The organism is Clostridium sp. (genome assembly GCF_036642255.1).
Lineage (GTDB): Bacteria > Bacillota > Clostridia > Clostridiales > Clostridiaceae > Clostridium_J.
Window position 1 is genome coordinate 1 of sequence record NZ_JAVWDJ010000024.1, and the last position, 57,671, is coordinate 57,671.

Annotated in this window: 45 protein-coding genes and 1 pseudogene (1 of these 46 running past the window's edge); 38 read left to right on the forward strand and 8 right to left on the reverse strand. The window is 30.8% G+C overall.

Annotated elements, in window-relative coordinates; translation table 11 throughout:
* Positions 1-26 precede the first annotated feature (26 nt).
* The 8 genes and pseudogenes from RR409_RS13200 (at position 27) to RR409_RS13235 (ending at position 7,066) form a co-directional block, all read left to right on the forward strand.
* Entirely contained in the window at positions 27-794 is a 768-nt protein-coding gene (locus RR409_RS13200) for an ABC transporter ATP-binding protein (protein ID WP_332558233.1), read from the forward strand.
* Positions 791-1,549 (forward strand): ABC transporter permease, encoded by a 759-nt coding sequence (locus tag RR409_RS13205; protein WP_332558234.1) that lies wholly within the window; start codon positions 791-793, stop codon positions 1,547-1,549. Before RR409_RS13200 ends, RR409_RS13205 begins: the two co-directional genes overlap by 4 nt.
* Positions 1,539-2,543: an ABC transporter substrate-binding protein gene (locus tag RR409_RS13210; RefSeq protein ID WP_332558235.1), complete on the forward strand. Its 1,005-nt coding sequence runs from the start codon at positions 1,539-1,541 to the stop codon at positions 2,541-2,543. The genes RR409_RS13205 and RR409_RS13210 overlap by 11 nt, the downstream gene beginning before the upstream one ends.
* A gap of 483 nt (positions 2,544-3,026) precedes the next feature.
* Positions 3,027-3,521, forward strand: coding sequence for a GNAT family N-acetyltransferase (locus RR409_RS13215; protein WP_332558236.1), 495 nt, complete (start codon positions 3,027-3,029; stop codon positions 3,519-3,521).
* 18 nt (positions 3,522-3,539) lie between these two features.
* Positions 3,540-3,998 (forward strand): hypothetical protein, encoded by a 459-nt coding sequence (locus RR409_RS13220; protein ID WP_332558237.1) that lies wholly within the window; start codon positions 3,540-3,542, stop codon positions 3,996-3,998.
* Positions 3,999-4,335: 337 nt separating this feature from the next.
* Positions 4,336-5,148 (forward strand): annotated as a pseudogene (locus RR409_RS13225) (alpha/beta hydrolase).
* 337 nt (positions 5,149-5,485) lie between these two features.
* Complete coding sequence (locus RR409_RS13230) at positions 5,486-6,238, forward strand: class I SAM-dependent methyltransferase (RefSeq protein ID WP_332558238.1); 753 nt, start codon at positions 5,486-5,488, stop codon at positions 6,236-6,238.
* Positions 6,239-6,613: 375 nt separating this feature from the next.
* On the forward strand, positions 6,614-7,066 hold the full coding sequence (locus RR409_RS13235; RefSeq protein ID WP_332558239.1) for a GNAT family N-acetyltransferase: 453 nt from the start codon (positions 6,614-6,616) through the stop codon (positions 7,064-7,066).
* 409 nt (positions 7,067-7,475) lie between these two features.
* Here RR409_RS13235 and RR409_RS13240 read toward each other — a convergent pair whose 3' ends face one another.
* Positions 7,476-8,399: a CAP domain-containing protein gene (locus tag RR409_RS13240; protein WP_332558240.1), complete on the reverse strand. Its 924-nt coding sequence runs from the start codon at positions 8,397-8,399 to the stop codon at positions 7,476-7,478.
* A 662-nt stretch (positions 8,400-9,061) separates the two neighbouring features.
* Here RR409_RS13240 and RR409_RS13245 point away from each other — a divergent pair.
* Positions 9,062-9,736 carry a hypothetical protein gene (locus RR409_RS13245; protein ID WP_332558241.1) on the forward strand — a complete coding sequence of 225 codons (675 nt, stop codon included), beginning with the start codon at positions 9,062-9,064 and terminating at the stop codon, positions 9,734-9,736.
* Positions 9,737-10,121: 385 nt separating this feature from the next.
* Here RR409_RS13245 and RR409_RS13250 read toward each other — a convergent pair whose 3' ends face one another.
* Positions 10,122-10,730 carry a TetR/AcrR family transcriptional regulator gene (locus tag RR409_RS13250; RefSeq protein WP_332558242.1) on the reverse strand — a complete coding sequence of 203 codons (609 nt, stop codon included), beginning with the start codon at positions 10,728-10,730 and terminating at the stop codon, positions 10,122-10,124.
* Positions 10,731-10,961: 231 nt separating this feature from the next.
* Here RR409_RS13250 and RR409_RS13255 point away from each other — a divergent pair, with 231 nt between their 5' ends.
* A complete protein-coding gene (locus RR409_RS13255; RefSeq protein ID WP_332558243.1) occupies positions 10,962-15,266 on the forward strand; it encodes an acyl-CoA dehydratase activase-related protein in 4,305 nt (1,434 codons plus the stop codon).
* Between the two features lie 53 nt (positions 15,267-15,319).
* Here the strand turns inward: RR409_RS13255 and RR409_RS13260 are convergent, their stop codons facing one another.
* On the reverse strand, positions 15,320-16,396 hold the full coding sequence (locus tag RR409_RS13260) for a UvrB/UvrC motif-containing protein (RefSeq protein ID WP_332558244.1): 1,077 nt from the start codon (positions 16,394-16,396) through the stop codon (positions 15,320-15,322).
* A 452-nt stretch (positions 16,397-16,848) separates the two neighbouring features.
* Here RR409_RS13260 and RR409_RS13265 point away from each other — a divergent pair, with 452 nt between their 5' ends.
* The 9 genes from RR409_RS13265 to RR409_RS13305 all read left to right on the forward strand — a co-directional run bounded on the left by RR409_RS13265 (position 16,849) and on the right by RR409_RS13305 (position 30,029).
* Positions 16,849-18,201 (forward strand): metallophosphoesterase, encoded by a 1,353-nt coding sequence (locus tag RR409_RS13265; RefSeq protein ID WP_332558245.1) that lies wholly within the window; start codon positions 16,849-16,851, stop codon positions 18,199-18,201.
* Between the two features lie 268 nt (positions 18,202-18,469).
* Positions 18,470-19,777 (forward strand): ATP-binding protein, encoded by a 1,308-nt coding sequence (locus RR409_RS13270; RefSeq protein WP_332558246.1) that lies wholly within the window; start codon positions 18,470-18,472, stop codon positions 19,775-19,777.
* Positions 19,758-20,606 carry a response regulator gene (locus tag RR409_RS13275; protein WP_332558247.1) on the forward strand — a complete coding sequence of 283 codons (849 nt, stop codon included), beginning with the start codon at positions 19,758-19,760 and terminating at the stop codon, positions 20,604-20,606. The genes RR409_RS13270 and RR409_RS13275 overlap by 20 nt, the downstream gene beginning before the upstream one ends.
* A 119-nt stretch (positions 20,607-20,725) precedes the next feature.
* The gene (locus RR409_RS13280; protein ID WP_332558248.1) at positions 20,726-21,751 is read left to right on the forward strand and encodes a PTS sugar transporter subunit IIC; all 1,026 of its coding nucleotides are present in this window, start codon (positions 20,726-20,728) and stop codon (positions 21,749-21,751) included.
* A gap of 406 nt (positions 21,752-22,157) precedes the next feature.
* Positions 22,158-23,828 carry a formate--tetrahydrofolate ligase gene (locus RR409_RS13285; RefSeq protein WP_332558249.1) on the forward strand — a complete coding sequence of 557 codons (1,671 nt, stop codon included), beginning with the start codon at positions 22,158-22,160 and terminating at the stop codon, positions 23,826-23,828.
* 11 nt (positions 23,829-23,839) lie between these two features.
* Positions 23,840-24,697, forward strand: coding sequence for a bifunctional 5,10-methylenetetrahydrofolate dehydrogenase/5,10-methenyltetrahydrofolate cyclohydrolase (locus RR409_RS13290; RefSeq protein WP_332558250.1), 858 nt, complete (start codon positions 23,840-23,842; stop codon positions 24,695-24,697).
* Positions 24,698-24,941: 244 nt separating this feature from the next.
* Positions 24,942-25,565: a cyclodeaminase/cyclohydrolase family protein gene (locus tag RR409_RS13295; RefSeq protein WP_332558251.1), complete on the forward strand. Its 624-nt coding sequence runs from the start codon at positions 24,942-24,944 to the stop codon at positions 25,563-25,565.
* Between the two features lie 246 nt (positions 25,566-25,811).
* Complete coding sequence (locus RR409_RS13300; RefSeq protein ID WP_332558252.1) at positions 25,812-26,378, forward strand: flavodoxin family protein; 567 nt, start codon at positions 25,812-25,814, stop codon at positions 26,376-26,378.
* Positions 26,379-26,675: 297 nt separating this feature from the next.
* Positions 26,676-30,029 (forward strand): ATP-binding protein, encoded by a 3,354-nt coding sequence (locus RR409_RS13305; RefSeq protein WP_332558253.1) that lies wholly within the window; start codon positions 26,676-26,678, stop codon positions 30,027-30,029.
* Between the two features lie 180 nt (positions 30,030-30,209).
* On the opposite strand, the gene RR409_RS13310 is transcribed toward RR409_RS13305, so the two are convergent.
* Together RR409_RS13310 and RR409_RS13315 are read right to left on the reverse strand one after the other, a co-directional pair.
* On the reverse strand, positions 30,210-31,457 hold the full coding sequence (locus RR409_RS13310) for a HAMP domain-containing sensor histidine kinase (protein WP_332558254.1): 1,248 nt from the start codon (positions 31,455-31,457) through the stop codon (positions 30,210-30,212).
* Positions 31,450-32,133 carry a response regulator transcription factor gene (locus RR409_RS13315; protein ID WP_332558255.1) on the reverse strand — a complete coding sequence of 228 codons (684 nt, stop codon included), beginning with the start codon at positions 32,131-32,133 and terminating at the stop codon, positions 31,450-31,452. Before RR409_RS13315 ends, RR409_RS13310 begins: the two co-directional genes overlap by 8 nt.
* A gap of 469 nt (positions 32,134-32,602) precedes the next feature.
* On the opposite strand from RR409_RS13315, the gene RR409_RS13320 reads away from it, so the two are divergent.
* The 3 genes from RR409_RS13320 to RR409_RS13330 all read left to right on the forward strand — a co-directional run bounded on the left by RR409_RS13320 (position 32,603) and on the right by RR409_RS13330 (position 34,388).
* The gene (locus RR409_RS13320; RefSeq protein ID WP_332558256.1) at positions 32,603-33,403 is read left to right on the forward strand and encodes a polyphosphate polymerase domain-containing protein; all 801 of its coding nucleotides are present in this window, start codon (positions 32,603-32,605) and stop codon (positions 33,401-33,403) included.
* Positions 33,340-34,041 carry a DUF4956 domain-containing protein gene (locus tag RR409_RS13325; protein WP_332558257.1) on the forward strand — a complete coding sequence of 234 codons (702 nt, stop codon included), beginning with the start codon at positions 33,340-33,342 and terminating at the stop codon, positions 34,039-34,041. The genes RR409_RS13320 and RR409_RS13325 overlap by 64 nt, the downstream gene beginning before the upstream one ends.
* Positions 34,042-34,223: 182 nt before the next feature.
* Positions 34,224-34,388 carry a hypothetical protein gene (locus tag RR409_RS13330; RefSeq protein WP_332558258.1) on the forward strand — a complete coding sequence of 55 codons (165 nt, stop codon included), beginning with the start codon at positions 34,224-34,226 and terminating at the stop codon, positions 34,386-34,388.
* Positions 34,389-34,593: 205 nt separating this feature from the next.
* On the opposite strand, the gene RR409_RS13335 is transcribed toward RR409_RS13330, so the two are convergent.
* Both RR409_RS13335 and RR409_RS13340 read right to left on the reverse strand, forming a co-directional pair.
* Positions 34,594-35,364 carry an SEC-C domain-containing protein gene (locus tag RR409_RS13335; protein WP_332558259.1) on the reverse strand — a complete coding sequence of 257 codons (771 nt, stop codon included), beginning with the start codon at positions 35,362-35,364 and terminating at the stop codon, positions 34,594-34,596.
* A gap of 330 nt (positions 35,365-35,694) precedes the next feature.
* A complete protein-coding gene (locus tag RR409_RS13340) occupies positions 35,695-35,973 on the reverse strand; it encodes a DUF3243 domain-containing protein (protein WP_332558260.1) in 279 nt (92 codons plus the stop codon).
* Positions 35,974-36,800: 827 nt separating this feature from the next.
* Between RR409_RS13340 and RR409_RS13345 the strand changes: the two genes are divergently transcribed.
* The 11 genes from RR409_RS13345 to asrC all read left to right on the forward strand — a co-directional run bounded on the left by RR409_RS13345 (position 36,801) and on the right by asrC (position 49,239).
* Positions 36,801-38,408 carry a sodium-dependent transporter gene (locus RR409_RS13345; RefSeq protein WP_332558261.1) on the forward strand — a complete coding sequence of 536 codons (1,608 nt, stop codon included), beginning with the start codon at positions 36,801-36,803 and terminating at the stop codon, positions 38,406-38,408.
* A gap of 125 nt (positions 38,409-38,533) precedes the next feature.
* On the forward strand, positions 38,534-38,932 hold the full coding sequence (locus RR409_RS13350; protein WP_332558262.1) for a hypothetical protein: 399 nt from the start codon (positions 38,534-38,536) through the stop codon (positions 38,930-38,932).
* Positions 38,933-39,381: 449 nt separating this feature from the next.
* Positions 39,382-39,861 carry a permease gene (locus tag RR409_RS13355; protein WP_332558263.1) on the forward strand — a complete coding sequence of 160 codons (480 nt, stop codon included), beginning with the start codon at positions 39,382-39,384 and terminating at the stop codon, positions 39,859-39,861.
* 4 nt (positions 39,862-39,865) lie between these two features.
* Positions 39,866-40,390: a permease gene (locus tag RR409_RS13360; RefSeq protein ID WP_332558264.1), complete on the forward strand. Its 525-nt coding sequence runs from the start codon at positions 39,866-39,868 to the stop codon at positions 40,388-40,390.
* A 331-nt stretch (positions 40,391-40,721) separates the two neighbouring features.
* Complete coding sequence (locus RR409_RS13365) at positions 40,722-41,168, forward strand: hypothetical protein (RefSeq protein WP_332558265.1); 447 nt, start codon at positions 40,722-40,724, stop codon at positions 41,166-41,168.
* Between the two features lie 579 nt (positions 41,169-41,747).
* Positions 41,748-44,249, forward strand: coding sequence for a DsrE/DsrF/DrsH-like family protein (locus RR409_RS13370; RefSeq protein WP_332558266.1), 2,502 nt, complete (start codon positions 41,748-41,750; stop codon positions 44,247-44,249).
* Positions 44,250-44,777: 528 nt separating this feature from the next.
* Entirely contained in the window at positions 44,778-45,461 is a 684-nt protein-coding gene (locus tag RR409_RS13375; protein ID WP_332558267.1) for a Crp/Fnr family transcriptional regulator, read from the forward strand.
* A gap of 86 nt (positions 45,462-45,547) precedes the next feature.
* Complete coding sequence (locus RR409_RS13380) at positions 45,548-46,321, forward strand: formate/nitrite transporter family protein (protein WP_332558268.1); 774 nt, start codon at positions 45,548-45,550, stop codon at positions 46,319-46,321.
* A gap of 159 nt (positions 46,322-46,480) precedes the next feature.
* A complete protein-coding gene (asrA, locus tag RR409_RS13385) occupies positions 46,481-47,482 on the forward strand; it encodes an anaerobic sulfite reductase subunit AsrA (RefSeq protein WP_332558269.1) in 1,002 nt (333 codons plus the stop codon).
* The gene (gene asrB, locus RR409_RS13390) at positions 47,482-48,273 is read left to right on the forward strand and encodes an anaerobic sulfite reductase subunit AsrB (RefSeq protein ID WP_332558270.1); all 792 of its coding nucleotides are present in this window, start codon (positions 47,482-47,484) and stop codon (positions 48,271-48,273) included. Before asrA ends, asrB begins: the two co-directional genes overlap by 1 nt.
* A gap of 12 nt (positions 48,274-48,285) precedes the next feature.
* A complete protein-coding gene (gene asrC / locus RR409_RS13395; RefSeq protein ID WP_332558271.1) occupies positions 48,286-49,239 on the forward strand; it encodes a sulfite reductase subunit C in 954 nt (317 codons plus the stop codon).
* Positions 49,240-49,290: 51 nt separating this feature from the next.
* Here asrC and RR409_RS13400 read toward each other — a convergent pair whose 3' ends face one another.
* On the reverse strand, positions 49,291-49,881 hold the full coding sequence (locus tag RR409_RS13400; RefSeq protein WP_332558272.1) for a site-2 protease family protein: 591 nt from the start codon (positions 49,879-49,881) through the stop codon (positions 49,291-49,293).
* A 262-nt stretch (positions 49,882-50,143) separates the two neighbouring features.
* Between RR409_RS13400 and RR409_RS13405 the strand changes: the two genes are divergently transcribed.
* The 5 genes from RR409_RS13405 to purF form a co-directional block, all read left to right on the forward strand.
* Positions 50,144-51,244: a DUF3810 domain-containing protein gene (locus tag RR409_RS13405; RefSeq protein ID WP_332558273.1), complete on the forward strand. Its 1,101-nt coding sequence runs from the start codon at positions 50,144-50,146 to the stop codon at positions 51,242-51,244.
* Positions 51,245-51,592: 348 nt separating this feature from the next.
* Positions 51,593-55,432, forward strand: a complete 3,840-nt coding sequence (locus RR409_RS13410) for a phosphoribosylformylglycinamidine synthase (RefSeq protein ID WP_332558274.1) — start codon at positions 51,593-51,595, stop codon at positions 55,430-55,432.
* A gap of 140 nt (positions 55,433-55,572) precedes the next feature.
* Positions 55,573-56,052: a 5-(carboxyamino)imidazole ribonucleotide mutase gene (gene purE, locus RR409_RS13415; protein ID WP_332558275.1), complete on the forward strand. Its 480-nt coding sequence runs from the start codon at positions 55,573-55,575 to the stop codon at positions 56,050-56,052.
* On the forward strand, positions 56,052-56,756 hold the full coding sequence (gene purC, locus RR409_RS13420) for a phosphoribosylaminoimidazolesuccinocarboxamide synthase (RefSeq protein ID WP_332558276.1): 705 nt from the start codon (positions 56,052-56,054) through the stop codon (positions 56,754-56,756). Before purE ends, purC begins: the two co-directional genes overlap by 1 nt.
* Before the next feature lie 29 nt (positions 56,757-56,785).
* Positions 56,786-57,671, forward strand: partial view of an amidophosphoribosyltransferase gene (purF, locus tag RR409_RS13425; protein WP_332558277.1) — the 5' portion only. It continues 530 nt past the right edge of the window; the window shows 886 of its 1,416 coding nt (coding positions 1-886); it begins with the start codon at positions 56,786-56,788; its stop codon lies off the right edge, out of view.

Sequence of the window (57,671 nt, forward strand, 5' to 3'; positions counted from 1 at the left end):
ATAAAAAAGAAAGTTGGGCTATTTAAATGAAAGCGTTAGAAATAAATAATTTATCATTTAAGTATAAAGGCACAGATAAACTTATAGTTGATGATTTATCCTTTAGTATAGATAAGAATGAGTTTATTACAATTATTGCGCCTAGCGGTACAGGAAAAAGCACTCTTTTCAGATTGATTTTAGGTTTACTAAAACCTCAAAAGGGTAGTATACATTTTGCAAAAGCAGATATGAAAAATATTATTGGATATATGCCACAAAAGGACTCCTTAATGCCGTGGAGAAATATCCTGGATAATACAACAGTAGGACTTGAGTTTAATGGTTATAGTAAGAAAGAAGCTAGGGAGTTAGCCTCTACGTACTTTGAAGGGTTTGGAATTAAAGGTACTGAGAAACTTTATCCTCATGAACTATCAGGTGGAATGAGACAAAGAGTTTCCTTTCTAAGGGCTATAGTAAATAACCCTTCATTACTTTTGTTAGATGAGCCATTTTCTTCTTTAGACGCATTAACAAGAAGAAATATGCAAACCTGGCTATTAGAGCTTTGTCAAAAAGAAAAAAATACGGTATTTATGATAACACATGATATTGATGAGGCCTTGCTTTTGTCTGACAGAATTCTGATTTGTACTGAACTTCCTTATAAAAATTTAAAGTCTATTGATGTTAACTTTAAAAGGCCAAGAAACTATAAAACCACGCTTTCTAATGAATTCATAGAGCTAAAAAGAGTTATCCTCAATATTCTTGATGAGATAGACGAAAATAAAGGGGGAAAAGTAGAATGAAGAAACTGAAAAATTATACATTTCCTCTGATATTTTTGATAATTATAATTTTATCTTGGGAGTTTTTAGTACCACAGTATATTCTACCTAAATTTTCCGAAGTACTTAAGGCTTTATGGACTCAAAGAGAACTACTATATAAACATTCCTTAGTAACCTTAGGGGAAGCAATGTTAGGGCTCTGTATTTCAGTTGTTATAGGTATATCTTGTGCATTTTCTATATATCTTTGGAGAAACGTTGGAAAAACCTTATATCCAATTATAATATTTTCTCAGACAATTCCTACCATAGCATTATCACCTATTATGGTATTGTGGTTTGGATATACTATATGGTCAAAAGTAGCAGTAGTTGTGTTGTTTTGCTTTTTTCCTATAGTTATAAGTACACTAGATGGATTAAATAGTGTAGATAAAGATTTAGAGGATGTTTTAAGGTCCTTAGGAGGAACTAGATTTCAAATATTTTTGAAACTTCATATAAATTCTGTGCTACCTAACTTTTTAAGCAGCTTCAAAATAGCTGCTACCTACAGTGTTGCAGGAGCTACCATAGGAGAGTGGTTAGGTGCAGAAAATGGGTTGGGCATATATGTAAAAAGAGTAGCAGGGATGTTACAATCAGACTCAGTTTTTGCAGGAGTGTTAGTTCTATCGTTTTTAGGATTAGCCCTATTTTCAATAGGATTTCTACTAGAAAAGATTTTATTAAAATATAGAAGAAGAACAAAGGAGGATAAATATGGATTTTAAAAAAGGTACTTTTTTAATAGTATTGATGATGATGGTAAGTTTAACTTTAAGTGGATGTTCAAGTAATTCCAACAATAACGAAGAAAATAGCGGCACTAAAGAGTTGAAAGAAGTTAATGTACTTCTAGATTGGTATCCAAACGCAGTACATTCATTCTTATATGCTGCAGAGGATCAAGGTTACTTTAAAGAGGCAGGATTAAAAGTTAATCTAATTACACCCGCAGGTACAGATGATGGAATTAAATTAGTAGCTGCAAATAAAGCTGATTTAGCTATAAGTTATCCAAAACAAGTTATTTTAGCTAGAGGTGAAAATATTCCTGTTAAGTCAGTGGGAGCAATAGTTAGAAGTTCATTAAATCAACTTATGGTTCGCAAGGATTCAGGAGTTAATACATTAAAAGATTTGGAAGGAAAAAAAGTAGGATATCCATCTTTTGATATTGATAAGGAAACAGTAAAAACAATGGTTAGTGCAGCTGGTGGTGATCCTTCAAAAGTAGAGTTTGTAGATGTAGGCTACGAATTGATGGCTGGCATAGAAACAAAACGAATTGATGGAATCATAGGTGGATATATCAACCATGAAAAGATACTACTAGAGAAGGCAGGAATTGAATTAGATACTTTTAATCCTGTAGATTTTGGAGTAGCAAACAATTATGAATTAGTATTTATTGCCAGTGAAAATGCAATTAATACTAAAAACGATACTTTAAAAGCTTTCTTAGAGGCAGCCAAAAAGGGATTTGAATACACTAAAAATAATCCAGATAAAGCTTTAGATTTAGTTTTAAAAGTTCAAAATGAAAGCTTCCCACTTGATCCAGTAATAGAAAAAAAGAGCTTAGAGATATTAATACCTCTTATGGAAGATGGGAGTGGTAAATTCTTAAGTCAAAATGAAGAGAATTGGAGTAATAACGTAAAGTGGTTAGAAGATAAGAGTTTACTTAAAGAAAAGATTAATAGCAAAGATCTACTTCAATAATTTTGTAAAACTTATATGAAATTGAGCTATTTAAGATCTGCAACCATACTGATTTTACTGAGAAAAAACAAAAAAACTATAGAATGTATCAGAACTAATCAATAGATATCCAGCAGTTTAAAACACTGTTGGATCTTTTTCTACCTTTAAAAAGAAAAATGTCTCCTGAAATGCCATGAACACTATAGTTTCATTATAACTTTTAAAGAGTTTTTATTATAACTTTAAAAAATAAATTGTATATCTTTAATTGGTATGTTTTTACAGTGATTCTATGGTAAAATTAAATTAACCAAAGTTATAAAATCCTATAATTTGTTAATAAATAATCTATGGTTTGTCTACTAAATGTTGGAATTCTTCTAGCTATGCGGAAACTTGAAGAAGGTCGCTAATGTCTAACACATTATGATCTAAGCTTTCTAAGATTCGCTGGAGAATAAGAGTGAAGTAAGGATAATTATATTTTGTGAGGAGAATTTTATGAATATATTATTAAAAACAAGAACGAAGGACCACGTTGTTACTTTCTGGGATAAAACACAAGATAAAGAAATAACTAGACTATTTCCTCAGAGCATAGAATCCTTAGAAGAAGCACTAATATTATTTGAGGAATCCTTAAATGAAGATACCAAAAGCTACGGAAAGGTAATCTATATTGATGAAGAATATATTGGAGATATTTGGTGTTACGGCATAGATGAAAAAAATGAAAAAATGGCATTGCTAAGTATTGTCATTTTTAAAAAGGAGCTGTGGGGGAAGGGGATTGCAACACAGGCTGCTAAAGTTTTTGTTGAAGATACTTTTTATAAGTTTAATATAGAAAAAATAGGAGCCTTTACATATTCAAATAACTACGCTTCAATCGGTGTATTATTGAAAGCTGGATTTTTAGAAATTGAGCAATTTGTTGAAGATGGAATTGAATCAAAATACTTTGAAATATGTGATACATATTATAATTTAATGTAGCAATATGGAGGTTTAATCATGAAAATATTATATGGTTTATTATTTGTTTTACATGGATTTGTAGGGTTAGGCGCTTTGGCTGGAGGTCTAGCTGCTATTGCAAATCCTGAGGAACCACTTGGAGTACCAATAGAAATACTAAAGAACTCACCCTTTGATAATTTTCTAATACCTGGCATTATTTTGTTTACAGTAATAGGCCTTGGTAATATTTATAGTGCTCTGATGATGTTTTTTAAATCAAAGTTTCAAGGATATATAAGTAGCTTATTTAGCTGGGCATTAGTGATTTGGATTATAGTTCAATGCTTTATGATAAATAACGTTGCATCTCTGCATATTATATTTTTTACTATTGGTTTAATTGAAGCTATCTTATCAACGATGATTTTATATAACAAACGTCTTTTCCCTGTAAATCTTATTTTGAATACCTATAGTAAAATAAAAAAGAAATATAACGATACAGCATTGTAATTCATATTTATGAGGTGTTTATTTAGAGATAATGTGGATATATTTCTTAGCTGCTAAGTAGAAAAAACAAATAATCATTTATAAAGCTGTATTATTCAATTTTGAATAATACAGTTTTTTATGTGATACAGAAACACTAGCGCATATTATTCTTCTACAGTTTCAACCTTTAGGTAGCTTAGAATTAAAATTTCTCAACGTTAATGGGGCAATCTAAAATAGATATAATTTCTTTTTTACTTAAATAGTATAACTTTATGAGCTACCTCTATCATTCACAAAATTATCTTTAAGTGAATAACTTATTACATAGTTATTTATTTAGTGGAGGTTATAAGTGGGATATTATGTTGAGGTAGAACCAAATGTAAAAGTCTATGTTGAAGATCTTAATCCAAGGGGAAAGAATACAATTTTGTTTTTACATGGATGGCCTGGCAGTCATAATTTATTTGAATATCAGTTTGATCAACTTCCAAAGATGGGATATAGATGTATTGGAATAGACACTAGAGGTTTTGGAGACTCTGATAAACCTTATGACGGATACGACTACAATAGATTAGCAGATGATGTTAGGTGCGTGGTTAATGCGTTAAAGCTACAGGATTTTACACTAGCAGGACATTCAACAGGGGGTGCTATAGCTATTCGATATATGGCTCGTCATAGAGGATATGGAGTATCTAAACTTGCTCTATTTGCCGCAGCAGCACCTAGCCTTATCAAACGCCCAAACTTTCCATATGGTATAGAAAAGGAAGTTGTAAATAAGATTATTCAGGGAACATATACTGATCGTCCTAAAATGCTGAGAGATTTTGGTGATATATTTTTCTTTCAATATATAACTGAACCATTTTCACAATGGTTTTTGTAAATGGGACTACAGGCAGCTGGGTGGGCAACAGCAAGTATCGCAAAAACTTGGATAAATGAAGTCCTATTTTGTGATTTACGAGCAATAAAGGTTCCCACATTAATTATTCATGGCATTCATGATAAAGTTGTTCCATTTTCACTAGGCGAAATACAAAAACAATGTATCAAAGATTCCAAGCTTATACCATTCGAGGACAGCGGTCACGCAACATTTTATGATGAGCGTGAAAAATTTAATGAGGAGCTAATGAAGTTTATTGAAAAATAAGGCTATTTCACCCTAGGTTCTTTAGTATAAATATTGAAAGGTAATAGTTCAATACAATGGATTATGCGGATAGAGGTTTATAGTTATTTTAGCTCGTAAAATAACTATATAATGGCATAAACATCTCAAAGATACTAACCTAGAGACTATTTAGAACTTAATTTTCCACTAGGTGTAAATATTAATTCTAAATAGTCTTTTATTTATTAAAACTCACAAAAAAATAAATGGTACATTGTTACAGTAATAATATGGTAAAATAATATTACTAAAAGATTGTCCAATAATAATTTATTACGGAGCTTATTTATTTTCAATAAAAGGAGTAAATAAAAATATGAATGAACAAAGCATAAAGAATAAAAGGGCTTGGGAGTACCGAGCATATGAGTTTTGGAATAATAGAGATGGTTCTCCTAATGACAAGGCTAATAAAATTTTAAAGAACCCTAAAGAGTGTCTTAAAAAGCATAAGGAATATTTCGATAACATTGAGGGGAAAAAAATTGCAAATCTTTGCGGTTCTAATGGAAGAAAAGCAGTGCCATTAGCCTTACTAGGTGCAGATGTAACTGTGTTTGACATTTCAGAAGAAAACAAAAAATATGCTTTGGAATTAGCACAGTGCGCAAATACCTCAATTAATTATGTTGTTGGAGATGTTTATGATATTGATCTCAAAGAGTATGAAGGCTTCTTTGATATTCTTTATTTAGAAGGTGGAATATTGCATTATTTTAATGATATTAGCAAATTAATAAATATTCTATACTCCTTACTAAAACATGGTGGGGTCCTGATCCTAAGTGACTTCCATCCTTTAAAAAAATGCATTACTAAAGATTCTGAAACACGAACTCAAGTTAATTATTTTGATAAAGAATTGCATGAAGGAGATGTAGCCTATAAAGAATTTTTTCATGAGAAGGAACAACAACATTTTCCTAAGGTTTCTATTAGGATGTACACACTTAGCGAGATTATAAACTCAGTGATTGCTGCGAATTTTACTTTGAAAAAATTTGATGAACATCGTGGTTGGAATAACGAAAATATTCCATGGGAATTTACTATATTAGCTACAAAATAGACAGTATTATAAATATAATAAATCGTTGTTTTATGAGATAAACTTCTTATACCTTAATGGTGATTTTTCTTTTTTAATCAAATTTTACTGTGTAAACTGATTAAAATGTCACGTAATTAGTTGGACTACAACTAAATAAAAAAGACTTGTGATAAGTTTTTACCACAAATCTTTATAATGAGGAATTAAAAGAATTTTATTTCAAACCAAGCATCATTAAAATACAATTTGCTAATTCTTGACCTTGCATACCACATGCTTGAATGCATTGAGCTAAAGCTTGTCCTATCATCGGTAACACCTCCTATAAATTATATTTTAATTATAATCAAAAGTTATGTAGATTTTATAAAGAACTAAGAGAGGGAATAAACTATGATTAAAAAACTTAATTTGAAAGATTCAGATACAGTGAAATCAGTATTAACAGTACAAATGGCTTCATATAAAGTTGAGGCTGATATCATAGGTTTTTATGAAATACCACCTTTAAATGACACAATTAACAGTTTGAAAGAATGTGATGAAATATTTTATGGATACTATATTAAAGACATTTTAGCAGGAATAATTTCTTATAAAGTTATTGGAAATATTTTAGATATACATAGAGTTGCAGTACATCCAGATTTTTTTAGACTTGGTATTGCAGGAAACTTGATTAATTTTATAGAAAGACTTGAACCTAATATTAATAAAATAGTTGTATGTACAGGAAAGAAAAATCAACCTGCCATTAAATTATATTTTAAAAATGGTTATGAAGTTATAGGGGATATGGAAATTAATCCAGGGATTTATTTAACAGAATTTGAGAAAAGATTATAGATACTAAATCCTCGTAGGGTAAACAATATGCATTGTTATATAAGGATATAAGTTCACATGGTAGAAAAAGTAACAGGCTTACCTTAAGGATGTTTTTATTCTTTGCACACCTCTAGTAAAAAACTGAAATACACAAAGATAATAACAACACAATTTGAGTTTTGTTCTTAAATTAGATATATGCTAAAGTTTATCTACTAAAAATTAGGAAACTGAAGAAACACAGTTTCTATGATGTTTTACATTAGTGATTCAGCTGAAAGCATAAAAAAGACAACCTCGAAAGGTTGTCTTTATCTTATTATAACAAAATCAGTAAGGTAATCATTCCTAATTTTATTAATTTAAAGTTTGACCTTTTTAATTAAAATAATTCTTATCTTAAACAAATCCACTGTTTGATTAAGAATTAGTTAGTTGAGAAATGTTGTGTTGCATAAAACCAGTTTCCCTCGCTGCTAAATACTACCCCTGCAGACATTTTGGTCCAATTTGCATTTAAAATGTTAGCTCTATGTCCTGGTGAGCTCATCCACTGATCTACAAGATATTTAGCTGTAGTTGTAGACTCTGAATAACCTTGGCTGTAGAATAAGTTTTCACCATAACTATTTGTATTATACTTGAAGTATTTAGTTGCTAAATCCATTGGACTTGCATTGTTTAGTGATGGTGTGTTGTGTGCAAAGTAGTTATGCTGAAGCATGTTGTTAGACTTATATCTTGCGATTGGTCTCATTTGCTCTTCCCAAGTTAATGGGCTTAAACCTGCTTTTGCTCTTTCGGCGTTAACATAAGTTAAAATCTCTTTTTCTACTGCATCCATATATTTAAAGCTCTTATTGCTTGGATTTGCAGGCACACCGCTTGGCACACTTGTGCTTGGGGTTGTAGCTGGCGTCTCAACTTTAGGTGCTTCTGTTTTTGGTTCTTCCTTAACAGGTACATCCACCTTTGGTTCTTCAATTACTGGAACTTCAATCACTGGATCCTGGGTTTTTGGTTCATCGATTACAGGCACTTCTACCTTTGGATCTTCAGTTTTTGGAGTTTCTACTGTAGTATCTGGATTTGTAACTGGTACCTCAACTACTGTAGCATCATCACAATCTTCATTTGTTGGTGCTATAACAGTAAAGTCATTTTTAAGATTTAAAGGAAAATCTATAGTTTGTCCACCATTTTGTGGATTTGAAATCATTTTTTGAATTATGGCCTGATTTGGAGATTTAGCTATTTCGATATTGTTTGCTACGTTTCCAACTGCTCCAGCAGTTGCTCCTCCTGCAGTACATAGTGATAAAAGTAAAGCTAATAATTTATTTGTTATCATATATCAACAACTCCTTATTATTTATTTTGCTTGTACAATTTGTATTACTAAATATCTAAAAAGTTTGTTTGCTACAGTAATTGACTCATAATTAATTAGATACTTGTGAATATAAATTATATAGATACTTGGGGGTATCACTAACACCCTGTGGTGTTTTCCAGCTTTTATTTCGTAAGTAACCTTGTCGATGAACATATCTTAACATGGACTAAAAGCTAAAACAACCCCTGTCCAAGGTTTTCATAATAAGGGTAAGATAATCCAATTACCATTTAAATTTAAAAAATTCTATATTAAAAGGGGGAGGGTAAAGTAGGTCTATATGGATTAAATTAAATTTAGAATGAAATTTATCACTAATACTTTATTGAATAGATAGAAATTTTCATGCCTTTTGTATGATTAGCTCATTGTTTTATCCAGCTTCTAAAATTAAAATTAAAATAAGAATAAATGGTATATTGTTACAGTAATTATATAGTAAAATATAATTGTGTGAACATTGAAAAAGTAATTCGATTGGATAAACAGTGATTATACATTTTTACGCCTTGTGATTGAAGATCATTAGAAAATATAGCATCCAGGAATATATCAGTTAAATTTTATTCCGCTGAACATTTATAAATCATAGTCTTTAGAATATAGGAGTGAATTTTATGAATAAAAGAATAATAAAGGCAAGTTGTTCTATTTTTACTTTATGTATGGTAATTACAGGCTGCGATAACTCATTAAAAAATGAAAATACTATTCTTAACGAAGAGATTATTGTCCTAAAAGAAAAGAATGCAGAGCTAGAAAAGTCAATCAATAGCTTAAGTGATACTTTAAAGGAATATGAAAATAGAAAAGCAAAAGAGAAAGAGGAACAAGCTGAGTTAAGAAACAATATGTATCCAATTTATACAGCAAATGTAGATACATACAAAAAAGAAGTTGGAACTTACATTTATTTACCTAAGGAAGCAGATTTAAAAGAAAAGTTAAGCAATCTTGCCAAGGGATTATCTGAAGTATATTTTAATAATCTTCCTATTGAAATTGTAAGTATCGAAGAAGTTGATAAAAATAAAATTCTTGTTGTGAATTTAAGGGAATCAGAAGATAATCAGGAAATAACAGATCCATCGAAATTTAAGGGGTCTACCTGGGCAAATAGTCATCTTCAAGGTTCAACTGGTGGGGCTCAAACTTCAACTATGTTAATTGAAACAATGCTTCAAAAAGAGCATGAGGGTGAATGGGTAGATGGTGTTAAATTTTTATATAGCAATGGTGCTTGTAATTTTGAACACGCACCTAACTTAGCCAATATTAATTATAGAAAGTAGATTAAAAGAGGAATTTTACTAAATGTAAATCATGATGGGTTTTCAAAAGAAGATGTCATTATTTTTCAAAAGAAATGATTTATGGAATACTATACTAGATCTATGAATATAAGTTAAAAACTAAGTTCCTTTAAATTTAAAGGATTAACCTTCATATATTGGAAAAATTCAAAATGAGCTGTATGATTGGGAGTCTTAGAGGTTACTTTTAGTAGCCTCACTTTACGTTGAAAATATAAACAGGCTTTTTAAGTCCTAAAATATTTGAAATTTTTTAAATGATACATACACAATGTATTGTTAAGATTTTTATTTTTAAAAAGAAAACAATATTTATGCTAATAATATTGGATATGAAAAAAGATGATTTTCATATCCAATGAAATCATCTTTTTAACAAAGATACTTTATAGGGCCCTAGCAAAAATAATTTTGATAAAATTAATGCTATTTCTTCAGGAGATTTTTCCATACCACTTTCAATCCAATGCTGCATAACACCAAGATGAGCTGAAAGCACGTAGGAAATTAGGTATTCCTCTGGAATTTGCATTTCTTCTTTTTTTAATGTATTGACTACTTTTTTTTCAAAAAGGTTCGTCTCAATAAATTTCTTGATTTTTATTTGAAAAGTAGGATGACCTTTAGGACCCAGAATGGCTTTTATAAACATTGCATTTTCTTTAAAGTACTCAAATATCTTTACTACAAAGGGAATAGGTTTATCTAAAGACTCTACATTTAATATATCTATGGAGTCAATACTTTTCGTATGTTCATTAAGTTCTTCTAGTACTTCATTTTCAACCTTTTCTAATAAATCAAATTTGTCACTGTAGTGAAGATAAAAGGTGCCTCTGTTTATATCTGCTCTTGTTGTTAAATCAGTAATTGAGATATCATTAAAACCTTTTTCTTCAATTAATTGTGAAAGTGCGTTTCTTATCATTTTTTTTGTGCGAATAGTTCTTCTATCATTTGATATGTTTGTCATACTATATTGCCCCAATTCATATTTATTTATATTTAATGAACAATTTTTTCCATATTGTTCATTAATAAACATTTTAAAATTTATTGATTATTGTAGAAAATCCTAAATATATTATAATACACATATGGACTTTTAATCAACACTGTGTTTATAAACGGTTTATTTTTACCATTTTATATAGCATTAATTATTTACTGGGGAGGGGAATGCAGCCAAGTAGCTGTGACTTATATGAGCAATTTATTTCACGTTGGTATTGATATTGGATCTACAACCGTTAAGGTAGTTATTTTAAATAGTTATAAAAAGATTTTGTTTAGTAAGTATGAGAGGCATTATGCAGATATAAAGCAAAAACTTAAAGCTATACTTAAAGATGCCTTTAATACTCATGATGTTTTAAAGGATTCACAATTAACTGTAATGATTACTGGTTCTGGTGGAATGAACATTGCAAATAGTATTGGAGCTTCTTTTACTCAGGAGGTTGTTGCTGCAACAAAAGCAATTAAAGCCTATTATCCTAAAACTGATGTTGCAATTGAACTAGGTGGAGAAGATGCAAAGATTACTTATTTTAATGGTGGAGTAGAACAGAGGATGAATGGTACTTGTGCAGGTGGTACAGGTTCATTTATAGATCAAATGGCATCTTTACTTAAGGTTGATGCTATGGGATTAAATGAATTAGCTAAAAATTATAAGGTGATTTATCCTATAGCGGCAAGATGTGGGGTTTTTGCAAAAACTGATGTACAACCACTTTTAAATGAAGGAGTTGCAAAGGAAGACATAGCTGTATCTGTACTACAAGCTGTTGTCATTCAAACCATTAGTGGACTAGCTTGTGGAAGGCCTATTAAAGGAATTGTTGCTTTTTTAGGGGGGCCATTGTTTTTTCTTTCTGAATTAAGAAAAAGATTTATTGATACTTTAAAATTAAGAGAAGATCAAATAGTTTTTCCTGAGAACTCACAACTTTATGTGGCAATAGGAGCTGCTTTATGTTCTGTGGATGAGAAACAGGTATCTTTCAAGTCTTTAATATATAATCTTGAAAATTTCGGAGATAAGTTAAGTGTTGAGTCTAATAGATTAGAACCACTTTTTTTAAATGAAAAAGATTATGAAGATTTTAAAATAAGACACAGCAAAAATTCAGTTAAAAGAAAAGATTTAAGTGATTTTCAAGGACATTGCTTTTTAGGCATAGATGCGGGGTCTACCACTACAAAGGTGGCCCTTGTTGATAAAGAAGGGGAGCTACTTTACACCTATTATGGAAGTAATGAAGGCAGTCCTCTTAAATCTACTATTAAGATACTTAAAGAATTATACAAAGTTTTGCCACCAAAAGCTAAATTAGTTAATTCAACGGTTACAGGTTATGGAGAAGGCTTATTAAAATCAGCTTTGAAGGTGGATATTGGGGAAATAGAAACAGTAGCTCATTACAAAGCCGCAGACTTCTTTTGCCCTGGAGTGGACTTTATACTAGATATTGGTGGACAGGATATGAAGTGCTTAAAAATAAAAGATGGCATTATAGAGAGCATACTTTTAAATGAAGCTTGTTCAGCTGGCTGTGGTTCCTTTTTAGACACCTTTGCAAATTCCCTTGGTATGAATATTGGTGAATTTGCATCAAAAGCACTAATTTCTGAAGCTCCAGTAGATTTAGGTTCAAGATGCACAGTTTTTATGAACTCAAGGGTTAAGCAGGCACAAAAGGAAGGTGCAACTGTAGGAGATATTTCTGCTGGCTTATCTTATTCCGTAATAAAAAATGCTCTATTTAAAGTTATCAAAGTGAGAAATCCTAAAGAATTGGGTGAGAAAATTGTTGTTCAAGGCGGAACCTTTTACAATGATGCCGTCCTTAGAAGCTTCGAAATCTTATCTGAAAGAGAAGCAATAAGACCCAATATTGCAGGAATTATGGGAGCCTTTGGTGCTGCATTAATTGCAAAGGAAAGATATGTGGAGGATTATGAAACAAGTTTACTTGATGAAATAGGCTTAGATGAATTTAATATTAAAGCTACTGTTTCTAGATGTAGGCTGTGCTCTAATAATTGTTTATTAACTATAAATAACTTTGGAAACGGCGAAAGATTTGTATCAGGAAATAGATGTGAAAGAGGAGAAGGTAAGGGGAAACAGCATAATACCCTACCAAATTTATTTGATTATAAATACAAGAGAATCTTCCAATATACACCTTTAGAAATTGCAGAAGCTAAACGAGGTACTGTTGGTATTCCAAGGGTATTAAATATCTACGAAAATTATCCATTTTGGTTTACTGTATTTACAGAACTAGGCTTTAGAGTACAATTATCAGATAGATCTTCAAATATGCTTTATGAAAAGGGAATTGAAACAATACCATCAGAATCAGTGTGTTATCCTGGAAAGTTAGTTCATGGACATATTATGAATCTTATAGAAAAAGAAGTAAAGTTTATTTTTTATCCATCTATTACTCATGAGGTCCAAGAACAAAAGGATGCAGATAATCACTTTAATTGCCCTATAGTTGTTTCTTACCCTGAAGTTATAAAAAATAATGTAGATGTATTAAGAGAAAAAGAGATACTTTATATGAAACCTTTCTTACCCTTTGACAATGAGAAAAGAATGGTTAAAAGATTATATGAAGAATTAAAAATTTTAAATATAGATGAAGATGAAATAAGGCAAAGTGTACAAAAGGCATATATAGAACAAGAATCTTTTAAGAAAGATATTCAAAAGGCTGGAGAAGATGTGCTTAAACTTATTGAGGAAAATGGGCTAAAGGGCGTAATACTTGCTGGAAGACCATATCATATAGATCCACAGATAAATCACGGCATTCCAGAAATGATAACTTCTCTTGGCATGGCAGTATTAACAGAGGATTCAGTGTCACACCTAGGGCAAATTGAAAGACCTCTTAGAGTTGTGGATCAATGGGCATATCACTCAAGATTATATGCTGCAGCCAGCTATGTTTCCAAAGACAAAAATTTAGAACTTGTACAACTTAACTCCTTTGGATGTGGCCTTGATGCTGTAACTACTGACCAAGTACAGGAAATACTAAATGGAAATTCAAAGGTGTATACAACCCTTAAAATAGACGAAGGAAATAATCTTGGTGCAGCTAGAATTAGACTTCGTTCATTAAAGGCAACTATACTGGAAAGAGAAAAAAATGGAATTGAACTTAAGAAAATAGATAATAGATACAGAAAAATCCCATTTACCATGGAAATGAAAAAAAATCATACTATTTTGGTGCCTGAAATGTCTCCAATACATTTTCAGTTTCTAGAGAAAGCATTTAAAGAATCAGGCTATAATATGGTGGTATTGCCATCGGTGGATAATGAAGCCACAGAGGTAGGGTTAAAATTTGTTAATAATGATGCTTGTTATCCTGCCATAATTGTTATAGGTCAACTTATAGAAGCATTAAAATCTGGTAAATACGATTTGAATAATACATCAGTTATGATATCTCAAACTGGCGGAGGTTGTAGGGCTACCAATTATATAGGTTTCCTCAGAAAAGCCTTAAAGGATGCTGGCTTTGATAACGTCCCAGTGCTTTCACTAAATGCAAAAGGCTTGGAAAAGAACCCAGGTTTCAAAATTACTTTAGGACTTCTAAATCGAGCTATGATGGCTCTAACCTATGGTGATTTACTTATGAATGTACTTTATAGAGTTAGACCTTATGAAAAGATTAAAGGCTCAGCTAATGAACTCTATGAAAAATGGGTTGTAATTTGTAAAGATTCTTTACGGGTTTCAAGTAGGAAAATTTTTAAGGAAAATATTAAAGCTATGGTAAAAGAGTTTGAAGAGTTAGAATTAATTAATGAATTGAAGCCTAAGGTAGGTCTTGTTGGAGAAATACTTGTTAAGTTTCATCCAACAGCAAACAACAATGTGGTAGATATTGTAGAAGCTGAAGGTGCAGAAGCTGTGATGCCAGGACTTACGGACTTTTTACTTTATTGTGCTAGTGATGGAGATTACAAATTTAAATATTTATCAGGAAGTAAACTTTCTCAAGTGTTAGGCCAAGCGGCTATCAGTGTTATTGAATTTTATAGAAATGTTTATAAGAAAGCAATTAAAAATAGTACTAGATTTCATGGGCCAAAGTCTATAAAGGATATAGCTAAAGGAGCTTCATCTGTTGTTGATTTAGGCCATCAAACTGGAGAAGGTTGGTTTTTAACGGGAGAAATGGTGGAGCTTATTGAAAGTGGGGTTAAAAATATTATTTGTATGCAACCCTTCGCATGTTTACCAAATCATGTAACAGGAAAAGGAATGATGAAAGAGTTAAAACGAGTTTTCCCTGGAACAAATATAGTTGCTATTGACTATGATCCTGGTGCTAGTGAAGTAAATCAATTAAATAGAATAAAACTTATGATTGCTACTGCCTTTGAAAATATGGAAGAGTTCAAATCCAATAAGGTTAAAGATTATATAGAAGTAGCCTGTGAAGAAATTAAGGGAGTAACTAATATATAGGTTAATTAAAAAGCAGAAATCTATTTTTGATTTCTGCTTTTTAAAATTTCACTTTAACCATGAAGTAATTCTTTAAGTGCCTTATCTATTTCCATATTATTCTCATCAGCAAACCATTTACTGGAAAATGTGATATATCTACAGTTATTGCTTTTTAAGTAGCTATATATTATGTGAGCCTCATCAATTTCATTCTTGCTTATTTCTATAGTGTCATTTAGTGAATCATCGTTAAAATAGAACAAAATATTAGCTTTTATGATTTGATTTATTTCTTCCATATTCACATTCGCTATATGATATTTCTCACTAAAAAGAACTTTGTTTCCCTTTATAATAAAAAATTTGATAGTACTTTCGTTTAAGTATTCAATCATTGCAATATTTTGGTTTTCAACAGTAAATCCTATGACTTTTTCCTTATTTATGAGAACATTTATTCCATCTATGTAGTCTCTATATTTTGCTGCAACTTCAAAGTCAAATTTTTCTGAAGCAGTAATCATCATGTCTTCCATTTCTTTAAGTAATCTATTATCATTACCATTAAGTAAACTAATTATTTTATTTATTATATTTTGGTACTCAACAGTTGCAGAATTCCCGAGGCACATTCCAAGGCATAAATCTAAAGAATAATTTATGCACGCAGAGTTCTTTTTAGAAGGATTACTACAATTAATTTTGCAGTAATCCTTTATACCTTCAACCGCTCTTTCAGCAGTACTTTTCCTTGTATAGGGTCCAAAATGCACATTACCACTGTTTTCATTAATATTATTGGTAACTTTTATGCTAGGGTAAACTTCATCCATATTTATTTGTATATAAACATAAGACTGTGGATTTTTCATCAGTCTATTATAAATAGGCTTTATTTCCTTAATTAATTTACATTCTAGCATAAAAGCTTCAAATTCTGTGTCTGTAAGTATATAATCAAAATTTTTTAAGTTCATAACAAGCTTTTCAACCTTGGGAGAACGATTTTTAAAATTTTGAAAGTAAGATCCAACTCTATTCTTTAAACTTTTGGATTTTCCTACATATATTACTTCCTCTTGTGAATCCTTCATTAAATAGACTCCAGGACATAAGGGAAGATTTTTTACCTTTTCTTTTAAATCCATATTGAATCCTCCTTCAATAATAATTTTAATGCATCATTCATCAGTATTTTATCATTACATTATGGGTTCTTGCAATGGGACAGGCTTTCTAGATATTTTTTCACAAAACTGTATATAATTTATTAATGTAAGGTATGTTTTATTATAATCATTGTTACCATAGTTTGAATTTTTCATATGTGAAACTCATTGACTTGTGTCACGTTTTATTATTTGAATAACAAAGAAGTATTCAATTCTTATAGACATAAGGTTAAAAACCATGTATATCTATATTAAGGATTTATTTTAATATATAGTTTGGCCTACTATTATTGTGTTATAACTTTATACAAAGAAATTACGTTAAAAACTTATAGGTATCAAAATTAAAACTACATAGTTTTTAATTGAATTGTAAATGAAATTATATTTATTTTACTTTTAATTAGACATAACTTATGAGGTGAATAATGAAAATTAAAAAGAAAGTTCCAATTATTGTACTAATATTTGTAGTTATGCTTTTCCCCTTTAATTCAACTAGAAACATCAGATCTAAAGCAGCCACTGTGAAACTAGGGGAAGAGGTTACCTTTTTTGTGGCAACTGATACTCATTATTTAGCAAGTGATTTAACTGATAATGGGGAAGCTTTTCAAACATTTGTTAATGAAGGTGATGGGAAACAATTAACCTATATTCAGGAGATAATGAATGCTTTCGAGAATGATATTGAAAAGAAGAATCCCAATGTTCTTGTTATCAGCGGTGATTTAACTAGTAATGGGGAGAAAAAAGGACACCTTGAATTTGCAAAAAGGTTAGAGGAAATTGAAAAATTGGGTACCTCAGTTTATGTTATTCCTGGAAATCATGATATTCTGAATCCATATGCAAGACGTTTTGAGGGTCGTAATCAATACAAAACCGATTATATAAGTCCCAAGGATTTTAGCAACATTTATAAAAATTTTGGGTACAAAGAGGCTATATCTAAAGATGAAACTACTTTGAGTTATTTAGCTGCACCTTCAGAGGAGGTTTGGTTATTGATGCTTGATACAGCTAAATACGAAAATAATATAGACCTTGGCCACCCAGAGTTAAATGGAAGAATAGCATCAGAAACATTAAATTGGATAAAACAGTGTAGTGATTTAGCAAAATCAAAGGACGCTGAGATTATTGCAGTGATGCATCATAATCTGTTAAATCATAGTAGTAACATAACAAAAGGGTTTACTATTGATAATAGCGAGGAAGTAATAGAGTTATTTAAACAATGTGATATTAATTTAGCTCTAAGTGGACACATTCATCTTCAGGATATAAAGTCCAATGAAGATGTTGAGAAGCCAATTTACGATATAGCAACAGGATGCATAAGTGTATACCCACAAAAATATGGGATTCTTAAATATTCACGTAATGATGGAATTAATTACATTACTGAAAGTGTTGATGTAGAAGGTTGGTCAAAGGAAGTAGGAATAGTTGATGAAAATATAAATAACTTTAATAAAACATCTAAAACCTTTTACGGTGATAGACTTTACTCAAAGATTATGTCTAGATTAGCAATTACAGATTTATATACTGAAGAGGAACTTAATCTAATGGCAGATACTTATAGAACCTTATATCTAAGATATTATGAGGGCATGAGGGAAATAGCCACAGAAGAAATTAAAAACTCACCTGGATTTAAATTATGGCTAAATAATGAATTTGCACCTTCACAAAAAAACGTAATACGTTTAGCTAATACCCATGGTGAAAATAATAATAATCTTTTCATTTCCAATAAGAAAACTTCAAATTAATAATTTTAACTTGTAGTTTTTATATTTTGGCCGTTACTTAAGAGATTAGATAATTCATCAAAGAAATAATAATAACCTTGATTTTATCAAGGTTATTTTTGTGTAAAATATCAACCATCTCTAGTTTTTTATATTATTGTCTAGTTTTTTATCTGGTAAATTACTAAGAAATCAATTTGTAACACATTTATAAAAATGTTATTATTATCTTGTAATCTTGTAAACAAAAATTCAAAAAAGTGTATTAAACGTAGTAAGGACAAGTGAAATGGATATTATAGCTAAAAATAAACTAAGAAAAACTTTGATATTATCGGGAATTGTAGCAGTTACTTCTCAAATTTATATGAATGTAATCATTGCGGATTTTAGGGTGTCCGTTGCAATCATACTGTTTCCAATATTTTTATATATTTTTGATGATATGGATGCAATTAAAACAGGATTCGCCTGTGCTATTGGGGTTTACCTTTTAAGAGTGCTTGTTTATTTCATTAATCATGGTAATCTCCAAGAGACTTTATGGTCATACTTCCCTGAGGTATTCTTTTATACCTTCTATAGTATCTTTTTTAAAGTGCTAAACAAAAAAGATAATTCTCTGAACTTTAAAAAAACATACATAACTCTTATAATAAGTGACTTTTGTAGTAATTTAGTGGAAGTACTTATACGAAATTTTTACAATTCACATACTCTAACTCGTGATGTGGTTATAACCATCATGGTAGTGGCAGTTGTCCGCTCTGCAGTGATTTGTCTTTTCTTAGGTGGAATTAAGTTTTATAAACTGCTTCTTATAAAAGAAGAACATGAAAAAAGATACAAAAAGCTTTTGTGGATGACCTCAAGATTAAAAACTGAAATGTATTGGATGAAAAAGAACATGAATGATATTGAGCAAGTTATGGCTAATGCTTATGAACTCTTTGAAAAAATTACGTTAGATCAGCATCCTGAAACCTGGGCTCAGATGTCAGTTGACATTGCTAAGGATGTGCATGAGATAAAGAAGGAATATGGGCTAGTAGTACGTGGTGTGGAAGAAGTCACCATGAATAAGGATGAAGACAAGGGAATGTATTTTAAAGATGTAATTGAAATTTTAGAGGAAAGTATGAACATTGAAATCAAACATCGAAAGCCTAACACAGAATTAAAGTTTTCTATAAGTGAAAACTTTTATACTACTAGGCACTATTATCTGATGTCTATTTTTAGAAACCTGATTATGAATTCTTTAGATTCCATATGTGATAAGAGTGAAAAAGGTGGTATTTATTTTTCCCATGAATTAAAACATGGTAATCAGATATTTACTATTGTAGACACTGGCTGTGGAATAAACGAAAAGGACTTAGATCATGTTTTTTCACCAGGGTTTTCTACTAAGATTAATTACGAAACAGGAGCAATAAACCGTGGTCTTGGGCTAAGTATAGTTAAAGATATAGTAGAAAGGGATCTAGGAGGCAATATTAATATTTCCTCAATAGAAGGTGAAGGTACAACTTTTTATATAACAATACCAATAACAACTTTGGAGGGGGAGACTTATGAATATATTTATAGTTGAAGATGATATTAATATTGTAAAAATATTTGAAAAAATCATTTTTCATAGAGAATTGGGGCATGTTATAGGGTTTGCTCAAAGAGGAAATGAAGGTCTGGAGGAGATTCAATTGTTGAATCCAGATATTGTTTTAGTTGATCTTTTGATGCCGGGATTAGATGGATTATCATTAGTGAAAGAAGCAAAAATCACAAATCCAGATACTCAATTCATTATGATTTCTCAAGTGTCATCGAAAACAATGATTGAAAAAGCTTACCAAAATGGAGTAGAATTTTTTATTCAGAAGCCAATTAATGCAGTGGAAATTGAGAATGTAATAAAAAAAGTATGTGAAAAAGTAGAACTTAATCGCACTTTAAATCAAATTCAAAAATTATTTAATAAAACCCAAACAACACACTCATACAATGGTGGTACACCTGATAAGATTGAAGATCAAATTCAAACTGTAAAGAATATCATGCTTAAGTTAGGGGTAACAGGAGAGGCAGGTAGTAAAGAAATTTTAGACATTACTTCATACTTATTAAAAAATAACAAAACTATGGGAGACTATACTCTTAAGGAATTATGCCAAAATTTCTCTGATTCTCCTAAATCTATGGAACAAAAAATCAGAAGAGCTTTAGCTACGGGGATGAGTAATATTGCTAGCATAGGTCTAGAAGATTATATGAATGATACCTTTGTAGAGTATTCTAATAGCCTTTATAATTTTGAACAAGTAAAAAAAGAAATGGATTATATGAGAAAAAAGACACCTAAAAGGGGAACAGTAAATATAAAAAAATTTATTGATGGGCTTATTTCATATTGCGAAATATAATTTTCAGAATTTTCTACATTACCTTTTGTAACCATTTGAAGTTTTTTGAAATTTTACAATTATAATAACTTTGTAAATATTTTATGTGAATTATTCAAAGGGTAAAGGTGGTAATGTTTATGTTAGTATTATTTAAAGGTTTAGGGTTGTTGCTCTTAACATTGGCTATATTTTCTGTTTTTAGCTTAAAAGCTCCAAAAGGCTCAAAAGCTATGTCGGGATTAGCTGATGCCGCAGTAGCTACCTTCTTAGTAGAAGCAATCCATAAATATGTAAGTGGAGATTTATTGAATTTAAAATTTTTAGGTGATGTAGGTGGGACTTCTGGTGGCATGGGAGGAGTAGCAGCAACAATTCTAGTTAGTTTAAATATGGGTTTGAACCCCATATATGCAGTAGCTGCAGGAGTTGCTGTGATGGGATACGGAATTCTTCCAGGGTTTGTGGCTGGATATATAATTTCATTTATTGGACCAAAGCTAGAAAAGATGTTACCTGAAGGGTTAGATATAATTGTTGGAGCGCTTTTAATGGCACCACTTGCAAGAGGAATAGCAATTTTTGTTGACCCTGTAGTAAACTCCACATTACTCAGTGTAGGTGGAATGATTTCAGTAGCTGCGGAGCAATCACCTCTTATAATGGGATTTTTACTTGGTGGTATAATGAAGATGATATGTACGTCTCCATTAAGCTCTATGGCGTTGACAGCTATGTTAGGACTACAAGGTCTTGCTATGGGAATAGCTGGTATTGCCTGCGTTGGTGGTTCTTTCACCAATGGAGTAGTATTCAAAAGACTTAAGCTAGGAAATAAAAGTAACGTAGTAGCTGTTATGCTTGAGCCGTTAACGCAAGCAGATATAGTTACAGCAAATCCACTTCCAATTTATTGTTCAAACTTGCTTGGTGGAGGACTTGCAGGATTGAGTGCTGCTTATTTTAATATAGTAAATAATGCACCAGGTACAGCTTCACCAATACCTGGATTACTAGCATCCTTTGGCTTCAATGATCCAATGACAGTACTTTTAGCTGCATCATTTGCTGCAATTGGCGGCACCATCGCAGGAATTATTGGTTCCTCAATATTTCTTAAAATAAAGGAAAAACGATCATATGCTGGAAGGATAGAAGCAGCTTAGTATTGGATGAGAAATATTTTAATGGGTTTCTAGAACATGAATGCCGTGTAAAAACTAAGTAAGTAAAGCCTAGGGTTAAATCCTAGGCTTTAGCTATAAAATGATATATTTATTTGAAACAAAAATTCAAATAAATCATTGGCTTAACATACTTCATCTGTTATTTAAACTATTATATTAATTCAAAGAATGAAGAAAATGCCAGAATATTCACAATGTTGTCATAATATTCACAATATTGCCAGAATATTGAAACGGTGGTACAATATATAATGGGTACAATTTGATATATGAATTGCATAAGTATTCAAAGCATGTTAAGTTATAGTAAGTTTTTGTATAAAAAGTGTATAATTGCAATCTATATATTATCTAATAATTTTAATCATTTAAGGGGGAAAATCATATGAAAACAGATGTTCAAATTGCTCAAGAAGCTAAAATGTTGCCCATTACTGAGGTTGCTAAGTATCTTGGAATTGAAGAGGATGAATTAGACCTTTATGGAAAATATAAAGCAAAGGTGTCTTTAGATGTTTTAGAAAGACTTCAGGATAAACCAGATGCAAAACTTGTTCTTGTAACTGCTATAAACCCAACTCCAGCTGGAGAAGGAAAGACAACTACAAATGTTGGACTTTCCATGGGACTTAATAAAATAGGAAAAAAGACAATTACTGCATTAAGAGAACCATCTCTTGGACCATGTTTTGGGGTTAAAGGCGGTGCAGCAGGTGGTGGATATGCTCAAGTTGTACCAATGGATGATATAAACCTTCACTTTACTGGTGATTTCCACGCTATAACTTCAGCTCATAATTTATTAGCAGCATTATTAGATAATCATATACATCAAGGAAATATTTTAAATATAGACCCTAAAAAAATAGTATGGAAAAGAGTTCTTGATATGAATGACAGAGCTCTTAGGAATATAATTATAGGACTTGGTGGAAAAGGTGATGGATTTGTAAGACAAAGTGGCTTCGATATTACCGTTGCATCAGAAATAATGGCTATACTATGCCTTGCTACAAGCCTTTCAGACCTTAAGGATAGACTTGCAAGAATGGTAGTAGCTTACAATAAAGAAGGAAAAGCCGTTACAGCAGGAGATTTACAAGCTACTGGTTCAATGGCATTATTATTAAAAGATGCTATTAAACCAAACTTAGTCCAAACTCTTGAAAATACACCAGCTTTTATTCATGGGGGACCTTTTGCTAACATAGCTCACGGTTGTAACTCAGTGATGGCTACTAAGGTAGCTCTTAAGTTAGCTGATTATGTTGTAACGGAAGCAGGTTTTGGTGCTGATCTTGGTGCTGAAAAATTCTTTGATATTAAGTGTAGATTCGCAAACTTAAAACCTGATGCTGCAGTTATTGTTGCTACAGTTAGAGCACTTAAGATGAATGGGGGAGTTCCAAAAACAGAGCTTACTTTTGAAAACCTTAGTGCACTTGAAGTTGGTATTGCAAATCTTGAAAGACATCTTGAAAACCTCGAAAAATTTGGGGTTCCAGCTGTTGTTGCTATCAACAAGTTCCCAACAGATACTGAAGCCGAACTTAATTTATTGAGAGAAAAGTGCTCTGCTAAAGGCGTTGATGTTGTTCTTTCTGAGGTATTTACAAAAGGTGGAGAGGGTGGAATTGATCTAGCTAAGAAAGTAGTAGAGATTTGTGAAACAAAAACTTCAAACTACGCTCCACTTTATGATGTAGAAGGAACTATTCAAGAAAAGATAGTAAAAATTGCTACTGAAATATACAGAGCAGATGGAGTGGAATTTACTTCCGAAGCTAAAAAACAAATAACTAGCATTACTGCTCTAGGACTCGATAAAATGCCAATATGTATGGCGAAGACTCAATACTCCTTCTCAGATAATCCAAATTTACTTGGGGCACCAACAGGATTTACCATAACAGTAAAAGAAGTAAAGGTTTCTGCAGGTGCAGGGTTTATTGTTGCATTAACTGGTGATATAATGACTATGCCAGGACTTCCAAAAGTTCCTGCTGCAAATGGAATGGATATAAATGAAGATGGAGAAATTATAGGGTTATCGTAAGGAGATGCAAAATGGGATTAAAATTAGAAGGAAAACCAGTAGTTCAGTACTTAAGAGAAAATATTAAAAACCGTGTTTCTGATCTTGTTGAAAAAAACATAACACCTACACTTTTAATAATTAGGGTAGGTCAGCGTGAAGATGACATCTCCTATGAAAGAAGCATATTAAAGAATTGTGAGCTTCTTGGCATAAAAGGCCAGGTAAAATCTCTGCTTGTAGATGTTTCAATGGAAGACCTTACTAAGGTTATGGAAGCTGCGAATAAGGATTCGGATATTCATGGAATTATGATATTCAGACCACTTCCTAACCATCTTGACATAGATACTATAAAGAATATAATTAATCCGTTGAAAGACGTTGATTGCATGTCACCAATTAATCTACAAAAGGTCTTTGAGGGTAACAGCACTGGTTACGCACCTTGTACTCCAAAGGCAGTTGTTGAACTTTTGAAATACTACAAAATCCCGCTAAAAGGTGCAAATGTTGTGGTAGCTGGAAGAAGTTTGGTAGTTGGTAAGCCACTTTCAATGCTTTTACTTGATGAAAACGCAACAGTTACTATTTGTCACTCTCGCACAAAGGATATGCCATGTGTTACGGCAAAAGCAGATATTGTTGTTGCTGCCATTGGTAAGGCAAAATTTATGGATGAAAAATATTTCACTGCTAATTCTATTGTTGTAGATGTTGGAATTAATGTTGATGACAATGGAAAAATGTGTGGAGATGTAGATTTTGACTCCGTATTTGATAAGGTTCAAGCTCTTAATCCAGCCATAGGTGGGGTAGGTATTATTACAACAACAATACTATTAGATCATGTTATTAAGGCTTGCGAAAAATTATCAGGAATAAATTAAATACTAAATATTGAATAAGTATGAGAAGGCAGATGAAAAATACTGCCTTCTTTTTAGAAAATTCCTGTAAATTAGCATATTTTATTTAAGTTAATCTTCAACTTATTAAGGTGGAGTAATTCTCTATTTAACAACCCATAGAAGAAAGGTGGATCTTCGTACACTTAGGGTTTACCAAGTCCAACAAGCTTTTCAACTTAATGATTTTTAAATGTTGATTATTAAATGTATTAGGAGGAATATAATGTTAGAAAAGAGTAGTACTGATTTTATACAAGAACTATCATCAAAATCGCCGGTACCAGGTGGTGGTGGAGCGTCTGCTTATGTAGGTGCCCTAGGCATGGCATTGGGAAGTATGGTTGGAAACCTTACTCTAGGCAAGAAGAAATATAAAGATGTTGAAGAAGATATTTATAAGTTACTTAAAAAATCAGAAATCATCATTGAAAATTTGAAAATTTTAGTTGATAAAGATGCTGAGGTTTTTTATCCATTATCACAAGCTTACGGGCTACCACAAACCACCGAGGAAGAGAAGAATGCTAAAGATACTGTACTGCAACAAGCATTAGTTGCTGCATCTCTTGTCCCTCTAGAAATCGCCAAAAACTGTTTGGAAGCTATAAATTTACATGAAGAGTATGCACAAAAGGGCACACGTATTGCAATCAGTGATGTTGGTGTTGGAGTGGTTTTTTGCAAAGCAGCCTTGCAAGGGGCAAAGCTTAATGTTTTGATTAATACAAAAATCATGAAAGATAAGGAACTGAAAAATAAAATTGAAAACGAATTAAATGAAATTGAAACCAAGGGTATTTTAAAAGCTGATAGAATACTTCATCAAGTTGAAGAGATGTTACATTAGAGTACTGTTTATATCTATAAACCATGGATTACTTCAAAGGTGAAGATATGTGCTTATATTCTTAGTGAAATTCACAATAAATAGCAACCTTCTTACACTCCATAAAAAAATTAGAAGGTTGTAAAATACATAACTAGTTTTTTATATAACTAAACTTCTTTCAAAACAAAATTACAGCATAAAAATCTACACAAGAAACCCAAAATAATACAAAGAAGTTTAGTGAAGTAAAAAGGAGCGAAACAGATGAAAACACTAATTATTAATGGTTCTCCTAGAAAACAAGGAGATACAATGACTTTAATTAATGAAATGACTAAATATCTAGAAGGTGAAGTAAAAATTCTTCACACCTATTATGATAATATAAACCCTTGTGTTGATTGTAGATATTGTTCAAGTAATTCTGGGTGTTCTATAAATGATGGAATGCAAGAAATCTATGAGTATCTAAAGGTTGCTGATAATGTTATATTAGCATCACCATTATATTTTTCTGAACTTACTGGTGAACTTTTAAGTTTTGCCAGTAGATTGCAGCTTTTTTATGCTTCAAAATATATTAGAAAAGATGATAAAATAAATATGAAAAAGAAAAAAGGCGTATTAATTATCTCTGCAGGTGGTAGCACAAAGGATTTGGAACATCCAACAAAAACTGCTAATATTATTTTTAGGAGTATGAACGTAGACTCCATTGGCAATGTCTATGCAGAAAACACTGATAGAACACCTGCAAAAGAGGATTTAAAAGCCTTAAGCGAAGTTCGTGAATTAGCATTAAAGTTAAATGATTTGAGTAAGCACCAATAGAAAGTGAATATGTGATGAAAGATAGATTGCTCAAAACTATTTATCTTAGTATGAAGGCGTTATAAATTAACGCCTTTTTAATTTATAGTTCTTGTTTCTATATACTTTGAGCTTAAATATTTAAGAACATTGATAATATTTTCAAAATATAAAAAATAAATATTAGACTTTATTTGATAAAATTCGACATTTATCTATGGTAATTAAGCTAAGTTTTTGATATACTTTTATCGATTAGTTTTTTAAGACGTAATGATCAATATTAATATGTAATATTGATATGACAAAGGAGCCCTTATGAAGAAGTTTGAATCACCAAAGATAAAGTTATTTTTTCTACTTTTGCTTACTTTAGGAGTATTTCTAAATATAATTAACAGTAGTTTGAATGTAAATAATATAGAGAAGACTAACCCAGTGGCTAAAAATGGAGTCATTGATTTGAGAGATTGGGATTTTAGTAAGGATGGAATGATAAAGTTAAGCGGTGACTGGGAGTTTTATAGAAATGAGCTTTTAACACCTAAAGACTTTAATAATAAAGCCTTAAATAAAAGTTATAGTTCTATTCCAGGGGCTTTAGGTGGATTCGGTTATGGTACGTATCGACTAAAAATCCTTGTGGATAGCGATGATTATATGTATGGGGTTAAAATAGATTATGTTCAAAATGCATATACACTTTGGGCAAACAATAGACAAATAGAATTTGTCGGAAAAGTAGGAAAGAGTAAAAATGAAATAACTCCACAAAACTTACCAAAGACAGCTACCTTTTATACTGAAAATGGTGAGGTATATTTAACTCTGCAAGTTAGTAACTTTTACTCTCAATTTGGATTTATAGACACTATATTAATGGGAGAAGCTTCAACTATAGAAAATTATAAAGAAAAAAAGTTAGCCTTTGATTTATTTCTTTTTGGGAGTAGCATTATCGCTGCAATTTATAATTTTGCTGTTTTTTCTAAGAGAAGGAAGGACAAAGCTCCTTTATATTTTGCAATAGTTTGCATTATAGTAGCTTTAAGAACTCTGTTTTTGGGAGAAAGATTCTTAATTTCCTTATTTCCTGACTTTGATTATATATTGTCTGGGAAAATTATGATGTGGACATTTTATTTGTATATTCCTTTTATAGTATTATTTATTAACAAAACCTACGGTGAGATACTAAATAAAACGATGATAAAGATTTCGAATTTTTCAGTTCCTTTATATTTTTTTCTTGTACATATTAGTCCAACAAAATATTACCTTCAATTGGTACTTCCTTTTGAAATTTTATCTTTACTAATGTTACTTTATATGATGTTCAAGATCTCAAAGGTATATATTATGACAAGTACCAATGATTATATGGCTATTATAGGGCTTTTTGCATTATTTATAACGAGAATTAATGACATTTTATATGAATTTAGTATAATAATAACTAATTCTTTTGCTCCCTTAGGAGTGTTTATATTTATAATAGCTAATTATTACGTGTTAGCTGAAAGGCAGGCTAAGGCCTTTTCAACTTCGGAAAGTATGAGTGAAAGACTTAAGTCTTTAAATAATTTAAAAGATGATTTTTTAGCAATAACCTCTCATGAGCTCCAAACTCCATTAAATGGCATAATAGGTATTACTGAAGATCTTGCAACTAGAACCGCTGCAAAGATGAATGAGGATGAAAAATATAACTTATTTTTAATTAAATCTAGTGCAGAGAGATTATCAAGTTTAGTAAATGATATTATAGTTTTTTCTAAACTTAAAAATAATGACGTAATATTGTCAAAAAAACAAATTAAAATTGATAAGTTATTAGAAATGGTTATTAAATTTTCTCAACCTTCTATCAGTACTAAAGCAGTAGAACTAGTGAATTTCATTGATACAAAAGTTCCTTATATCTGCGGTGATGAAAATAGATTACAACAGATTTTCTATAATTTACTAGGCAATGCAATTAAATTTACCCAAGAAGGAAAAATAATTATTTCTTATGAGGTCATGGAAAATTATTTAGAAGTGAGTATAGAGGATACTGGTATTGGAATACCTGAAGAAAGACTTAATACAATTTTTAATCTTTATGAACAAGGTGAGGGTATTTCAGAGAAATATGGTGGTACGGGACTTGGACTTTATATAACAAAAAAATTAGTGGAACTACACGATGGAAATATAAAAGTTAATTCTCAGGTTAATAAAGGTACTAAATTTACATTTACTTTACCATTATGTTTATGTGAGGAAGTTAATAAATGTGAGAATAAATCTTTTGAAGGTATAAAAGATAATACTTTGGCAACTTCGGTTTCTGAAAAAATAAAAAAATCAAATAAAGATATAACTACTAAAATTAATAAAAAATATAAAATACTTATAGTGGATGATGAGTATGTCAACCAAAAGGTGTTAGAAAATTATCTTTCACGTCTTAGTGATAATATTTTAAAGGCTTCAACGGGAAAAGATGCTCTTGAAATTATAGAAAAAAATAATGATTTAGATTTGGTTATTCTCGATATGATGATTCCTGATATAATGGGTTATGAAATAAGTACTGAAATTAGAAAGAAATATTCACTTTTTCAGCTCCCAATACTCATGATGACTGCAAATAATAGGCAAGAAAATCTCGTCACCGCCTTTGAATGTGGAGTAAATGATTATTTGAGAAAGCCTTTTAACAAACTTGAACTTGTGTCAAGAGCCACTACATTGTTAACCTTGAAACATTCTGTAGGAGAGGCTATACAACTTGTACACCAAGTTACAATGGCAAATGAGAAAATTGATGTTCTTAATCTTAGAAATGTTGAAAGCATAAAAAAAGTAAATGAACTTCTGGAGTTTGATAAGATAAAAACTGAGTTTTTTGCCAATATATCTCATGAGCTTAAAACTCCCTTAAATGTAATTTCTAGTACTGTACAACTGTTAAAGTCATTAGATGAATCAAGAAACTTAGGTGATGATAGGATTAAATATTATTTTAATATAATGAATCAAAATGCATTCAGGCTTCTTAGATTAATTAATAATTTAATAGATACAACGAAAGTAGATGGAAATTATTTGCATCTTAATTCAACTAACGGGGATATAATATATGTGGTAGAAGAGTTAGTCCAATCTGTTGCAGATTTTGTACAATCCAAAGGGATAAATATAATTTTTGATACAGATGTAGAAGAAAAGATAATTTCTTTTGATGAAGAAAAAATAGAAAGAATTATATTAAATCTTTTATCAAATGCAGTAAAATTCACTGATGAAAATGGAAGTATATTTATTAATGTTTGTGATAAGGGAGATTTTATAGAAATATCTATAAAAGATACTGGAATTGGTATCCCTGAGGATAAGTTAGAATTTATTTTTGAAAGGTTTGCTCAAATTGATAGATCTACCACTAGAAAAATTGAAGGAAGTGGAATAGGTCTTGCTCTTGTAAAATCCCTGGTTGAAATGCATGGGGGAACTATTTATGCAAAAAGTGAGATTAATATAGGTAGCGAGTTTATTGTAAGTCTTCCAACGACATTTTTAGATGTAACAAAAACAGAGGATAACTTAGTATATAAAGAGCTATCCAGGGATAACTATGATGAAAAGTTACAAATTGAATTCTCTGATATTTATTCAATAGAGTAGTGCCTTTATTAAAGTTAAATGGTAGTGTTGTAAAACAATAGAGGGTTTTACTATTGCAAAGTTAGTATAATGTTTTCCATTAACTAATTAAAAGTTCAATATTAAAATATTTAAAGGTATGAGATTTGATAAACATATTCAAATTCCATACCTTTTTATTATGAGATTAATTTTATAAACCTATTGGTTAATACTTGGTAATTCTATTTTAAAGGTTGTACTTTCATCAAGAATACTATTAACAGAAATTTTTCCTCCATGTTGTTCAATTATTGCTTTAGCTATGGAGAGCCCAAGTCCATAACCACCACTGTTCCTTCCACGAGACTTATCCATTCTATAAAACCTATCAAATATTCTGCTTATATGTTCTTCGGGTATCCCATTACCCGTGTTGTTTAAGGATAAGTTAATGTTATTGTGGTCTTTTTTTAAGGTTATTCTAATTGTACCTTTAGCATTTGTATATTTTAGGGCGTTATCTAAAAGTATCATCACCACTTGTTTAAGTTGTTCATTGTTTCCATGTATTATCAAATTTGGTTCAATGTCATAGTAAAAGGAAAGATTATTTTCAAAAATTATAGCCTCCATGGTTAAAATCACATTTTCTACTGCTTCACTAAGATTAAAATCTGAAAAAATCATTTTTACATCAGAATAATCCATTTGTGTTAGGTAAAGTAGCTCATTTGTTAGTTTCGCCATTCTTTCTACCTCAGACTTAATGTAAAAAAGCCACTTTGATTGATCTTTAATTCTATCTTCTTTATTAGATAATAATACATCTACATTAGTATTGATAACTGCTAATGGTGTTTTAAGCTCGTGTGAGGCATCAGCAATAAATTGCTTTTGCTTATTAAATGCTACTTTAATAGGTGCTATGGATTTGTTTGCAAAAAACCTACTAATAAAAAAAATTACAATCAACATAATTAAAGCAACTATTAAAAAGGTATAAATAAGTCTTGTTAGAATTCCTTGTTGAAAAGTAATATCTAAAAACACTAGTCTATAACCATTCATGTAGGGTATCTTTAAAAATGCCCAATGATTACCATCTAGCTTAAAGTTTCCAGTATCACCATTTTGTGAAAGTGCTTCTTTTTGCGCGTTTTCATAAAATTCATCTTCCATATAAAATATTGAGTGAGAATCTATTATAGTTCCTTCGCTATTCGTTAGTAATGTAAAAGAAAGCGAGCGATCTTGTTGAGGTTGAGCATTTTCAAAATTAGGTAATGGCTCTTTTAAATTATCCTTTTGTTTCTTATTAAATCCTGAGATTCTATGTAACTCTAGATCTATATCTCTTTTTACATTGTTATAGGTTATTACGTAAATGGATGTAAAAGCAATCACCATCATTACTGTAATTATTACAAGATTTAAAATCAGAAATTTATTTCTAAGTTGTTTAAACATTTCCGTCTCCTTCTATAATATAACCAACCCCTCGAATCGTATTTATACGAATCTTTGAAGTTAAGTATATAAGCTTCTTTCTTAAAAAAGAAATATAAACTTCCACATGGTTATGCTCCACATCAGAATCAAAACCCCAAAGTTTTTCAATTATCAATTCCTTGGAGGTCACAGCTTTTTTCCTAGTTATTAGAAGTTCTAAAAGTTCACTTTCCTTCAAAATTAATTTAACTTCTTTGCCTTCGCAACATAACTTTAAAGTAGATGGATTTAACTCAATATCTCCAAATTTTAAGGAATTATCTAGAAGAACTTCACCCTTGCGTCTTGCCATAGCTCTAATTCTTGCTAGAAGTTCCTCTGTAGCAAAGGGTTTTGGTAAATAATCATCAGCTCCACTGTCAAGTCCAATAACTTTGTCAGAAATTTCACCTTTAGCTGTAAGTAATATAACAGGAGTAGAAACTCCTTCTTTACGTATTTCTTTTAGTATGCTTATTCCGTCCATTTTAGGAAGCATTATATCTAATATTATTAAATCATAGATGTTGCTTAGTGCATTATCTAATCCTGATTCTCCATCATTTACTGCATCCACAGTGTAATTGTGTTTTTTTAATATTTGAGTCAAAGCTTCTGCTAAATGAATTTCATCCTCTACGATTAGTATTCTCATAATAGACCTCCAATTTCTTTTCTTGTTTTATTATATCATGAAGAACCTTTAATTAACCTTAAATAACCTTTAAACAACAACTTAGAATAGGTATACATCCAAATATTAAAAACTAATAGGGAAGTAATAACCTCAAAGTAATATATTTCAATTAAATAATATATGTTCAATAATGTCTCCATAAAGATCCTTCAAGTTATTATTACCAATCTAACAATATTTTGGAAAAATATTTGTCTCATCAACTTAAGGTGGGAATATTGCGCTAAAGATTATACTTTAGTGGAAGTTAAATCTCATTCTAAAATCCTTGTACAAAATAATCTTGTTCATTATTTAATAAACATTAAATATTTAAGATGTTTTTAATTTCAAATATCCTAAATAATTTAAGGTTCCTTTAAGGTTGCCCCTATAGAATTATATACATAAGGATGGAGGCAAATAAGCAAAGAAAAGGAGAGTAAATATGGCAATTGAAGTTTTTAACAGGCACGAGTGCAAATTTTTAATAAATGAAGGAATATATGAAGAGCTACAAAATAGGTTATTGAAATATATGGAGTTAGATGAGTATAACAAAACACATGAATTGTATACCATTAGCAATATTTACTATGATACTGAAGATAACCATTTAATAAGAACTTCCTTAACAAAGCCACTATATAAAGAAAAACTACGACTTAGAGCATATGGAGTTCCAAGTAAAGAAGAAAAAGTGTATTTGGAAATTAAGAAAAAAGTATGTGGTGTGGTAAATAAAAGAAGAACTAAGTTAAAATTACATGAAGCTTATGATTTTATTGCTACAGGCGAAAAACCTGAAGAGAAGAACTATATGAATAAACAGGTGATAAATGAAATTCAGTACTTTTTAAGCCGATATGATTTAGAACCAAAGCTTTACTTAGCTTATGATAGAAAAGCCTTGTTTAGTAAAGAAAATAGAGACTTGAGAATAACCTTTGATACAAATATAAGAACGCGAAGGTATGATATAGCGCTTGAACAAGGTGACTACGGTGAAAGTTTATTGGAACAAGGAAAATGGATTATGGAAGTAAAAGCAGAGAAGACTATTCCTTTATGGCTGTCCAATTTACTTTCAGAGTATAAAATATTCAAAACTAGCTTTTCAAAATACGGAAAAGAATATGAAAAGTTGATAATAAAAGAAAGAAACTTGAGAGGAGATATGAACCCATGTTTGAATCAATATCCAACAGCTTATTCAGCACAACCACAGTTAGTACATCAATATCTTTAAGTGACTCAATATTAACAATAATTATATCCTTTATTCTGGGAGCTCTTATAAGCTTCACATATATGAAGACCTCTAGTAAAAGTAGGGGATATTCACAAAACTTTTCACTTACATTAATAATTGTACCTACAGTTATTGCAATAATTGTACTTTTAATAGGAAGCAATGTAGCAAGAGCCTTCAGTTTAGCAGGCGCGTTTTCAATGATTAAGTTTAGAAGCTCGCCAGGTAATCCGAAGGATATATCATATGTACTGTTTACAATGGCTGCAGGGCTTGCTTGTGGAGTAGGGGCCTATGGTTATGCAGGTATATTTACTGTATTCCTTTGTATTCTTATGATTATATTGAATATGTTAAACTTCGGTGGAAATAAAGTATCTCAAAAGTTGCTGAAAATAACAATTCCTGAAGATTTAGATTATGAAGGAGTCTTTGATGAAATCTTTGCAGAGCATACTACAGGCTATGAACTTATAAAAGTTAAGACCACAGATTTAGGAAGTCTTTTTCAACTTTCTTATACTGTGACAATGATAAATAACACAAGCGAAAAACAGTTTTTAGATTCATTAAGGTGTAGAAATGGCAATTTAAATATCGCCTTAGTTAAGTATGTTGATGGACCAGAGTTTTAATGATTTTTACAGGTATCGCCTAATTTTATTTGATTTATTATTTAAAGAGTTTGTCTTTATTCACAGCATTATTAATAATTACCGAAATAAATAAATAAAGTTGTAATATTTAATTTTTCTTAAAATAATTATGAATAATAAGGCATTCGAAAATCATAAAGGGAATAAATAGGAGGTTGACCGTGGATAATATAAATTATAAACTTTTGAGAAAAGATTTATTAAATAAAGTTGGCACATCAGGGATTATGTTATTAGTTATGGTAGTAGAAAATGCAAGTGATAAGGAACTACTTAAATATGCAAATGATTATAAACTCAATATTTCAGACTATATAAAGAATTAGTCATTATTGTTAGTTATAGTTAATCTTTGTTTATACAACAATTGACTTAAAGCTCTATATAATTCAAAAGCACGAAAGCGAACTTTGCGCTTTCATGCTTTTTTATATATGAGTAAAAATAGTGAGCTATTTTTAGTTTTTTTATTATTCAATGATCTAAAAATGAATTTTTAATACACTTTCAGCTAATTTTAATCGTTGAATTTTAATTGTCAGCGAACCATGATAACAAATGTTTATATTCTAAGTTGTTTCCATAAGTTAACCTATTAAGTTTAGCTATTGCGTCCTTTGTGGTGGTAAGATACTTTGCATAGTATTGGTTTGTTTTATTCAAGGGATCTCCACAAATAGATGAATCATTAAATACCAAATATTTTCTGCATACAAAGGGTCTTACATCATAGATGATGCATTGATTGTCATGGGATAAAAACCCACATGGAATTTTTTTAGAAACATAGATCTCGTAATCTTCTACAGAAAATTTTTCGTTGTTGTGATTTAAATTTTTAAAGAATGTACTATGTTTATTAATTTTTTCTTTTATGTCTAATATTTTTTCTTCAGAGAAATTCTTATGTAGAAATTCATTTATTATCTCATATTCCAGTTTACTTGTAAGCACTAATAAATGACAACAATGATTACAACCTAGGTTACAAGAAGAAATGGTTCCAATAGGCTTCAAAGAGGTGTCAAGTTTTTCAAATAGTTTTTTTATTTTTCTTCTGCTTTCTTCATAGGACAGCGTAGAGTTAGCACCATTTATTCTCCATTCTAAAAATTTAAGTAAACTTTCCACACCACTTATTACTTCACTTTGATCGTAGATTAATTGTTTTCCAGTTTCATCAATCACCATTGCTTCGTAAATATGTCCTTTTTTCATGCAACAATTTTCATACTTCACCCCACTACCACATACACATAAATCTTCCTTGCCAATGTTCACCTTGTGAGCACCATATTGCATAACATTTTCCTCCAGTCCCCAAAATATAAAGCGCATCTAAATAATCTATATAACAAAGCCCTGTAGAAAAACTCTAAAAACAGAGGCTAAGCATCATAACACTTCTATTCTAAATTAAAATCATATAAATAGAATATTACATTAATTGAATTATTTATGATGAAATATATTATATTACAATTTGCTTCAATTTTCTATAATTACTTTTTAGAAAATTTCTATTTTGAAGTGACATGAATTATCTATGTAAATTAATGCCTTCTAGATTATCTCGAAAGAATCTAAAACAACTTACACATAAAAAGAAATAAGTCCCACATAAGATGGGACTTATTCGTTATTAACATTTTCAGATTTAACAAGTTTAACAATAAGTTTTGAAAGAACTTTTCGATCTTCTTTACTTCCTACTTTCCAAAGTTCATGAAGTAACCGTTCTTCTCTATTTTCTGGATCTACAATTGCACTTAAAAAGCTCCCTACACCATAAGCCAACCCATCTATGATTTCCTCACTCATTCCAATGTTTTCACCTAAATTAACTGCCTTTGATAGGGCAACTTTCCATTTATCCCAATCGTGTAGCACATCTACATTCTTTAAATCCACAAATCTCACCTCCTGATTATATATTCTAGTATTTGTATATGAAAATGAAATATACTTAAATTTTTAAGATGATAATAATTTTGTTAAATTGTTATCAAGAATCTACAGAATTCCTTTAGCTTATTCCAAGCACTCCTGCATAAATCCAAATGTAAAATCTGAAAGTATCATATGTAAAGGTATAAATTAGTTAATAAATAAACTTTTCCATTTTGTGGTTAACCCCTTGATAATTGTTCATAAATTTTATATAATTATATTAGTAATATTAAAAATTTATTAAAAATGTGTGAACAATCATTAAATCATAAAAAAAGATTTATAATTAACCAATATATTATAAATACTTCATCATAGCATATGAAAATTTTTTGCGCACAATTTTGCCTACTTAAGAACTTTCAAATCTAAAGAAAAACTTCCCTTTACCAACAGTGTTATTTATCACTTAAATATACAGAATATTCAGTAATATGAATATATATAATGATTTTATTCATATTATAAAAACTAGTATGGAAATTGAAAATTTCCGCAAATATAGAGTATATAAAAAGAAAAGGTTGATTTTTCACCATTTTCATATTGAATATATAATTTTCAAGCACTAAATTAATGAAACTCCATCATATGTTTTTTATCGCTTAGATTTTAAATTGTGTTTTCATATTTGGATTATGAAATTTCGATATTTTAATATTTCATAATATCAAAACAGAAAAAAATAATAAGGATTTAATATATTTAAATATATTTTATCAGTAAAATTTGAAAGGGGGGTAGTTTCATTTTTATCATGTTTTTTATGATGAGGATGAAGCAAGTAAATGGATCCAAATTTAGCAACAAACAAACCAAAGATCTCGAGAGAAAATTGGGGATCAAAAGTAGGTCTTATTTTGGCAATGGCAGGAAACGCTGTTGGATTGGGTAACTTCTGGAGATTCCCGTATCAAGCCGCCAAAAACGGTGGAGGAGCCTTCATGATTCCTTATATCCTTGCACTTTTAATAATGGGTATTCCTATTATGTTGGTAGAATGGATGCAGGGAAGATATGGCGGAAAGTATGGTCATGGAACATTAGGATATATGATTTATTTACAAGCAAGAGAAAAACTTAGACCTAAAAAAGCAATTATAATTGGTTCTATAGTTGGGGCCATAGTTATTGGAGTAACTGTCCTTGTTAACTCTTACTATAACCATATTATTGGTTGGACCTTAGGTTACAGTTTCTTAACAGCAACTGGTGCTTATATGGATCCAGCAATAAACACAGGAAAATTCTTTGTTGATTACATTCAAAACCCTGTTTATGTATTTACTTTCTGGATACTGAGTTTATGCTGTCTAGCATTTGCGGTAACTAGAGGTATTCAGAAGGGAATAGAAGCATGGGCAAAATTCATGATGCCAGTGCTTTATCTATTCGGATTTATTTTAGTTTTTAAAGTTTTCACTTTAGGTTCACCTGTAAACCCAGATTGGTCAGCTTTAGGCGGCCTAAGTTATCTTTGGACTCCAAGATGGTCTGATATTACTCCAATTGCAGCTTTAAGTGCCAGCGGACAAATATTCTTTACACTTTCAATTGGTATGGGAATTATTCAAAACTATGCTTCTTATATTAAACAAGATGACGATTTAGTAACTTCGTCTCTTGCTACAATTTCTTTAAATGAGTTTGCAGAAGTTATACTTGGTGGTACTATAGCTATTCCAATAGCTTATGCCTTCATGGGAATGGATGGTGTAAGTGGAGGAGTTGGATTAGCCTTTATAGCTTTACCTAATATATTTAAGGTGTTTGGTGGCGGACAGTTCCTAGGGACGCTTTGGTTCTTGTTATTATTCTTTGCTGGATTCACTTCTGCGATTGCTATGTACAACTATTTAGTTTCTATCTTTACTGAGGACGTTAAACTTCCAAGAAAAACTGCGTCCATGTTAGTATTTGGTCTTTATATTTTAGTTGGTCTTCCAGTAGGACTTGAGCCTATAATTACTCACACAGATGCCCTTGCATACTTTACAGAAGTTGATAACTGGGTTGGAACTTACCTATTAGTTGTAGTTGGATTAATAGAAATAATTATTACTGGTTGGTTCATGAAGGATGACTTCTTAGAAGAAGTTAACAGAGGTGCATACTGGAAGGTGCCAAGCTGGGTATACAATGTAATGATAAAATTCGTTACACCGATTGCAATATCTCTTGTTATATTTGGTTCAACTTTAGAGTATATTAAACAAGGTTACTTTAAATTAGTTCCGAGCTTTGTTGAAAAACTTCCAGAATTAGTTCCATGGGTAAACGGTGCTAGATTAGCAATTTTAACAGTATTTATAATTGGCTTTATTGGAACTTACAGAAGTATTAAGAATATATATGGCGAAGAGATTATAACCGATAAAATTCTAATTAGAAAATAGGAGGGATATATTATGGAACCTAGTGCTTTAATTTTCATGGGTACTTGTTGGATACTTATAGCTAGTTCAGCGGTATTAACAATGACTAAAATAGTAAAATCCCAAAATAATGGAGGGAATAGCTAATGCAATTAACTAAAGAAGGTGAAGTTAAAGTTGGATATAATGTAGCTTTATGGTTTACTGTAGTAGGTGCATTATTTATAGCTCTTTCACCTCAATACTTTGGATTTATATTCCCTGTAATATTTCTTCTACCAATTTATATGGGTATTAAGGCAATTAAATATAGAAGAAAAGCAGGATTATACTTTGCCTTAGGCGTTGTACCACTTTCTGTTAGCTTAGCAAGTATTTGGATGAGATATGTTGTCACTGTTATTAGTAGCGGAAATATAGCTGTAACAGCAGGTACGTCACCAACATTATTTTATATATTTTCTTTTCTTGCTATTCTATTATCAGTAAGTTGTTTAGTATTAATAGTTAAGTTAATAAAATATAGAAATATATTTAATAGTTAATATTTAAAAGGTACATTGTAGCAATTTTGCAATGTATCTTTTTTTAATTCTATACTCTTAGTACTGTCTTTACAGTGATATGTGTAAAGTTAGCGTAAGAAAAAACTACCACCAGAAAAAGTGTTCAACTATCACTTGAACACTTATCAACTAAAGCCGAACGTTTAAAGTGGAGAAATATATTCTAAATATATTTCTCCAAATACCTATTAGCATTATATCTATATTATGGATGGAAAATCTTCTATTCAATTATAAAAATTAACCATTCTTGGGATTTCAGTGTAATGCAAAAGACTTTGATGTAGCAAGAATAAAATATTGACCTGAATTGTTTTAGCAAAATACACTTGAGTACATTACTTATTACTACTTATCAAGCATTATGAACATTAAGAAACAAGTTTAGTATAATATAGTATGCATAGTATGTTTAGGGAGTGAGATAATTGACAACATATTTTCTATATGGAGTTGTTATTCTTTTATATATACTTTCTTATATTAAGGATAAAGAAAAAACAAAAAAGGCTTTTTTAAAGTCTTTAAAATCTTTTGAGGGCATTATGCCACAATTCTTAGGGATAATTTTTATTGTAGGAATTATCCTAACAGCATTATCACCAGCAACTATTTCTGGCATAATAGGTGAACAATCTGGATTTCTAGGAGTTTTAATTGCTTCAATCATAGGCTCAATTACCATAATGCCCACTTTTGTTGCCTTTCCCACAGCTGCATTATTGATACAAAATGGGGCAGGATACGCTCAAGTAACTGCCTTAATTTCAACATTAATGTTTGTGGGGATTGTTACCTTTCCCTTAGAATCAAAATATATTGGAAGAAAAGCTACCTTTGTCAGAAACATTGTATATTTTATTTATTCGATTCTAATAGCATTTGTGGTTGGAAATTTAATTGGGTGATGCAATGAAGTTAATTAAAAGATACATGTTTTTTATTATTGTTTTACTTAGTACAGCTATTATTACATTAATAGATTTTGAAAGTGGAAAGGGCATTACAAGCATAGCCTTAGACTCTTTTAATCAAATGATAAGTGTTCTGCCACCTATAATGCTTTTATTAGGGCTTTTAGATATCTGGGTGCCAAGAGAGACTATGATAAAATATATGGGGAAGGGTTCTGGAATTAAAGGAGTGTTATTGTCTATATTATTCGGTTCTGTAGCTGCCGGACCACTATATGCAGCTTTTCCTATAACTGCAGTTTTTATAAAAAAAGGAGTGAAATTTAGCAATGTAATGATATTTATTGGAGCATGGTGCACAACTAAAATTCCAACCCTGTTATTTGAAATTTCAGCACTTGGTTATAAGTATACCTTCATAAGAATGTTTGTGAATTTGCCTTTTATAATACTAATTGGCTATATTATTGAGTGGATTCTAAAGAAAGAAGATATAAATTTCATATATAAAAATGTAGAATAGATTTTTAAAAGATACAGGTGAATCAGTATTAATAATTTGAAATTCACTTTAATTTTATGCATCTGGCATTTTAATCACTAATGAATTTTTAAGATTTTTGAGCTTGCAAAGTTCTACTTTATGCTTAAGTTATCAATATGTTAAAGTTGTCAGAAGCATTTTATTTATTCAATTATTAGATAATGACTATGCTTTTTTTCTCTAGTATTATGTCTTGGAATATTTTTACTGGAACAATTGAATACATGTGCTTATAGTTATATAATATTTTATATAGCTACGATTATTTATTAACGATTTGAACTATAAATTATAATTAAGGAGTTGCACAATGAAAACATTGATTGTATATTATTCCAGAACCGGGAACACTGAAAAATTAGCTAATGAAATACAAAAACAAACTGGTGGGGTAATTGAAAAGATTGAAGATAATATTAATAGAAGGGGGATTCTTGGATACCTAAAGTCGGGTTTTCAGGCAGCAAAAAAACATGCTGTTTCAATAAATGAACCTATTAATAATCCAAAAGATTTTGAGAAAGTTATTGTTATATCTTCAATTTGGGCTGGAACTATTAATTCACCTATAAGATCCTATTTGCAAAAGTACCGTAAGGAAATAAATTGTTATGAATTGCTTTTAGTTCGTATGGGTTCACAAATTGAATCAGTAGTTGCAGAAGTAACTGATATATTAGGAAAATCACCTATAAAAGCTTTAGGCATCATAGATAAACAAATAAAAGATAACACTTTAAAGGTAGAAGAGTTGTAATAAATGGAGTGTAAAAATAATATGGATTCTAATGACTGTACAGAAGTTATGTACAGTCATTTTTTATTATCTTATATTTTAAAAATTGTCATAATTCAAAAAAAGAATTTTGTGATACTGAATACGTTTTCGCCTTGTGAATACCATTAATACAAATTATCTATTATATTTTTTAGCTTTATTCAAAAAATTTAGTTATGCAATTAAACAGAAAAAATATAATATTTACAAAATGTACTGTATTCACAAGAGATATTCTGAGGATATTTCACTCATTCTTTTAAATTTAAATTAGTGATAACAAAATTAATAACTAATTTTTCTCAGAAAGATTGGTTTTTAGGGAGTAATTCTCCATGTGAAAATATCTAAAAAATCGATTTGTTAACTTTTTTCGAGAGGTATTTGCAAATAACCATAAGAATAAATAATAACTCCGCAATTTCAAAGAATACTTGGATGAAAGAGTTTTCAAATAAAAAATTACAATTCAGTTAAAAGTTTAACTTGAAATTATTGTTGAAATATCGTAATATTAGAATATAACAATAAATAAATGAGTATATGGAGGAGAATCGTATGAAGGTATTAGTCGTTGGTGGGGTTGCAGCAGGTGCTTCTGCAGCTGCTAGATTACGAAGATTAAATGAAGAGGCAGAAATAATTATGTTTGAAAAAGGAGAACATATTTCTTTTGCAAACTGTGGACTTCCTTATCATATTGGAGAAGTTATTAAAGAAAGAGAAAAATTAATTGTAACTAAGAAAGAATTGATGGAAAGTCGTTTTAATATAGATGTTAGAAATAACAGTAAAGTAATAAAAGTAGATGGAGCTAATAAAATTGTAACTGTAAAATCAAAGGATAGAGGAGAATATACAGAACCTTACGATTACCTAATATTAGCTCCAGGGGCGTTGCCAATAGTTCCACCTATTGAAGGTATTGATGATGAGAGAATTTACACCTTAAGAAATATTCCAGATACTGATAAAATTAAAAGCATTGTTGATACTAAACCAGTAAAACAAGCAGTTGTTATAGGTGGTGGGTTTATCGGAATTGAAGTTGCAGAAAATCTAAAGGAAAGAGGCGTTGATGTAACATTAGTAGAAGCTGCTCCCCACATACTTGCACCTTTTGATACTGACATGGTGGTTATTGCAGAAAAAGAAATGGAAGAAAAGGGTGTTAAATTACTGCTTAATGATGGGGTTAAAAAATTTGAATCTACAAAAGATGGTTTAAATGTTGTTTTAAACAGCGGAATAAAAGTTTTTGGTGAAATAGTAGTTTCAGCAATTGGTGTTAGGCCAGATGTAGACTTTTTAAAAGACAGTGGAGTTAAATTTGGACCAAGAGGTCATATCATTACAAATGAGTATATGGAAACAAATCTTCCAGGGGTTTATGCTGGTGGAGATGCTGTAGAAGTTGTAGATTTTGTAAATGGTGTTCAAACAGCAATTCCTTTGGCAGGACCTGCTAACAAACAAGGTAGAATAATCTCTGATAATATAGTTGGAATCAAATCTACTTTTAAAGGAAGTCAAGGTACTTCTGTAATTAAGGTTTTTGATATCACCGCAGCTGCTACAGGAAGCAACGAAAGAACTCTTCAAAGACTTGGAGTTTCATATAGAGTAATTTATGCTCATCCAAATGATCATGCATCTTATTACCCAGGCGCTACTCCAATTGCCCTTAAGTTAATATTTAACGATGAAGGTAAAATTTTAGGGGCGCAAGGTATGGGATACAATGGAGTAGAAAAAAGAATAGATGTAATTGCCACTACTATGAGATTAAATGGAACAATTTATGATTTAACCGAGTTAGAATTAAGCTATGCACCACCTTTTTCTTCAGCTAAAGATCCTGTAAATTTTTTGGGTTTTATAGCTGAGGATATCTTAACATGTAAGAGTGAAGTAGTGCTACCAAGAGAAATAGATGGTCGTGATAAGGAAAATGTAGTGCTTCTTGACGTGAGAGAACCACTTGAGACAGAGGTAGGTGAAATTCCAGGTTCAATTAATATAAGTGTAAACGAATTAAGAGGCAGATTGAATGAACTTGATAAGAATAAAGAGTATTGGATTTACTGCGCAGTAGGATTAAGAGGATATGTGGCTGAAAGAATGATGAAGATTCATGGATTTAAGGCAAAAAATATCACTGGCGGATATAAGACTTATATGGCTGGAAAATTTTCGCCAATGAACTTCAATGATTATCAGAATGAAGGAAAAGCAGGCTTTGAAAGAAAGATAACAATAAGTCTTGAAAGCAGTAATGAAGATGGTTCATTAAACAAAACTGAAACATCTATGTCTAAAATGATCACATTAGACGCTTGTGGATTAAGCTGTCCAGGACCATTAATGAAGGTTCGAGATAGTATAAATGAAATTAACCAAGGTGATATTCTAGAAGTTAAAGCTTCTGATCCAGGATTCTATGAAGATATTAAAGCTTGGTGTAAGAGAACTAACAATGAACTGTTAGAACTTAAAAGAGATAAAGGAATCTCTACTGCAATAATAAAAAGAGGGACTAGTGAAAAGATTACTGAAGCATGCAAAACTTCTGCAGTAACTGCTGAGCCTAGAGATAATAAAACAATGGTTGTATTTAGTGGAGATTTGGATAAAGCAATTGCATCTTTTATCATTGCTAACGGTGCAGCATCTATGGGTAAAAAAGTTACTATGTTCTTTACCTTCTGGGGATTAAATATCCTTAGAAAACATGAAAAAGTTGGAGTTAAAAAGAACTTTATAGAAACTGCTTTTGGAATGATGATGCCAAGAGGTAGCAAAAGACTTAAGCTTTCTAATATGCACATGATGGGTATGGGAAGCAAATTGATAAGAGGTGTAATGAAAAATAAAAACATCTCCTCTCTAGAAGACTTAATAGAAGAAGCAATGAAAAATGGTGTTGAAGTGGTTGCATGTGCTATGTCCATGGATGTTATGGGAATAAAGAAAGAAGAATTAATTGATGGTGTAAAAGAAGGTGGAGTTGGATACTACTTAGGTGAAGCAGAAGACTCAAATGTAAATTTATTTATCTAATCATGGTGATGCTAAAATTCTTTATGTGTAAACACTTTTATGCCTATTAGGAAATACTATCAATAAATTATCAGGTTCAATATAAATAACTTACAGATAATTTTATAACGAAACAAACACTATGAGATTCTAACAATTTCATAGTGTTTCTTTTCGTGAAGAAGTTAATAAATTATAAAAATATTTTTACAAATTATTTATTACCTGGGAAATTATGTAATTACGCATTGGAAATACTATTAATGTTTTCCAAGAAATTTTAGTTTCCAGTAATTAATTATTAAGCTAATGTTTAGGCATCTTCTCTAAAATAATAAAAGTTTAAGGGAACTTATTGTCCTTAGATGAAATTTCAAGAACTATATGTTTTAAAAGCGAAAACTTCTATATTAATATTTTACTCAATGCTATAATAATGAAAAAGGTCTTAAAGTTAAGTTTTATTATTTATTGCCGACTAAACACTTTGCTTAAAGTTTTCAACTTAGAAGTTTGAAATGCTTATTTTATAGGAAATAAGGTGATTATATGAAGATTAGTTTTCAAGAGTTAAAAAATCTAGACTTATTTAAGAACGTTAATGAAGAAACAATACAATGTTTTATGAGTAAATGTGAGAAGATCATTATAGATAAAGGCCAAATATTATTTTTTGAAAGGCAAGAAGTAAATAATATTTATATTGTACATAAGGGGAAGGTTACTATGTACAGGACTACTACAGATGGTCAGAAAAGAATCATATATGTGCTAACCGATGGCACTATAATAAACGAAGTTATTTTTGATGGTGGTAATGCTTCCATTTGTTGTGAAGGATTTGAAAGTACTGAGATTATTTCTATAAATAGAGATGAACTACTTAAAATAATGAGACAGGACTTTGAATTAACAAAGGCTTTCATGGATTCAATGAGCAAGAAAATTAGAAGATTATACAGGCAACTTAAAAATACAGCAGTAATTAGAGTGGATAAAAAAGTTGCTGCTAAACTTTGGAAACTTTCCATGGATTACGGAAAACCATATGGAGAAAATACAATTATAGATATAAAAATGACAATTACTTACCTAGCTGAAATGCTTGGCCACCCAAGGGAAACTATTTCAAGATCCTTAAAAACCTTGGAAGGAAAAGGACTTGTACAGTATATTGATAAAAAAATAGTGGTTAATCAAAATAAACTGATTGAATATTACAGAAAAACATAAAAAACAATTTAATATCGTGACCATTATCACATACTTCTTATAACTTTCTTGTTATTATATTAACAATAGTTATAGGAGGTTTTTTTATGTTTAATGATGTTATTGAAAAAGTAAGTAATTCCTCAGTTGCAAAAAGTAACTTATTAAAAAGATCAAAGGGTAAGTATTTAGTAAGTTCAGCTTTAGCTGGAATGTTTGTGGGATTTGGAATAATACTAATTTTCACTATAGGAGGGTTACTATCTTCCGCTAATTCACCAGCTACTAAAATAGTAATGGGAATGAGTTTTGGAGTTGCACTTAGCCTTGTAATTATGGCAGGGTCAGAGTTATTCACTGGAAATAACATGGTGATGACCATTGGTGCATTAGAGAAAAGGGTAACTATAGGTGACACCTTTAATATTTGGATTTTTAGTTTTATTGGAAATTTACTTGGCTCTATTTTGCTAGGATATATGTACTCAAAAAGCGGTCTTGCAACGGGTTCTGTAGGAGAGTTTATTGGAAAAATCTCTACTGCTAAGATGACAGCTCCAGCCATGGAATTATTTATAAGAGGTATTCTTTGTAATATTTTGGTTTGCCTTGCAGTTTGGTGTTCCTTTAAATTAAAAGAGGAAACATCAAAACTAATTATGATATTCTGGTGTTTATTTGTTTTTATCACCGCTGGTTTTGAACACAGTATTGCAAATATGACATTACTAGCTATTGGATTATTTATTCCTCATCCTGCAACAGTTACAGTAAGTGGTTATTTGTATAATATTGGTATTGTAACCCTTGGAAACATGGTGGGAGGAATACTATTTGTTGGACTTGCATACTGGTATGTTTCAAAAGAAAAAGAAAGCTAACTTATAACACTATTCACAATTTCTTTAAGCGTGTTTACTTAGATATAAATCGAACTAAGTATAAAAACTACTTTATTAGGAGTTGACATTATATCTAAAAGATGTTGGATAAAATTATTTTTATATAAATGGATATCATGCATGAGGAAGGAGAAAATCATGGATATAAAATTGCAAGTAAAAAATTTTAATGAAGCAATAGATGCTTTAAAAGAAAACTATAGAGTTCTTGCTCCAGTAACTTTAGCTGGTAAGGGAACCTTAAGTGATACAAATTCAGTGAAATACAAAGAAATAAGCAAAATAGAGGATGTAGAGTTTAAAATAAAAAGTAGTTTTTCTGCCAAAGAGGTTTATATGCCTATAACTGAAACCTTATTTTACTTTACTGAAGATGCATATATTGAACCTAAAAAAGAAGAAAAGAAAACTTTAGTTTTTTTAAGAAGCTGTGATGTTCATGCTCTTAAAAGAAGTGATGAAATATATTTGAGAAATGGCTTTGAAGATCCTTACTATAAACACTTTAGAGATAATCTTAAAATTGTCCTTATTGGATGTGAAAATAGCTTTGAAAACTGTTTCTGCGTTTCAATGGGAACGAATAAAACAGATGACTACCATATGTACTTAAAATATAAAAATGATAAAGTTTACTTAAAAATTAAAGATGAAGACCTTCTGACTTATTTTACCCAAGGTGAAAGTACAGATATTGAAGTGGATTTTGTTGAACAAAACAATGTAAATGTTCATATCCCCGAAAACATAACTCAAAATGTATTCAAATCAGAAATGTGGAATGAATATGATGCAAGATGCATTGCTTGTGGAAGATGTAATTTTGTCTGTCCAACTTGCACATGCTTTACAATGCAAGATATTCATTACAAGGATAATCCTAAAAATGGGGAAAGAAGAAGAGTTTGGGCGTCGTGTCAGGTAGATGGATATACAGACATGGCTGGTGGTCACAGCTTTAGAAGAAAAAATGGGGAAAGAATGCGATTTAAAACTATGCATAAAGTGTATGATTTCAAAAAGAGATTTGGATATCATATGTGTGTAGGTTGTGGTAGATGTGATGATATTTGTCCACAATATATATCTTTCTCTAACTGCGTAAATAAATTAGATATCGCTGTGAATGAGGTGGAATAATGAATAATGTATATATGCCTATTAAATCTAAAATTTTAGAAATAATACAACACACAGATAAAGAATTCACTTTTAGAATGGAGTTCGATGCAAAAGTTAAACCTGGACAGTTTGTAGAGGTTTCTATTCCAAAGTATGGTGAAGCACCTATTTCAATAAGTGGTATAGGGGAAGGATTCATTGATCTTACAATTAGAAAAGTAGGAGTAGTTACAGATGTAATTCATACCTTCTTTGTTGGAGATTCTTTGTTCTTAAGAGGACCATATGGAAATGGCTTTGATGTTACTTTATACGAAGGAAAAGAAATTATTGTAGCAGCAGGAGGAAGCGCTATAGCACCTGTAAGGGGAATTGTAGAGCACTTCACAAAAAATAAAGAGAAAGCAAAGGATTTCAATCTTTTAGTAGGATTCAGATCTCCTATTGATATATTATTTAAAGATGATTTAAAACAGTGGGCTGAAAAGGTTAATGTAACTGTTACTGTGGATTCTGCCCCAGAAGACTATACTGGAAACGTAGGCCTTGTGACAAAATACGTACCAGAGCTTAAAATTGAAGATATTGAAAATGCTGTAGTAATTGTAGTTGGACCTCCAATGATGATGAAATTTACAGTGGCTGAATTTTTAAAACTTGGCATAAAAGAAGAGAATATATGGGTTTCCTATGAAAGAAAAATGTGCTGCGGGGTAGGTAAGTGCGGACATTGTAAAATGGATGATACTTATATATGCCTAGATGGACCTGTATTTAATTATGTTGAGGCAAAGACCTTAGTAGATTAAGGAGGAATAACCATGGATATAAATACTAAAGCTATAATGAGAAATGCCTTTAGGGTAACTAAAAAAAGAGGAAAAACAGCTATAAGAATAAGAGTCCCTGGAGGACATTTAGATGTAAAATACTTTGATGTTTTAAAAGAAGTTGCAGAAAAATATGGTAACGGAACACTTCACATAACTACAAGACAAGGTTTTGAAATCACTGATATAGATTTTGATAAAATGGATGAAGTTAATAAACTAATTCAACCTGTTATAGAAGGTTTAGATATTAATCAGCCTAACGAAAGAAAAACAGGCTATGCTGCTGCAGGAACAAGAAACGTGGCTTCTTGTATAGGAAACAGAGTCTGTCCTTTTGCAAATTATGATACAACTGCCTTAGCTCAAAGAATAGAAAAAGCAATATTCCCAAATCATTACCATGTAAAAGTGGCAGTAACAGGGTGTCCTAATGATTGTATCAAAGCAAGAATGAATGACTTTGGAATCCTTGGGATGACCGAGCCACAATACGAAAGTCATAGATGTATTTCTTGTGGTGCTTGCGTGAAAAACTGTAAGAAAAGAGTTACAGGGGCATTAAAAATGGAGAACTTTAAGGTAGAAAGAGATCATCAGAGATGTTTAGGTTGTGGTGAATGTGTAAATAAATGCCCAACTAATGCTTGGACTAGGAGCACAGAAAGATATTACAAACTAGTTATAATGGGTAGAACTGGAAAGAAAAACCCAAGAATTGCTGAAGATTTTATTAAGTGGATAGATGAAGATTCTATTATAAAAATTATATTAAACACTTATAAGTATGTGGATAGATATATAGATAAAGATGCGCCTAATGGAAAAGAGCACATTGGATACATTGTTGATAGAACAGGTTATCAAGTATTTAAGGACTTTGTATTAGAAGGAGTTAACCTTCCAGAAAAAGCCGAAGTAGCACATAATATTTATTGGAAATAATCACTATTAATAGACTCACTAAAAAACACTCTATAACGGAGTGTTTTTTAATTAAGAAAAACCTTTAAGTTTTAATTTTTGCAGAAGTCTTTCAATAGTAGCTACCCAAACTTTGTTTCCATCTAAGGAGGAAAAAGGTAATAGGTTAGTTAGAGCTAAAGTGAGATTTACAATTATCATTGCAAATAAAAAACTCAAGCCCTTAATTGGATAAAGCAAATTACTAATGCTATTTTGTAGAATATAAATGCTTTTCATATCAATCCTTCTTATACTTTGAGTAATTATCAAATATATATGATTTATAGTTTTTTGTAACAAGTTAAAATCACAATTTAAAGCCACAAGTAAGGACAGAAAAAATGCAATAAAATTAACAATTACTCCTGAGAGACATATAGAATAAATCTTTAATAAATTTAGGGAATTATATTCTGCTTCATCGTTATAGATATATCCTCCTAGGGGAAATATCCTAACTTCGAACTCTGTGCCATTCATAAAAACGGAAAAAACCTTTGGACCTACACCAATACTAAATTGATATACTGGCACTTTAAATATTTTGGAAGTCACATAGTGACCTAGTTCATGTATAAATATTGACATAAACAACACAATGTAAATTATGAAAAAATCCATGTATCCCCCTAAGAAACAGTGGTTATATTTATTTTTATTCACAATTAGGAATGTTTATAACTGAAGCTAGAGTGATAAGGCAAAGATAAACACGGCTAAAAACTTCTATAAAGAGTTTACAAAAATAGTGATACATAATAGCAGAAACTGTACAATTATTAAGTTATTATTTAATATATTATTAAGGGAATTAAAACTTAGAGTACCAATTATAATTTATTATGAAAAGGAATATTGGTGTTCTGCAGTGAGGAGATGTTTTATGAGACCTTTGAAATCCATACATTTATGGAGTCTAATATGTTTTTTAGGTATACTAACCTTAGTTATTGTCGCTATTTGCAAGGAAAATCCGCTTGTAGTGATAACAATTTATTCTTCTGGAATCTATAGATTTATTTCACAAGGATTAAGTAACTTATTCGGCTTATTTCCAGTTTCTATTTGGGAATTTATCTATGTGGGGATAATAATTTCACCTATTTATCTGTTATCTAAATTAGTTTATATATTTTTGAAAAGAAGAGAGATTTTCAAGAATAAAACTATAAAATACATTAAAATAAGTGTAGTTGTTATAGTATTAGCTTATTTTACTTTTAACATGACTTGGGGACTGAATTATTATAAGAAACCCCTAATTACTGCAATGAGTTACTCAATAGAAGAGCCGAAACCAGAAGACTTAATCAATCTCTGTAATGAAATTATAACAAAGGCTAATGATTTAAGAATGGAGTTAAAGGAAGATAATCATGGAGTTTTTTATCTTGATAATGATTTTAAGACTCTTAGTATCAGTGCTGAAGAGGGTTTTGATATTCTAAAAATACAAAACTTCAAGTTGCAAGAAAAATATAGTAAAGCTAAGCCTGTAATGCTTTCAAAGTTTATGAGTTATACCGGAATTACTGGGATGTATTCGCCATTTACTGGAGAGGCTAATATAAACATCGATATTCCAGAGATAAGTCTACCTGCTACTATTTGTCATGAAATGGCACACCAGCGTGGCATTGCAAGGGAAGAGGAAGCAAACTATGTAGCTTATCTATCATGTGTTAACAATTCAAATAAAGAATTTCAGTATTCTGGTTATCATTTAGCCCTTACTTACCTAATGAATAATCTTTATAGTGTTGATAAGGAAGCTTATAAAAACTTGAGAGAGAACTATAGTGATGGTTTAAATAGAGACTTAGAATTTAGTTATAATTATTGGAAAGATAGAGAAGGTGTAGTGGAAAGACTTTGGAATAAATTCAATGATAGCTACTTAAAATCTAACAATCAAAGTGAGGGGGTTAAGAGCTATGGGTTAGTTACACGACTCTTGTTAGCAGAATATAAAAGTCGTGAATAGTAGTGCACTCAATGGTGAAATTACTATATTTTAAAAAAAATAAAATTCATCTTAATTTGAAAAGGTATGAAACTTAGATTTAATCATCTAATTTCATGCCTTTTTTAATTTAATATTAATCAATTTACAAGAAACAAGTTTTGTTATTTATAAAGTGGTTTCAAAAATAACAAGAAGAATTTTAAAATCTGAATTGTATGTATTTTTAGTAAATACTGAGTAAAAATTGTAAACTTTTAAAAAAGTACTTTTAAATCTCCCAATTATAATATACAATATAAATACGAACAATAAAGATTTATAAATAATTATAGTTCGTATATAATTCCTTGGTTGTGAGGTGTTTAAATGAAAAATAAAATTTTCACAGTTTATGTAGAGAAAAAACCGAACTTTAATAACGAAGCACTTGCTTTAAAAAAAGAGTTAGAACAATTGTTGGGCATAAAAAAAATGGAAAAAGTACGAGTTATTAATAAATACGATATTGAAAAAATTAGCGAAGAAGAATATGAAGTTATTAAGAGCGCAATCTTATCAGAAGTCAATGTAGATAATGTTTATGATAAGTTTATAGATTTAGGAGAATGCAAATATTTTGCTGTGGAGTACTTACCAGGGCAGTATGATCAAAGAGCAGATTCTGCAGCTCAATGCATTCAATTAATGACTCAAAAACAAATGCCAGTGGTAAAAACCTCAAAGGTTATAGCTATCTATGGACATGTAAATAGTGAGGATATCGCTAGGATTAAAGCGTATTACATAAACTCAGTTGATTCTAGAGAAACATCGTTAGAAAAAACTAATGATTCTGCAAAAGGAAATTTGGAAGTTACGGAAATAGACGTTATAGATAATTTTATTAAGAAAAATGAAGATGAGTTACAAAATTTTATTATGGACAATGGATTATCCATCACTTTAGAAGATGTAAAACTTATTCAAAGATATTTTAGTGATGAAGAACATCGTAATCCTACTATAACTGAAATAAAAGTTATAGACACCTATTGGTCAGATCATTGCAGACATACCACTTTCTTAACATCCTTAGAGAACATTGAAATTCAAAATGGAAAACTAAATAATCCTGTAAACAAAGCTTTTTCTATCTATATGAATTATAGAAATAATTTATATAAAAACAAAGAAAAGCCTATTAGTTTAATGGATATTGCAGTAATTGGAATGAAAAAACTGAGAGAAGAGGGGAAACTTAAAAGTTTGGACCTTTCAGAAGAAATTAATGCTTGTAGCATATTGGTTGATGTAGACGTGGATGGAAAAATTGAAAAATATGTAGTGATGTTCAAAAATGAAACTCACAATCACCCTACAGAAATTGAACCCTTTGGAGGAGCAGCAACATGCATTGGTGGAGCTATAAGAGACCCGCTTTCAGGAAGAAGCTATGTATACCAAGCTATGAGAATTACAGGTAGTGGTGATCCTAGAACTCCAATTGAAGAAACACTTAAAGGTAAATTACCACAGAGAAAAATATCAAAGGAAGCCGCTAGAGGATATAGTAGTTATGGCAACCAAATTGGCTTGGCCACAGGGTATGTGAAAGAAATTTACCACCAAGGTTATGTTGCAAAACGAATGGAAGTTGGAGCAGTAATCGGTGCTGCACCCTATGAAAATATAGTAAGAAGTACTCCAATACCTGGAGATTTAATAATCTTACTTGGCGGCAGAACCGGCAGAGATGGTATTGGTGGAGCTGCAGGTTCTTCTAAAGAACATACTGAAGTTTCGATAAATACATGTAATGCTGAAGTTCAAAAGGGCAATGCCCCTACGGAGAGAAAAATTCAAAGGCTATTTAGAAAGAAAGAAGTGACACAGTTAATAAAAAAATGCAATGATTTTGGAGCAGGAGGGGTATCTGTTGCCATAGGAGAATTGGCTGAAGGCATAAGGATAAATCTAGATTTAGTGCCAAAGAAATATGAGGGTTTAGATGGAACTGAAATTGCAATTTCAGAATCTCAGGAAAGAATGGCAGTGGTAGTTTCACCAAGTGATGGAAAAGCCTTTATTAATTTAGCAATGGAAGAAAACTTAGAAGCAACAATTGTGGCTCGAGTTACAGAAGAAGAGAGAGTTGTAATGGAATGGAGAGGAAACTCCATTGTAAATCTTAGTCGTAAATTCTTGAATACCAATGGGGCTCAGAGTTTTAACGATATTTTTGTTGAAAAACCAAAAGAAGAAAACAATTATTTTAATAAAAGAGATAAGAGTAGTGGTTCAGTATATGAAGAATTTAAAAAAGTTCTCAATGATTTAAATGTTGCATCTCAAAAAGGCCTCGTAGAAATGTTCGACTCTTCCATAGGTGGCGGAACTGTACTTATGCCTTTTGGAGGAAAGACTCAAAGCACCCCCCTTGAGGCAATGGTGTGTAAAATACCTCTAACTAATGGTGAAACTACAACGGGAACAATCATGGCTTATGGCTTTAATCCTGAGATTTCAACTTGGAGTACCTTTCATGGAGCGGTTTTTGCTGTAGTAGAAAGTATTACAAAAGTTATTGCTACTGGTGGGAGTTTAGAAAACACCTATCTCACCTTTCAAGAATACTTTGAAAGACTTGGAAATGATCCTGTTAAATGGGGAAAACCATTCTCATCACTGCTTGGTGCCTTATATGCTCAGCATAATTTAGGCGTGGCGGCCATAGGTGGTAAGGATAGTATGTCTGGGACCTTTAAAGATTTAAAAGTTCCACCAACATTAATTTCCTTTGCTGTTAGTACTGCAAATGTGGAGAAAGTCATCAGTGGAGAGTTTAAAAAGGTCAATAGTAATATAGTGTTAATTCCAAGTAAATTGGATGATGAATATATGATTGACTTTTCACATCTAAAGAAAAACTTTAAAATTATTTCTGAGCTTATTGAAAAAGATTTAGTTTCAGCATCACATACCATAACTCACGGAGGAATCTTTGAAGCTATTGCGAAAATGGCCTTTGGAAATGAAATTGGAATTAAGTTTAAGGAAGGTGTAACTCTTGAGGAAGTAGGTTCCTACACATACGGTAGTGTTATTTTAGAACTTAAAGATGAAAAAGCCTTAGAAATACTAAAGGAATCTGATTACAGTCTATTAGGTACAACTATTAATGACAAGGTTATTATCTATAAACAAGAGGTATGCAATCTTACAGAATTAAAGAAATATTATGATGAACCATTAAATTCTGTGTTCCCTGTGGATTATAATAGTTCTCAAAAATATCAATTAGGGTTATATGATGAACACTTTGATGTATTTGAACATGATTATATTTCAGGAGAATTAAACACTAAAGAAAGCGCTAAAAATCAGACATGGATTAAATCAAAAGCGAATTCATTAATAATTGAATCAATTAAGCCGAAGGTCTTAATACCGATATTTCCAGGTACAAATTGTGAATTTGATTGCGAAAGAGCTTTTGTGAATGCCGGAGCTAAGGCTAACCCTTTAGTATTTAATAACTTAACTCCTGAATTAATAGAAGATTCTATTTTGGAACTTGAAAAAAAAATAAAAACCTCTCAAATAATTATGTTACCGGGTGGGTTCAGTGCTGGTGACGAACCTGATGGTTCAGGAAAATTCATTAGTGCAATTTTTAGAAATTCAAGAATTAAAGAAGCTGTTATGGATTTGCTAAAAAATAGAGATGGCTTAGTTTTAGGAATTTGTAATGGCTTTCAGGCATTAATAAAGCTAGGACTTGTAACTTATGGGGAAATCAGAGATTTAGATGAAAATAGCCCAACCTTAATTCATAACGCCATTGGCAGACATGTATCAACTATAGTTAACACAAAAATAGTGACAAATAAATCACCATGGCTTCAAGAAGTACAAGTAGGAGATATTCATACTATTCCTATTTCACATGGTGAAGGTAGGTTCTATGGTAGTGAAGAAGTCATAAAAACCTTACTGAAAAATAATCAAATAGCTACTCAGTATGTAGACTTGAGCGGTAATCCAACTTATGATATTAAATTCAATCCAAATGGTTCTATGTATGCCATAGAGGGAATTACCAGTCCTGATGGAAGAGTCTTTGGAAAGATGGGACACAGTGAACGTTTTGGTAAGAATGTTTTTAAAAATGTTATTGGAAACTACGATCAAAGAATTTTTGAAAGTGGAGTTAATTATTATAAATAACTCAACGCTTCTTATATTTTAGGAATTTTTTGAACATCCTACAGGGTTATGTGAGAGGTGTTACTAGAAATTATAATCTTACCAATTTTGTATGCTTTTACTAAAAGATTAAAATATAAAACATATTAGGAGGAATTTTAATGAAGGTTGCAGTGATTTTTGGTAGCAAGTCAGATACCGATGTGATGAAAGGGGCAGCAAAGTGTTTAGGAGAATTTGATGTTTTTTATACAGCTCACGTGCTTTCAGCACATAGAGTGCCAGAAAAACTTTGCGAAGTACTAAAGGAATTGGAGTTAGAGGGTTATGAGGCTATTATTGCTGGAGCAGGTCTAGCGGCACATTTACCAGGGGTTATAGCTTCAAAAACTACACTCCCAGTAATAGGTGTGCCAATCAAAGCAGCCCTAGAAGGATTAGATTCTTTATATTCAATTGTGCAAATGCCTAAGTCAATACCAGTAGCTACTGTTGGAATTAACAATAGTTATAACGCTGGGATGCTTGCTGTAGAAATACTATCGATAAAATATCCAGAATTAAAAGAAAAGTTAATACAGTTTAGAAAAAATATGAAAGAAAATTTTATAAAAGAAAATGAAGAAGGGGTTGAATTATAATGGAAAACAGAAAATTCTTATATGAGGGAAAAGCAAAAAAAATATATGGAACGGATATAGAGGATCAGGTTATTGTTTACTATAAAGATGATGCAACAGCATTTAATGGAGAAAAAAAAGCATCGATTACTTCCAAAGGAATTCTTAATAATACAATTACTTCAATTCTTTTCAATATGTTAATGGAAAACGGTGTGGAAACACATTTTATTAAAAAATTAAGTGATAGAGAACAATTATGTAAGAAGGTTGAAATTGTTCCAATAGAAGTAATAGTTAGAAATGTGGCAGCTGGAAGCATGGCCAAGAGATACGGTCTAATGGAGGGAACAGAGTTAAAGACCACAGTCTTAGAAATAAGCTATAAAAATGATGATTTAGGAGATCCATTAATGAATGACTATCATGCTGTGGCAATGGGATTAACTACTTTTGATGAATTAAATTATATCTACTCTCAGGCAGAAAAGGTAAATGAACTATTAACAGATTTCTTTAAAAAACAAAATATTAAGTTAGTTGATTTCAAATTAGAGTTTGGAAGATATAAAAGTGGGATAGTATTGGCAGATGAAATTTCTCCAGATACTTGTAGGCTTTGGGATATCACCACCGGAGAGAAACTTGATAAGGATAGATTTAGAAGAGAACTTGGAGATTTAGTAGAGGGATATACAAAGGTATTAGAGCGAATCAATAATTAATCCTTAAGGGATATTTTGGAGGGAAAAGTATGGAGTTAACTGTTATGAATCCCTATGAGTGTTTTGATCCAGATAAGTTTCATGATGAATGTGGTGTATACGGAATCTATAGCAAAGAAACTGGAATAGATGTAGCTAGAAGAACCTATTATGGACTATACGCCCTCCAGCACAGGGGACAGGAAAGTGCTGGAATTGTAACTTATGACAGGGAAAAAATGAAGTGCCACAAAAATATGGGACTTGTGTCAGAAGTATTTAGTAATGATATTTTAAATAATCTCACAGGGAATGCTGCCATTGGTCACGTAAGATATTCCACTGCAGGAGATAGCATATTAAAAAATGCTCAACCAGTTTTGGGGGAATTTAAGCTTGGCAGTATTGCTATAGCACACAATGGAAACTTAATTAACGCTGATATACTTAGGGAACTTTTAGAGGATTCGGGTTGCGTTTTTCAAACTTCTATTGACTCAGAAGTTATTTTGAACTTAATTGCTAGGGGAGCAAAAAAGGGTATTATGCAAAGCATTGTAGATACAGTTCAAGCCATAAAAGGTTCTTTTGGAATTGTAATATTGACAGAAAGCGAGCTAATAGGGGTTAGAGATTCTTATGGAATTCGACCTTTATGTCTTGGTGAAATAAACGGAAATTATATTATAGCATCAGAAAGCTGTGCTATAGATGCTACTGGGGGAACGTTTATTAGAGATATTGAACCAGGTGAAATAGTGGTTATTAACGATGAGGGGATCAAATCTATAAAACTAGGTGAAAAAGCAAAATGCGCTACCTGTTCCTTTGAATATATTTACTTTGCAAGACCTGATAGTATTATTGATGGCATCAGTGTAAATGGATCAAGAGTAATGGCTGGTGAAAAACTTTTTGAAGAATATCCAGTAGATG

Coding starts and splice junctions, on each gene's coding strand:
- RR409_RS13305 (WP_332558253.1), top strand. CDS start 26,676: ATGAAGAAGTTTGAATCACCAAAGATAAAGTTATTTTTTCTACTTTTG.
- RR409_RS13380 (WP_332558268.1), top strand. CDS start 45,548: ATGTTTAATGATGTTATTGAAAAAGTAAGTAATTCCTCAGTTGCAAAA.
- RR409_RS13260 (WP_332558244.1), bottom strand. CDS start 16,396: ATGGATTTAAAAGAAAAGGTAAAAAATCTTCCCTTATGTCCTGGAGTC.
- RR409_RS13345 (WP_332558261.1), top strand. CDS start 36,801: ATGGATCCAAATTTAGCAACAAACAAACCAAAGATCTCGAGAGAAAAT.
- RR409_RS13405 (WP_332558273.1), top strand. CDS start 50,144: ATGAGACCTTTGAAATCCATACATTTATGGAGTCTAATATGTTTTTTA.
- RR409_RS13290 (WP_332558250.1), top strand. CDS start 23,840: ATGGGATTAAAATTAGAAGGAAAACCAGTAGTTCAGTACTTAAGAGAA.
- RR409_RS13280 (WP_332558248.1), top strand. CDS start 20,726: ATGTTAGTATTATTTAAAGGTTTAGGGTTGTTGCTCTTAACATTGGCT.
- asrC (WP_332558271.1), top strand. CDS start 48,286: ATGGATATAAATACTAAAGCTATAATGAGAAATGCCTTTAGGGTAACT.
- purC (WP_332558276.1), top strand. CDS start 56,052: ATGGAAAACAGAAAATTCTTATATGAGGGAAAAGCAAAAAAAATATAT.
- RR409_RS13375 (WP_332558267.1), top strand. CDS start 44,778: ATGAAGATTAGTTTTCAAGAGTTAAAAAATCTAGACTTATTTAAGAAC.
- RR409_RS13310 (WP_332558254.1), bottom strand. CDS start 31,457: ATGTTTAAACAACTTAGAAATAAATTTCTGATTTTAAATCTTGTAATA.
- RR409_RS13300 (WP_332558252.1), top strand. CDS start 25,812: ATGAAAACACTAATTATTAATGGTTCTCCTAGAAAACAAGGAGATACA.
- RR409_RS13245 (WP_332558241.1), top strand. CDS start 9,062: ATGAATAAAAGAATAATAAAGGCAAGTTGTTCTATTTTTACTTTATGT.
- RR409_RS13270 (WP_332558246.1), top strand. CDS start 18,470: ATGGATATTATAGCTAAAAATAAACTAAGAAAAACTTTGATATTATCG.
- RR409_RS13235 (WP_332558239.1), top strand. CDS start 6,614: ATGATTAAAAAACTTAATTTGAAAGATTCAGATACAGTGAAATCAGTA.
- RR409_RS13400 (WP_332558272.1), bottom strand. CDS start 49,881: ATGGATTTTTTCATAATTTACATTGTGTTGTTTATGTCAATATTTATA.
- RR409_RS13360 (WP_332558264.1), top strand. CDS start 39,866: ATGAAGTTAATTAAAAGATACATGTTTTTTATTATTGTTTTACTTAGT.
- asrB (WP_332558270.1), top strand. CDS start 47,482: ATGAATAATGTATATATGCCTATTAAATCTAAAATTTTAGAAATAATA.
- RR409_RS13410 (WP_332558274.1), top strand. CDS start 51,593: ATGAAAAATAAAATTTTCACAGTTTATGTAGAGAAAAAACCGAACTTT.
- RR409_RS13370 (WP_332558266.1), top strand. CDS start 41,748: ATGAAGGTATTAGTCGTTGGTGGGGTTGCAGCAGGTGCTTCTGCAGCT.
- asrA (WP_332558269.1), top strand. CDS start 46,481: ATGGATATAAAATTGCAAGTAAAAAATTTTAATGAAGCAATAGATGCT.
- RR409_RS13320 (WP_332558256.1), top strand. CDS start 32,603: ATGGCAATTGAAGTTTTTAACAGGCACGAGTGCAAATTTTTAATAAAT.
- RR409_RS13350 (WP_332558262.1), top strand. CDS start 38,534: ATGCAATTAACTAAAGAAGGTGAAGTTAAAGTTGGATATAATGTAGCT.
- RR409_RS13240 (WP_332558240.1), bottom strand. CDS start 8,399: ATGATAACAAATAAATTATTAGCTTTACTTTTATCACTATGTACTGCA.
- RR409_RS13285 (WP_332558249.1), top strand. CDS start 22,158: ATGAAAACAGATGTTCAAATTGCTCAAGAAGCTAAAATGTTGCCCATT.
- RR409_RS13315 (WP_332558255.1), bottom strand. CDS start 32,133: ATGAGAATACTAATCGTAGAGGATGAAATTCATTTAGCAGAAGCTTTG.
- RR409_RS13210 (WP_332558235.1), top strand. CDS start 1,539: ATGGATTTTAAAAAAGGTACTTTTTTAATAGTATTGATGATGATGGTA.
- RR409_RS13230 (WP_332558238.1), top strand. CDS start 5,486: ATGAATGAACAAAGCATAAAGAATAAAAGGGCTTGGGAGTACCGAGCA.
- RR409_RS13205 (WP_332558234.1), top strand. CDS start 791: ATGAAGAAACTGAAAAATTATACATTTCCTCTGATATTTTTGATAATT.
- RR409_RS13215 (WP_332558236.1), top strand. CDS start 3,027: ATGAATATATTATTAAAAACAAGAACGAAGGACCACGTTGTTACTTTC.
- RR409_RS13295 (WP_332558251.1), top strand. CDS start 24,942: ATGTTAGAAAAGAGTAGTACTGATTTTATACAAGAACTATCATCAAAA.
- RR409_RS13335 (WP_332558259.1), bottom strand. CDS start 35,364: ATGCAATATGGTGCTCACAAGGTGAACATTGGCAAGGAAGATTTATGT.
- RR409_RS13200 (WP_332558233.1), top strand. CDS start 27: ATGAAAGCGTTAGAAATAAATAATTTATCATTTAAGTATAAAGGCACA.
- RR409_RS13365 (WP_332558265.1), top strand. CDS start 40,722: ATGAAAACATTGATTGTATATTATTCCAGAACCGGGAACACTGAAAAA.
- RR409_RS13325 (WP_332558257.1), top strand. CDS start 33,340: ATGTTTGAATCAATATCCAACAGCTTATTCAGCACAACCACAGTTAGT.
- purE (WP_332558275.1), top strand. CDS start 55,573: ATGAAGGTTGCAGTGATTTTTGGTAGCAAGTCAGATACCGATGTGATG.
- RR409_RS13265 (WP_332558245.1), top strand. CDS start 16,849: ATGAAAATTAAAAAGAAAGTTCCAATTATTGTACTAATATTTGTAGTT.
- RR409_RS13220 (WP_332558237.1), top strand. CDS start 3,540: ATGAAAATATTATATGGTTTATTATTTGTTTTACATGGATTTGTAGGG.
- RR409_RS13250 (WP_332558242.1), bottom strand. CDS start 10,730: ATGACAAACATATCAAATGATAGAAGAACTATTCGCACAAAAAAAATG.
- RR409_RS13255 (WP_332558243.1), top strand. CDS start 10,962: ATGAGCAATTTATTTCACGTTGGTATTGATATTGGATCTACAACCGTT.
- RR409_RS13275 (WP_332558247.1), top strand. CDS start 19,758: ATGAATATATTTATAGTTGAAGATGATATTAATATTGTAAAAATATTT.